Here is a 57109-nt window from a genome sequence, read left to right on the forward strand (position 1 = left end):
TCTTCCGCAGGTAAACTCTGGGGATCTCATTTCTATCAAGATCCGAACTTAGAACTGTCCCGTGTTGCTTCTGAATTAGTTTTTTCAGCTTTTCAGGATGATCCACGATTATCACCTCTTTTACAAACGTACTTATATTATATATTATTTAAGTATACTTGTAAATTAATGTATCGAGGCATCACACAGCTATCAAGGATAATCTGCAGCAATGATCTCGGCCCTACACAATTCACAAATACTGAATTCCCGGTATCTTTTCAATATTTTTGCCGGTTAAACTTTTGCTTCCATATCCGCGTCGAATCTTATGTCTGCATGACTAAATCGCCGATCCTGCAAAACAGAAAGTACAGTCTCTCTTGTATCTTTCGTTTTTTTCCATCAGTTGCGATCATTTCTACTGAGGTACAAATTGTACCCAAGTTGACAATTAACTTTGACTGGTATCTTTTATTATTGAAAAGTAAAAGTATAAAGATTGCTGTTTTTACTGCGCTGTGAGTGATATTGATGTGAATAGTCTGAAGTTCGTGTGGTTGTTTCCATTTTGGAAATGACCACTTTTTTGTGTTTGGAATTTAGAGATATTGGTGGAAAAAGTTTAAATACTGCATTTCCAAGTGTAGCAAAAAGTTGTAAAAATCCAAAACCGTCCGGTTTAACCGGTACCGCCCTACAACAGGGCATCCGGTGCTCCGAGCAGCCTCACTGTAAAAGAAGATTACTTTTGAATAATGGGTGATGTCAAGAATGATCGAGGTGCCAGTCAATTTATCATGCCATGAAAATTAAGTCATAGAGCAGGCTCAGAACCAATGGTTCCCGGCTCAACTGCATACCGGGATGACGGGAGGGGCAAAGGCAGGCAGAGACTAAATTCTTTGGGAGTCGCTGGGTTGGGACAAAAAACAAAGAAACTCAAGGGGGCAGACCTACATAATTTACAGTAGGGGCAGGTGTATGGGGCCAGGCAAGCGATGTTTACAATTGTGGAGCTGCGACAAACATGTCGCGTGAAGCTGTGGTGAAGCAATAGTGAAGCGATCGTAAATGCTGGCGGAGGGTGCATCCGCCTAGGAATTCAGTCTTCAAGACTTATTGGTCAATTCTCCGGTAAATATTATTTTCGATTTTAGCTTTATCCGGTAATAAATATTACCGGTTGGGCCACTGGGTGTCGTAGATATTGATAGACAACAAAGGCGGGCAAGAAGAATCTCCGCCTGCCTTTGTCTTCGCTCTGTCGTTTAAATCTGCTTTATCTGTCCTGTATGCCCAGCGAAGCTTTGATGCCTGCCTGAAGGATCTGTGAGAAATTCAGTTTTTGTTTTTCTGCGAGTGAGTTCAGCCATACCGGTATTGTTACATTTTTCTTAACACTGCCCGACCGCTTTTCTTCCCTGTAAATGGGAAGCCAAACGTCTACCATAAAAACTGCATGACCGGGCTCCGTTTTGATATCTGATCCTTTTGATGGAGCAGGAATTGTGTCTCCGAGAGATTCGCACGCGGCGATGAAAACCCCAAGAACGTCTTTCGCCATATAAAGAGCTTCTTCCTGAGATTCTGCGCATGAGATACATCCCGGAAGGTCCGGAAAAGTGATCGTTATACCGTCTTCCGCATATTCAAAAATTGCCGGGTAAATAGCAAAGTCTTTTTTATTCATGTAAAAACACTCCTTTCTTAGCGGATTTCGTCTATTCCGGTCTGGCGTCTTATTGCCGCCAATGTTCCTTTAGGAATGTCTTTGCCTTTGTTGCTGGGGACTACCGTTCTTCCTTTAGTTACAGGATGGATAAAAACCATGTGGCTTCCGTTCCCCAGATCAGTTTCTATCCAACCGGCCTTCTTTAATATTTTGACGATTTCCTTTTTATTAATAATGTGCCCCTCCGCTCTGTCGGGATAAGTATATTTTACACTCCTTCCAGGGACATGTCAAACATAAATAATGAGTACGTATAAAAAATACAACTCAGAAATGACGAGCGGTCGTAATGCGGGCGAAGACTGCATACGCCGGGGAATTTACGAGGAATACGCTCGTGGTGAATTCGCGACCTGAGGACCCGGTCGCTGGAGAATTTGCTCGCTTCGCATCGCGGAGAATTGCCTGACTTAGTCAGGCGGGAACTGATTTTTAAAGATTTATGAGCCAATTCACCGCCGGATGGGTCTTCCGGCAAATTCACCGCAGCGCGAGCATCGCAATGCGTTGCAAATTCACCGCGGCATGAACAAAGCCGCAAATTCTCCATCCACGCCTCTGGCGAATTCTCCGCAGCGTTTCTCAGCTACAAATTCTCCGCGACTGACTATATGTACAAAAGTGCTATGGTTATGTCTCAAATGTAGCACAAAAATTCAAATTTATAAAAAGAGGGTGTTAACATGCCTGAGTCAACAATGCTCCGTTATAGGATCGATGAGGATCTAAAAGAAGAAGCTGAAGCGGTATTCAAAAGCATGGGGCTAAGCCCGCAGTCGGCGATCAAGCTTTTTTACAGGCAGACTGTGATCAGGAAGAAGCTTCCGTTCCAGCCGGTCGCTGAGGATCCCTTTTACAGTGAAGAGAACCAGAGGGTTCTGCTCGAATCTGTTAAGCAGCTGATAGAAGGAAAAGGCACGCCCCATGAGCTTATAGAGGCGTGATAAGGACAAGATATGGTCTTGATAGTCACTAATTAACGCAGCCGCCCTTAATGTGGCGGCTCTGTTGTAAGCGTTCGGCGGATAAAGTCAGGCAAATTCTACGGTAATAAATATTTGACGGTTTCGTTGATTACAACAATAATTGCACTATCTGATATATATTCGGGCAACTGAACTCTGATCGGAGGTTTGATGTCATGTCACAACATTATGTTTACAGCTTCTATGCGGAACTCAGGGATCACAAGCCAAAGATTTGGCGGCGCTTTGAGATCAACGGTGAAAAGACAATGGCAGAACTTGGATACGCCATCATGTTGATGTTTGAAATGCAGGCAAGCCACTTATTCTGCTTCAGAGAAAATTCAAAAGAAAACTTCCTCACTTATCTCAGGGCGGTTTACCCTGATGAAGAAAAATTCAACTCATTTGTTGAAAAGATCCAGATCGATGAAATGGAAGAATTTGTTAAAAACATCCGTTACGAACTGCCGAACGAAAACATGTTTGTTTCGGATGATGAACGCTTGTTTGAGGCCAATAAGGTAAAGCTGAGTAATGTGACAGATCGTCCGGGATGGAAAGCCATGTTTGAATATGACTATGGTGACGGCTGGGAAATAGACCTGACCCTTGAAAAATGCGAAAAACAGGAGGTATCTCTGGCACTTTTACCCCGCGTACTTGAGGGTGAAGGCTTTGGCATTATTGAGGATGTAGGCGGAGTCGGAGGACTTGAAAATCTTGCGAAGGTCCTCAAAAAGGGTAAGGGCGAAGAGTACGAGGAATTCTGCGAGTGGCTCGACTCTGACAGTCTTGACCTGGAGGCATTCGATATCGAAGACATGAATTTCCGCCTGAAAAAACTCATCCGAGTTTACAGGGAATCTTATGAATACCATTACGAACCCACCCAAAAATCGCTTAGTCTCCTTTTAAGAGAGTACAAGGGCAAAGGATCAAGGGGATATTGATCGAGGATAACGGCAGGCCGGGAGGGTCATCCGGCCTGGCAAGCGATAGGCAAGCATTGGCAAGCGGTCGGTCTCAGGACATGGCTAAACAATAGCGATAGCTAAGCAGTTGCTGAGCACTCGCTAAGCGATCGTAGGACCCAAGGTCAGGATCGGGGAATTTACGAGGAATACGCTCGTGGTAAATTTGCAACGCTTTGCGATGCTCGCGTTGCGGAGAATTAGCCCGTAAGTCTTTAGGAATTAGTTCCCGCCTGACTAAGTCAGGCAATTCACCGCGATGCGAAACGAGCAAATTCTCCAGCGACCGGGTCTTCAGGTCGCGAATTCTCCGCAGCGTTTCTCAGCTGCAAATTCACTGCGGTTTGAAAAACCGCGGCTATTTCGGGGTTTTCTTCTTATAGAGGTAAAGAAACAAGGCTGTGAACGAGAGGAGCATCAAGCCGGTCATGTAGGGTGCGGGCATTTGAACTGAGACCTGTCCCCTTGCCTTGAAGCTGAAAGGTGTTTTGCCGGGGGTGCCTATGCTCAGGCTTTTTGTGCTTTTCATTACATTCCCTCCTAAAAAGTCCGTCCGTGCGGATAAGTGGCCCGGTGCTCTGTTCGTCTATTATATACTTTTCTTTTCCCGGGTGGGCCGGTAGGGTGCGGGCGGAGAGTGCATCTGTCGGGCGATCGGCAAGCAGTTGTCAGAACCAGAGACCCAAGCCTTTTATCGTCTTCCCGGTATGCCTCTGAGCCGGGATCTATTGTTTTTTTTGTCCAACGCCTTTGACTTCGTTCGTTATGGAGACATTCAGAGAAAAAAGAGAGAAAATTAAAACTAAAACCTGGATCCCGGCTCAAAGGCATACCGGGACGACGGGGATTTTAGGTTATTTTTAGATCCTACAACATCTTCCCGCCGGCTGTGCCGGCTTTTCTCGGCGATAAAATCGCCACTTCCCGCGTCGAGCATCGAGACGCACTTCCCCGTCTTACCCCATTGATTTCCAATAGATTCGCGATCGACTCCCGGGCGGGCACGTCCTTGTCCGCCCAAGCCTTACCCTGCTGTATAATGTAAGGCATGAGAGGTGTATGCCAATGAATCTTAAGGATATTTCGGCCCGGAATTTTAGCGACATTGAAAAGAAGATCTTTTTTCTTGCATGGCTCAATGAGCAGATAAAGGTGACGAAAAGTGTTGTCTTTCCGATCCTTGTCGGAGGGAGCGCGGTCCAGCTGTATACGGGAGGCAATTATGCCTCTGTGGATATGGACATTGTCCTTGATGACATTTCAACAGTCATTGGCATACTGGAAGCAAATGGTTTCTCAAAGATAGGGAAACAGTACTACTCAAAAGAATATGACCTTCTTGTGGAATTCGTCAGCGGGCCTGCCCCCGGCAAGATCAACAGGCTTAAATACGGCGAACAGTTTGTCCTCGTTACGTCTCTCGAAGAGATAATCATTGACAGGCTGAATGCCGCAAAATGGTGGAATGTTCCAAAGGATCTTGAATGGGTCCGGGTAATGATCTCAAGCAACAATATAATAAAGCTTGATATGGAATATCTCCGAAAAAGAGCTGCCGAGGAAGATATCGAAGATTTCCTCGAAAAGGCTTTTGAGTTGAGGTAGAATTATGGATAAAGACCTGATCAATGAGATAGATTTCAATGATATAAAACTTTCTTCGGAAGACAAGATAAAGCTTCCCGGGCGCCGGGTGCTTTCAAGCAGGCCTTGGAGCGAAGAGCAGCTGCATGTGTTTATCGAACGGCAGAAACACGTGCCTGAGATCCTTGCCAAAATGGGTATAGAAATTGTCGATTCGGTCTCCTATGAGCAGCTAAAGCAAGAATGGACCCGGGGAGATTTAAGTTCCCTGTTTCCGGAGAAGGATCGCGGCGTCTGAAGCCGCGGGGAATTTGCCGGAAGACCCATCCGGCGGTGAATTGAGACTTTAAATAAGAATTTAAAACCACCGTCTTCCCCGAATGCCTCAATCGGGGATCCAGCGGTTTGGGTTTTAGGGTCCTTAAGTCCTGTGATAGAGTTAATTCAGAGACACTGGCCCCCCGATTGGAGCACTCGAGGGAGACGATAAAAAAACGGAAAGACGATGTTTTTGAACCTCCGCGGCCTTTGGCCGCAATTCTCCGCGATGCAAAGCAAGCAAATTCCCAGCAGCGTTTCTCAGCTGCAAATTCACCGGCGGATGTAATCCCTATCAGCCTTTACGACTGCTTGCCTATCGCCTATCGCCGCCGGGCGGGCACGCCCCTGCCCGCCCTATCCCCTCTTCGCGAGGATAGCCTCCGCCTCTTCCAGGCCCTTGAAGCCTCTCAGCCTCAGGCCGTATTCAACTACTGTTTCGGGGTAGCTTCTGCCTTCTTTTTTAAAGGTGTCAAGATTCACCTCAAAGAGTTCGAGGGTCTTTTGCGAGTAGGTCCAGAGCTCGCCCAGTTCGTAGGTCTCTATTGAGGTCCACCCGGCGGCGGATTCTTCGGATGTCTTTAGAGGACGGCCGCGGCCGGATACTCTTGGATATTTCGCGCGGAAGGTCTCGTTCTGCGGGATCAGCCGGTCGACTATCCGGCGGACAGCATCTTTTTTCTCCTGTGAGACGGGCGGAAGACGGCGGGCTGTCTCACGGTTGCCTTCCGGATCACTGATGCACATCATGTAGCCGTATTTCTCGGTGAGGGGGTTGCGCCCCTCTTCCCCGGCCCGGACGAGGTCTGCCTTCCAGCTTTCAAGGAGCGGCTCGGGCCATGCCATGTACTGGCTGCGGCGCATTTTGCTGAAGGTCTCCCAATTGTCCTGGCAGGAAGCGCGTCCGCCTTCGTTTTCGACCTTGTCGAAGAATTCCCATTCCATCCGTATGATGCTCTCGATGATGTTTTCCATTCTTATCCCACCGATACTCCGAGTTTTTTGAGATAGTCGCTCCCTATCCGCTTCATTATCTCTTCTGCCTGTGGCACAAGGAAGGATTCACTGATGGAGGAGAGACCGTCATCCCGAAGGGTAACTCTGATGCGGCCGCAGATCGATTCAATGATCTCCTGCCGGTCAGCCTCAGAAGACGAATAGAGGAGGTCGAGCTCCCGAACGGCCTCCACAAGGCGAGGCAGGGCACGAGCGCTTCTGAAGGCCCATTTGTAGTAGGGAATGTAGCGTTTGTTTAGGAGATGTATTGCAGAAAGGGCGGCGCGGACGAATTCATCAAGCGCCAGCATGGCGGCAGGGCCGTCATCGCGCTTGATGATCCTTCCGTAGTTGTACTGCCCGGCCTGCCCCATGACGAATACTCGCGCGGCAAGCTTTTTTAAGAGCACGTCCTTTGGGTAACATGGAAGAAGACCTTTGCGGATCCTTGTGAATTCTCCAAGGTCGTCGTAAAAAACTTCCCCGCTTGTGACTGCGGCAAGGAAGTGCTCCGGTATGCGGAACCATGAAACGTCGTTTGGCGGGACATCAGGGCATCCGGTGAACTGTGCATAGAAACGGCTTATTTGGATCACTCCGATGCGGGGCGAACCCTGTGGCGTTGTATTGCGGGAAAAACCCATGAATTCATTTGGAAGGGAGTCGTAGAGCTTCTGCAGTTCCGGCCCAAACGCTGAGAAGTCCTCGTCCGTAAGCCAGAGGCAGCAGCCCGGGCCGAAGTCGTGATCCCGCGAGATCTCATCATCGTAGCCGAGGCAGTCGGATCCCTGCCCCGCAAGCCCGGCGGCCACACGGCAGGACCGTTCGCCGAACCGCTCCGCTATCGCCGGAGCGGCGCACTCTCTGTAAAATTTTCGGCTGAGTTCAAGCCCCTGCAAGGCACTACCTCCGCTCAAGCGCGATGTCGGCAAGGTGCTGCCAGCGTTCTGCCTCTTCCCCGTTCCCTGCAGCTTCGAGGGCCTTAGCGCAGTTCCTGCAGGCGCGGGCGTAGTATGGGTTTTGTCCGAATCGTTTTTCGATGTTTTCAGCAGCTCTTCTGTAATATCCCGCTGCCTCGGCATAATTGCCGAGCATGTACTCAAGCTGCCCCCGCGTAGCAAGCATGCTGTCCGCATGAGGGTCTCCTGGAAGCGAAGCAAAGAGCTCCTCTGACTTTTTGAGATTCTCCCCTGCTTCTTCCAAATTTTTCTGGGCCATCAGGCATATCGCGAGGTTGGCATGACAGGTGGCGGTCTCGGACTCCACTTTTTTCATATTCTCAAGCAGTGCAAGCGACTTTGTAAAATATTCACCCGCCGTCTTCACGTCGTTTACGCGCAGCAGGGACTGGGCCATGTTGTTGTATAACCCGGCATACCGGTAGTCGTCCTCGGGGAGCTGCCAGTCGTATATCTTCTCCACCCGGTCATAAAGCTCGAGTGCCTCTTTAGCCTCTCCGAAGGCGGTCTTGGCTGTGGCATAGTTGAGAAGCGTGGTAGCGTGCCCGATGCTTCCCTCCATTTTACAGGTAGCGATGAGGGCGAGCGCCGCCTCTGCGGCCGCATAGCTCTTTTCCTTCTCTCCGGCAACTCGCCAGAAGCCCTCGAGTTCGTTGAATATGGTTATGGCGGAGGTGCTGTAACCCTCTTCACCGCACTGGGCCGCCTTCTTTTCAAGGTATCCGGCGGCAGCCCGCAGCTCTCCCTTTGCGATCATTTCATCGTATTTCAGAAGTATTTTCTCAATGTCCATTTGTCCCATCCCTTTCATGCGGATGTCAGGCTCTTTGAAATCTGCCGACCATACGTTATATCGAAATATAGGGTTGTATTCGTGATTATAACATTGGGGGCGGAGAACAGGTCAGACGGCAAGCAGTTGGCAAGCAATGGGCAGTTGATTTCAGGACATGGCTAAGCAATCGTATATACAGTCAAACGATCGTCAAACGTTGTCAAACAGTAGTCAAACTATCGTAAGAGCGAAGAAACCAGGTCCTAATAATCGCTTGTGTTGCGGTGAATTGGCCCTTAAGTCTTTAGGAATCAGTTCCCGCCTGACTAAGTCAGGCAATTCTCCGCGATGCGAAGCGAGCAAATTCTCCAGCGAACATGATTCTTAGTTCGCGAATTCTCCGCGGCTTCTGGAGCCGCAAATTCCCCGACGGCTCGTTTCCGCGGCCCTTCCTTATGTTAAAATGAACAAAACATTGCAGCCTGAAAGGATGGCCTTCTGAATGGACCTTGATTTTACTGCCGTGACGCAGTTCTTTGGGAAACTAACTCTCTCTACGCTCCTGCCCGCCCTTATATACCTTATCGGCGGACTGATAATATCGAAGCTTATCCTCTCGTTCCTCGATAGGGCACTGAACCGGTCCAACGTCGATGTGACCCTGAAAAGCTTCTTCCATACTGCGGTAAGGCTGGTGCTGCATTTCATCATCTTCATGGTGGTGGCCGGTGCGCTCGGGATCCAGGTCACATCACTTGTGGCAATACTGAGCGTTGCTGGACTTGCAATTTCGCTGTCGATACAGAACCTGCTCTCGAATGTCCTTTCGGGGCTGATGCTGCTTTCGATAAAGCCCTTCAAGGTAGGCGATTACGTTGAAGTCGGAGGCACAGGCGGAACTGTAAAAGAGATAGGCTTCGTACACACAAAAATGCTGACCATTGAAAACATAATGATTTATATCCCGAACAGTGACGTTTCAAGCAGCAAGATCACCAACTACAGCACTGAAGACAAGCGCAGGTTCAACCTTAAGATCAACGTCTCATACGAATGCCCGCCGGAAAAGGTGCGAAAGGTCCTGCTGGACTATATATCTGCCCATCCGCAGGTCGACAGGGATCCCGCTCCTTTTGTCGCCGTGAGCGACTACAAGGAGAGCTCCATCGAATACGTTGTGAGGGCCTGGGCGGACAACAGCATATTCTGGGACGTCTACTGGGACCTTTTCAACGGACTGGATGATCTGTTCAGGAAGAACGGCATAGCTTTTACATATCCCAATCTCAACGTCCACGTCAAACAGTGATCCCTCAGATGGAAAAAGGCCGCCTTCGAAGGGCGGCCTTTTTTATGTCTCTTTGCTGTTGAAACAGTTCAGTCTGAGAGCGAAGGGGCCTCCATTTCCGCCCCGGGGGCTCCTTCTGTCTCCGTCGTCTCCGTAGCCGGTGATGTTTCGGGTGCAGGAGCCGGAGCCTGGACCATGGTCCCGGGCAGGGGAAGATATACATCCTGTGCTTTTTCCGCAACTGCCGGGATCGATATCATCAAAGAGGAGGTCTTTCCGAAGTTGAAGACTCTTTCCTCAGTTTTGATGACCCTGTCCGCAACTTTATCAACTATCTCCACTTTTATCGTATGCCTGGGACCGGTGACCTTGACCAGGGTCCTCTCTTTGGCATTGAGTACCGTCGGTTTCGACGCATCGCCGTTGATGGTTATCCTGACAAGCTCCGCGGCCTCATAAGTTTGTCCGCCGATCTCGGCCGTTTTGTTGTCGAGAAGGATCTCGTGCTGCTTTCCGTAATAATAGAGGAGGAAACATAAAACGACGAGCAGGGCCAAAAGGACAAGCCTTATCACCAGTCTCTTCTTATTGACGGATCCGTTGTTCATGGCCTACTCCTCCCCCCGCAGGCTCCTGCGGGCCTCCGCTTTTGCCCTCATCCTTCTCCATGCGTGGAGGACGAGCGCAAGCGCGATTATCCCGTAGGAAACGAATACCCTGAAGTACTCGCCAAGCTGGGCCTGTCCGATGAGCTCCTTGCCCGCCATCGGAGATACTACGAACATGAGGTGGAAGAGGATGACCCCGACAAAGACGTTCGTGATCGTGGCCCTGCTGACCGAGGCTCCGCCGATGAGGATGGCGGCGATGGCGAACATGCCTGCCTGCTCGTGGCTGTTGTATGTGTTCATGGTGCCGATGTTCTGAAGGAATATTATCTGTCCGTAGCAGGCAAGGATCGTCGAGATGAGTATCGCGATTATCCTCGTCCTTTCGACGGGTATGCCCGCCTCCTCGGCGACCTTCATGTCCTGTCCGAGCGCCCTCATGTCCTGTCCGATCTTCGTCTTCCTGAACCAGACTATGAAGAGGCAGAACATACCTATGAAAATGAACGTCGCAAGCGGTATGTCGATGCCGGAGATCCTGAAGGGGATCAGGTTGTCAAGTACGTGCCTGACCCCGGTAAGGTTAATGGCGTTCCTGATGCCGTACCCCCTCGAAAGGACAAGCTGCGGGTTGGTTATCGGGATGACCCTGCCCATCGTATAGAGGACTATCAGCTGGTAGACTCCGTTGACGAAGAATCCCAGGATGTACGATGTGACCATCTCCCTGCCCTTGGCCTTGTTGAGCACGGCTCCGCATATGTACCCGAGGACGACCGCTATCGGGGTCCCGATCAGTGCTGCGAGTGCCATCCCGTAGACGCCGGTCACTGCCCAGTCCGTCACGAATATCAGGCCGATCTGCCCGGCCATGGCGCCGAGCACCATTCCGAAGTTCAGCCCCATTCCCGCCAGTATAGGTATAAGGAGGGAGAGGACGAGGAAGGAGTTCCTTGCAAGCCTTGTCAGCATCTCCTGTATCAGGTAGCTCGCCGAGAAGCCGGAGATGGGTATCGCTATCACTGAGAGCCCGATGAAGATTATGGGGACGGCGTTGTTGGCAAGTATATTTTTGAGGCTCATCGAGCCTTTGTTTTTGTCCGCCATTATCTCTTCACCATCACTTTCCTGGTGAGGGCGTACAGGATCATTCCGTTGCTGACTATGATCCTTATGACCTCAGACATGTCTGTCTGCATGACGCTGTTGATCACCGAGGGCGTCATCGTGAGTATACCCTGGAAGAGGAACGTACCGACGAGGACGTTCATCATCGAGGCCTTGTTGACCGAAGCTCCGCCGAGGAGTATCGCGGCGACCGCCGGGAAGGCCATGTAGAATGGGCCCATATAGAGCTGGACGAAACCGAAGCTCTGCTCGTATACGAGTATCCCTATGGCGCCCAGTGCTGTTGAGAGGATCACCGAGATCGTGCGCATTTTGTCTACGTCGATCCCGGATGCCCTTGCAAATTCAGGGTTGGAGCCAACTGCCGTTATGGCAGTGCCTGTTTTTGTCCGGAAGAATCCCCAGACCAGGAAGACCATAAACCCGAAGAAGAGGTACATCCCTATCGGGACGTAGAAGAACTGTCCTATCTGTATGTGGAGATGCTTGCTGAGCGCATTGAGCCAGAAGCCCTCGACGCTTATCGTGGTCCTGAGCCCGGAGCCTCCGTAGCCCCATATCATCGTCGGGCTGGTGTAAGGAAGGAGGAGCCACGCCATGCACATGAGAGCAACGGATGAGAAACCAACGTAGGTGGCTATCATCATCTCGTCTCCCTTGACCCTGTTCAGCAGCTGTCCGTACATCCAGCCGAAAACCACAGCAAGCGGGACCGCTATCACCATCGCGATGAGGAAGCCAATGCTTCCCTTAACGCCTATCTGGATGGAGGTCACGGCTCCTAGAAGTCCCGCGATTATCCCGAGCGGAAGTCCGAAGTTGAGTCCGCATCCCGACTGGACCATCGGGACCATCGCAAGGACTAGCACCCCGTTCATCCCGACCCGCACCAGGGTGTCGGAGAGCGATGCGTCCAGGCGGACCCCCACGAAGGGAGCCGCTATGAAGAGCGAGAGCAGGAAGAGCCCTATTATTATCCTGGGCCATCCCGCGTTTTCAATGAACAACTGCAGTTTTTCTTTCATGATCAGCACCTGCCGTTCCCTGCGGAGACAGGTTCGATGAGCCCTTCCCCGACGTGTCCGAGCATAAGGAGCCCAAACTCTTCTGCCGGAGAATTTGCCGGCAGTATGCCCGAGACCCTTCCCTCGTTGATGATCGCTATCCTGTCGCATGTACACCTGAGTTCTTCGAGTTCCGAAGAAGTCATTATTATTGTCGTCCCTGTTTCTTCGTTGACTCTCCTAAGCGTGTCAAGAACGAGTTTTTTAGCTCCGACATCTATTCCGCGCGTAGGTTCCGAGACAAAGAGTATCTCAGGCGCAACTGCGAAGGCCTTTGCAAGACATACCTTCTGCTGGTTTCCTCCGGAGAGTTCGACCGCCCTCTGTTTAGGTCCCGTGCAACGGATCTCCAGCGCCTTAATGAAATCTTCCGTGCATTTTGTAACTGCCTTGTCATCGCGCCACTTGACCAGCCCGCCGAGGAGTTTTGTGATGAACTTCTCCTGGACCTGCATCGCCGTGAAGGTAATGTTCCAGTCTATGCCCTCCTCAAGGAGCAGCCCCACTCCCCTCCGGTCCTCGGATACGAAAGCCATTCCCTCGTTGAGGGAGGCGCTGGGATCGTTGAGCTTTATCTCCTTGTCCCTTACAAAGACCTTGCCTCCGGAAATATAGAGGCCCATTATCCCGTTTGAAATGCCAACCTTGCCCTGGCCTGCAAGTCCTCCGAGGCCGAATATCTCGCCCCGGCGGACTTCTATGGAAACATCTCTCACTGTCTCACCGGGCATGTCCACCCATAGGTGCTCTGTTCTGAGGATGACATCTCCGCACTTTCTCTCTTTTTCTTCGTCTGCACATGGTTCACCTGAAATCTGTCTGCCGACCATCCAGCTCGCGATCTGCCTTACACTCGTCTCCTCCGTCTTGGCCTCCTGGATGACTCTTCCGTCCCTCAGAACGACAAGCTTGTCGCATAGGTCGATGATCTCCTGGAGCCTGTGGGAGATGAATATTATGGAAATGCCCTGGGCAGCAAGCTTCTTTAGGGCATCTATCAGCACCGTAGCCTCCGATTCGGCAAGGACTGCCGTCGGCTCGTCGAGGACGAGGAGCCTTGTCTTCTGCCTGTCTATCTCCCGCGCTATCTCTGTGAACTGTTTGTGTCCGACGGGCATTTCGCTGATGAGGGTGTCGTGGGCAAGTGCCACTCCGAGGGTATCTATGGCCCTTTCAGCCCTTTTCTGCATGTCCTGCCTGTCAAGTGTCTTGAACCTGTCTCCGAAGACCTCCACAAGCGGGTTGTATTTCATTGATTCCCTGTTAAGGAGGATGTTCTCTGTAGCAGTGAATCCCGGTATAAGTGAAAATTCCTGGTGGACCATCCCTATCCCCGCTTCAAGCGCGTCAAAGGGGTCCCTGAACGATTTCTCTTCCCCGTCGATCAATATCTTCCCTTCGTATCCGCCGGTCTCCTGGATCACCGACATGCCGAAGAGGATGTTCATCAGGGTCGATTTGCCTGCTCCGTTTTCACCGACCAGGCCCATTATTTCTCCCGGCATCAGTGAAAAACTGACATCTGAGAGGACTCTGTTTCCGAAGAATTCTTTGCCGATGTTCTCCATCTTCAGGAGTGGTACTCCTTCGGGCATCCGCTTCACCTCATTTTCTTAACACTAAATAAACATTTGCTTCTATATATAACAGAAAAGCCTTTTTCTAACAACATTATCCAAGAGTGCATCTCTGATATGGGACAGAAAAGAGTACTCAGGTCATTATAGTACTTACAGGTCACAAATATAAACTTATACGGGATATTGGTTACTTGAATTGTACGCCTAACCGGCAGCGACCGTCAATTTTTATACTATGTGTGGAATATAAACATGTAAGGTAGTATCATAATAAAGGGTCTAAGCTGCAGATCCCGCCGGATCAACCACTTTTTTGAAGAAATCGGAGCGGATCATAATGAGGGACAAAACGATTTTAGGATTCATCGGGACCGGGGTAATGGGATCGAGCATGGCGGGCCACCTGCTTGCGGCCGGCAACGAGGTCCATGTCTACAACAGGACGAAGACCAAGTCCGATAAACTTGTCGAAGCGGGAGCAGTCTGGGAGGACTCCCCCGCAGCAGTGGCAGCGAAATGCAATGTCATTTTCACGATAGTCGGATATCCGAAGGACGTCGAGGAAATATACCTCGGCAAAAAGGGGCTGATCGAGTCCGCTGCGGAAGGTTCGCTTTTGGTGGACATGACGACCTCCAGCCCGAAACTGGCGGCCGGGATATGGGAAGCCGGCAGGAAGAGGGGCATATCCGTACTGGACGCCCCCGTAACGGGAGGCGACAGGGGGGCAAGAGAGGCAAAGCTCACCATCCTTGCAGGCGGAGAAAAGGAAGACTTCGAACGCGCCCTCCCCTACTTCAGACTGATGGGGACAAACATAAAACACATGGGTAAGGCCGGGTGCGGACAGTACACTAAGCTGGTGAACCAGATCACCCTTGCGGGAACTATGACGGGAATGTGCGAAGGGCTGGCCTTCGCAAAGGGCTGCGGCCTGGACCGGAGAGAGGTCCTTGAAGCGATATCAGGAGGGGCCGCGGGCAGCTGGAGCCTCACGAACTACGGCCCCAGGATACTGGACTGCGACTTTGACCCTGGATTTTTCGTAAAACATTACATAAAGGACATGAAACTTGCCGAGGAGGCAGCCGATGAAATAGGACTGGACCTGCCCGCCCTCACCCTGACAAGGGAACTGTACGAGGAGATTTCGGAAGGGGGGCTTGGAGAAGCGGGTACCCAGTCATTATACTGCCTCTATGATCCGGAGGAAGAATGACAGTGTAAAGCTGTGATCAATTGACATCACAGTGAACTGATTATAGAATTCAGTTTATAGAATTCAGCGGGTCCTGCTGCGGCAGGACAAAACGGTTTCCATAGGGCGGCAAAAGTACTTTGTTCAATCATTTCAAGGAGGATGAGTTCATGTCAAAGAAAACTTTGATGATCATCGGTGTAGTTGTTGTGCTCGCGCTGGGCTTCTTCATGATCCAGTCGGCGCAGAAACCTGCAGAGCAGGCACAGGAACCGGCAAAGCAGGAAGCGGCAAAGGCAGCGTTCCACATTGGCATAGTCACAGGTACGGTCTCCCAGAGCGAAGATGACCTTCGCGGAGCTGAGCTCGCCATCCAGAAGTACGGCGATGTATCCACCGGCGGAATGATCAAGCATCTTACCTATCCCGACAACTTCATGTCAGAGATGGAGACGACGATCGCCCAGATCGCGGGACTTGCAGACGACCCCGATATGAAGGTCGTGGTAGTCAACCAGGCGATTCCCGGAACTGCTGAAGGTTTCCGCCGCATCAAGGAAAAACGCCCTGACATACTCTGCTTCGCGGGCGAAGCCCACGAAGACCCGAACGTTATCTCATCTGTCGCAGACCTTACGATCAACGCAGATTTCGTCTCCCGCGGCTATCTGATCATCCACACAGCCAAGGAACTCGGATGCGACACATTCGTCCACATATCCTTCCCCCGTCACATGAGCTACGAAACACTCGGAAGGCGCCGCCTCATCATGGAGCAGGCCTGCAAAGACCTCGGCATGAAGTTTGTATTTGAGACAGCTCCCGACCCGACCAGCGATGTAGGCGTGGCGGGCGCGCAGCAGTTCATCCTTGAAAAGACACCGGCATGGGTAAGCAAGTACGGAAAGAACACCGCGTTTTTCTGCACGAACGACGCCCACACAGAACCGCTTCTCAAGCAGCTTGCCGCAAACGGCGGATTCTTCATCGAAGCCGACCTTCCCTCACCCCTTATGGGTTATCCGGGAGCATTCGGCATCGACCTTGCAGCTGAAGCAGGAAACTGGCCGGTCATCCTTGAAAAGGTCGAAAAGGCAGTTTCTGATGCAGGCGCGGCGGGCCGCATGGGGACATGGGCCTTCTCGTACGGCTACACCAACAGCGTTGCACTTGCAGAGTTCGGCAAGAGGATAGTTGAAGGAACAGCGAAGCTTGACAGCAAGGACGACCTGATGGCCTGCTACGGCGAGTACACGCCGGGAGCCAAGTGGAACGGGAACTACTATACAGACCTCGGTACGGGCGTGACAAGCAAAAACCATCTGCTTGTCTATCAGGATACCTACATCTTCGGCAAGGGATTCATGAACGCCGCATCTGTCGAGGTCCCTGAGAAATACGGACAGATAAAGATGACGAAGTAATTTAGCCGCAATACGGAAGGAGCCCTTCGGGGCTCCTTTTTTTATTCGCAGAGAGAACCTCATGCCTGTCAAGTAATTTTACTTGACAGGCATGAGGCTGCTGAGTATAATTCTCTGGTTCAAGGAAGCAGGAGGGATATTTTGCAGGATACGGATCCGCTTTTTCAGCGCATAAGGGACGGACATCTGCTTGATCTCTACGGATCTCTGATAACAGAGAAACAGAGGCTCGCCTGCGAAATGGTCCTTCTCGGGGACCTCTCGCTGGCTGAGGCGGCCGAATCGCTGAAAGTCTCCAGACAGGGAGTCCACGATCTCATAACAAGGGCAAGAGAGCACATGGAAAACGCGGAAAATGCTCTCGGCCTGCTTGATAAAGAGAGCAAACTCGAAGAGGTCCGGCGTATGCTTGATGAAGCCAGGGACCGGCTGCCGGAAGACTTCTACAGGAATATGAAAAAATTGCTGGAAGCGTAAGGGGAAAATAATGTTTGATTCATTAAAGGAACGGTTTGAAAACATCTTCGCCGGGCTGAGAGGGAAAGGCAAGCTCACTCCGGAAGACATAAACGAGGCTCTGAGAGAGGTCCGACGGGCACTGCTCGAAGCGGACGTAAACTACAAGGTCGTAAAGGACGTTGTCGAAGCCATAAAGGTCAGGGCGACTGGAAGGACGGTGTTGGATTCCGTTACCCCGGCGCAGCTGATATTCACGATAGTATACGAGGAACTGGTCAGGATAATGGGCGAAGCTCCGGTCCCGCTCGCAATATCGCCCAAGCCCCCGACGATCTACATGATGGTCGGTCTTCAGGGATCCGGAAAGACGACGACAGCGGTAAAGATCGCCAAGAGGATGGCGAAGAGCCATAAGCCTCTCGTAGTTGCGTGCGACCTCCGTCGACCGGCGGCCGTGGACCAGCTGAGAGTGCTCGCCGAAAAATCAAATATCCACTTTTGGGGACCTGAGCCCGGAGAGACAGATCCAGTAAGGGTTGCGTCCAGATCCCGCAAATACGCGGAGGACCATCTCTGCGACATGATCATCCTGGACACCGCAGGACGCCTCCAGATGGACGACGAGCTGATGACCGAGCTCGAAACGATGAAAGCTGCGGTGCCCCCCACCGAGATACTGCTCGTGGTCGATTCCATGACAGGCCAGGAGGCCGTAAACGTAGCTGAGACATTCCACAGGCGCCTCGGCCTGACCGGTGTCGTACTTACCAAGCTTGACGGCGACGCAAGGGGAGGTCCTGCTCTGGCAGTCCGTGCCAGCACCGGCGTACCGATAAAACTCGCGGGCTGCGGCGAGAAGACCGAGGACCTGGAGGTCTTCGACGCCAAACGCATTGCACAGCGCATCATTGGGATGGGCGACATCGAGGGACTCCTTGAAAAGGTACAGTCCGCGACCTCAGAGGCTGACATAAACAGGATGACGGAGAGCCTGAAAAAAAACAGGTTCACCATGGAGGACATGCTTCTCCAGCTTCAGCAGATACAGAAGATGGGACCACTCGAAAAGGTGCTGGAAATGCTCCCGATCCCGGGAGGAAGCAAGGCTCTCAAGGATGCGAACATAGACCCGAAAAGGATGAAGCAGACTGAGGCGATCATCCTCTCGATGACGATCAGGGAGCGACGGAACCCGGAGATCATAAAGGGAAGCCGCCGCAGAAGGATAGCCGAGGGTTCAGGCACTACAGTCCAGATGGTCAACCAGGTCCTGGCGCAGTTCGAACAGATGAAGAGCATGATGAAGGGCATAGGCAAGATGGCCGCCGGCGGCAAAGGCTTTAAGATGCCCCCCGGCATGGGCGGAATGGGCGGCTTCGGCAGAGGCCGGAGGGGATTTTTTAAGTAAGAGCCGCCTGTAAGGGCGGGCAAGCAGTAGTTTTTAGGACATGGCTAAGCAATAGCTCAGCCGTCTTTGCACAATCTACAAACGAGCTTTTTATCGGGTTTCCGATTTCAAAAAGATAACTTTGGGTTTCTCAGTCATTTGATTTTCACCCATATAACGTACAGGAAGTGAAAATCAAATCACCGAGGAACCCTACAAACAGGAGGTGTTTGCGCAAATGGCAGTTCGTATCCGTCTTTCCCGTCACGGGAAAAAGAAGGCTCCTTTCTATCGCCTGGTGGTAGCCGATTCTCATTCTCCAAGAGACGGCCGCTTCATAGAGATACTCGGGACCTACAATCCTCTGACAGATCCTGCAGAGGTAAAAGTGGACGTAGAGCGTGCGGCTTTTTGGCTGAAGAACGGGGCTTCCCCTTCCGACACAGCCAAGATACTGCTCAAAAAGGCCGGGGTCTTTGATGCTCCGGCAGCAGAATAGGGCGGTCGATAGTTATGCCTGATTACATTGAACTGGTAGACCTGATAGTTCGCAGGCTTGTAACAAAACCTGACGAGGTCAAGATCAGAGAAGATCGGAGCGACTCCGGAGCCATCCTGCTGACCATACGGGTGGCCGAGGACGACATAGGCAGGGTAATTGGCAAGAAGGGATCCACCATCAACGCCATCCGCCACGTAGCCAAGGCCGCGTCGGTCAAATCCGGTGAAAAGGTCGATGTAGATGTCGAAGAAGAGTGAGGCACGGCCGGAAGAAAGGGTGGCCATCGGCAAGATAGTCGGGGTACACGGAGTCGGCGGAACTATGCTGATACTCCCCCTGACCGATCATCCCGAACGTTTTTTCAAAATGAAAAAACTCACCCTGGAAAAACCGGGCGTACCGAACCGGACTGTCAGTGTCAAAAAAATAGTTCCATATGAGGGCAAGGATACTTTATTCCTTCAGATCTCAGATGTCACTGACAGGACCGCGGCTGAAGCTTTCAAGGGAAGCGTCATTACGGTATCGAAAGATGAACGCACAGAGCTTTCCGAAGATGAATACTGGATCGACGATATCATAGGCATCAGGGTGCTTGACACCGCCTCAGAAAAGGAACTCGGGATCCTTGAAGAAGTGATCCGGACCGGAAGCAACGATGTCTATCTTGTAAGGACGGCGGAGGGACAGCTGAAACCCATCCCCGCTCTTGCAGAAGCAATAAGAAGTGTGGACACCGAAGCGGGCATAATGCTGGTGACCGTACCGGAGGGCCTCTGGGACTGAGATGAGAATAACCATAATAACGGCATTCCCTGACCTTATACGCGCCTATCTCGGCGCGAGCGTCCTCGGACGCGGGATAGCAAAGGGAAAGCTTGAAGTCGAAGTCCTGGACATCAGGGATTTCGCAGAGGGCTCCTACAGGCAGATCGACGATTACTCGTACGGAAGCGGCGGTATGGTCCTGATGGCCGAGCCGCTCCAAAAGGCCCTGAAAAGCCTTAAGGGAGAGGGAGCGCCCTTCGTGGTGTATCCATCCCCCCAGGGAACCAGGCTCCATCAGGAGCTTGTCGAAGACCTGTCGAGAAAAGAGCACATTGTGATATTCTGCGGTCATTATGAAGGCGTTGACGAAAGATTCGTAGAAAAGAACGTGGACCTTGAAATATCAATAGGTGATTTTGTGCTCACCGGCGGAGAGATGCCCGCAATGGCGATAGTGGATGCCGTTTCGAGGCTGATCCCCGGAGTGGTCGGCAAGTCGGAAGCTGTCAGGGAGGATTCCTTCTTCGGCGGCATGCTTGACACGCCCCACTACACCAGGCCTTCCGAGTGGGAAGGGCAAAAGGTGCCGGAGATACTGCTCAGCGGAGACGAAAAGGCCATAAAGAAGTGGCGCAGAAGGCAGGCAGTGGAGAGGACCCTCAGAAGAAGGCCCGACATAGTCGGGCGCGCAGGGATAATACCCTGGATGTCAAGAGGGGCTTATGTGATGGAAGTCCACTACCCTGTCCTCGACAAAAGAGGAGACAGATCTTCTACTGCCATTACCGGAATGGATCTGCACGACATCGCGAGGGCGTGCCGCACCTACGGCATAAAGAAGTACCTTCTGGTCACCCCGCTTGCACAGCAGAGGGATATGGCCAAGAAGATCGCGGCCCACTGGACTGAAGGATGGGGCTCGACCTACAACCCTGACAGGAGCGAGGCTTTCTCCACGCTTAAGATCTTCGCCTCCGTGAACAGAGCGCTCAAGTTGGTAAGTGAAAGGGAAAAGGCAAAACCCTTCACGATCGCGACCACCGCAAAACCGGCCGAGGGAGCCGTACACTGGCTCTCGCTGAAGCGCAGGATACTGGAGGAGGATCTCCCGCCGGTTTTCATATTCGGAACGGGATGGGGACTTCACGAGGATGTCCTTAAAGAGGCAGACTCGGTGATGACACCCATCGCGGGAGGAACGGACAGCTGGAACCACCTATCGGTACGAAGTGCGGTAAGCATAACGCTTGACAGATTTTTTGGCTGGAGATGAAGCAGGATCATTCTCCGCAGAGAGGCCGGAAGGCCCTGAAATTATTAAAACGACAAAATCCAAAACATGACAGGGAGGGAAAAACCTCATGATCGATCCAAGAATAGCACTCATTGAGAAGAAATTCTCAAAGGCGGACGAGAGCCTTTCAGAGTTCCGCCCCGGCGACACGGTAAAAGTCCACGTCAAAGTCAAGGAAGGCAACCGTGAACGTATACAGATCTTCGAAGGCGTAGTGATAGGACGCCAACACGGCGGACTTCGCGAGAACTTCATCGTAAGGAAGATGTCCGGCGGGATAGGAGTCGAAAGAATATTCCCCGTACACTGCCCCAGCGTTGATAAGGTAGAGATCGTACGCAAGGGTAAGGTCCGCAGGGCAAAGCTTTACTATCTGCGCAAACTCAGCGGAAAAGCAGCCCGTATCAAGGAACGCCGGGAATACGGCAATTAAGCCCCTTAAAACATGTCGGAGACGCCTCAGGGTGCCTCCGATCTTTTTTTATCGGCAGAGACCGAAATTTTCATGAACAGCAGGCCTTTCTTTTTTCAAATAGAGACTTGACGAAAGAGGAGATGCTACGTATAATTTCTAAGTCCCGAGTGCCGGGGTGGTGGAAATGGTAGACACGCACGTTTGAGGGGCGTGTGGGGAAACCCGTACGAGTTCAATTCTCGTCTCCGGCACCATCGATAGCATAAGCGTCCCAGGATTTTCCGGGACGCTTTTTTCTTTACCCTGCCTCTGATCTGTCGGCCTGATACAAATATCCTTTTCTGCATATCCCCATATTTCTTTTTTTAAAATACAATATAGAAGGCAGGGGGCCTTTGGCGCCCTGAAGCAGCATAATAGGAGGTCGTATTAAATGTACAGAAGATCCTTTATCATATGCCTCATATTTCTGATGGCCCTGGCATCCTCCTTAACAACGGCCTCGGAGGGAGCACAGAGGGCCGCCCCTTTTCGGATAGCCTCGGGAGACGGAAGCGCGCTGACCCTTGAAGATATCTCCGGTAAGATCGTGCTCTGCTTTTACGAGACCCGCGAGACAAAGGACAGGAACAGGGCTCTTAAGGATGAGCTGGAAAAATTCAGAAATCAGCTGCCCGATAACGAGAAGGCACTGCTCTTCGTCCTCCCCGTCGTGGACTGTTCAGGCGCATCACGACTCTTTCTGGGAAAGTGGAAGGACTCGCTTGTCATGGAATCGGAAAAGGCCGGCCATACAGTCTACGGTGACTGGGACGGCAAAATGCGCAACGACTTTTCTTTTGTGAGGAGCGATGCTAATTTCGCCCTGATCGACGCAGACAGTTCAGTAGTATACCAGGTCCACGGCACCATAGAAGAGAAGGAGAGGACTCTGATACTAAGAAAGGTAAAGTTGCTTATGGGAAAAGAGACCCTTTTCTGACCTTAAGTCAGCGCAACGATCCGGGAGAAAGAGTGTATAATATTGCGCAACTGATTGCAGAGAACACAGGGCATCTTTTATCCTTGTTTACCTGATTTTTCACGGACAGCTTTTTTCATTTTTCCTCCTTATTGTTTATAATGGTATGGTCAATTTGTGACAAAAATGATTTAATATCAGGCCGCCTCTTTTAACATCGGAATGTATGTTTTATACTTTCAACAGTTACAGACAAAGCAGAAAAGGAAGGAGAGGTAAACATGGCATCAGGATCAAACAGTCTCTGGAAAGCCTACCGGTTCCCTATCATACTTCTCACAGCGATCGTCATAGGCTGTATTGTCGGAGCGGTGATGGGGAAAGACGCGCTGGTATTCAAGCCTCTTGGAGATGTCTTTATCAATGCAATGTTCATGGTAGTAGTACCGCTGGTCTTCTCAACGATCTGCAGCGCCGTCGCCAACATGTCCTCAATGGAAAGACTCGGCAAAGTCATGAAATCTCTGGTTATCGTCTTCCTCGTTACAGGAGCCATAGCTGCGCTCCTCATGCTTGTTACAGTCACATTCTTCCCTCCTGCTGCAGGAACGAACATCCAGCTCCAGGCACCGGAAGACTTCCAGGCTCTCAGGACGGCAGACCAGATAGTGAAGGCCTTTACCGTGGAAGACTTCTCGCTGCTTCTGTCAAGGCGCGCCATGCTTCCGCTGATCCTCTTCACGATCTTCTTCGGCTTCTGCCTGCAGACGCTTGGTGAGAGAGGCAGGGCCGTGGGACGCGGGATAGCGGTATTTGCCGATGCGATGCTGCAGATGGTCAAATATCTCATGTACTATGCACCGATCGGACTCGGCGCCTACTTTGCAACGCTGGTTGGAGACTACGGCCCCAACCTGCTGGGCGCCTACCTGCGCTCAATGATAATTTACCACATTGCCACCTTCGGATATTTCTTTGTGGCATTCACGGTCTATTCCTGGCTCGCAACAGAGGGCAAGGGAGTGGCCACCTTCTGGAAGCACATCATAACTCCCTCCATAACTGCCCTTGGTACCCAGAGCAGCAACGCCACGCTGCCGGTCAACCTCGTAGCGGCGCATAATATCGGCATTCCCAAGGACATAGCGGAGATCGTGCTTCCCATCGGAGCCACTGCCCACATGGAAGGTTCCTGCCTCAGCGGTATCCTCAAGATAGCGTTCCTCTTCGGCATCTTCAACATTCCGTTCACCGGAGTGGGAACGATGACAACCGCAGTCGCGGTGGCAGTGCTTTCCGGAGTCGTTCTCTCGGGCATCCCCGGAGGCGGACTGGTGGGAGAAATGCTGATCGTGAGCCTGTACGGATTCCCGCCCGAAGCATTCCCGATAATCGCAACGATAGGCTTCCTGGTAGACCCTGCTGCCACGATGGTCAACGCGACCGGCGACACATGCTCAGCGATGCTGGTCACCAGAATGGTGGAGGGCAGAGACTGGTTTGACAAGGCAGTGACGGCCAAAGAAATATTCTAATAAGGATCCCGCCGTTAATTTAAGAAATGCCGGTGCCTTTTTCGGGTGCCGGCATTTCTTATTCAAAAAAGAAGAAAAATAGTATACAATAGCTTCTCATACTATGGTGCGGCACAAAAAATTATGAAAACGGAGATTTCTTTTATGAAAAAAATCGAAACGGTATCGCTGATAGGACTTGGCGCGATCGGGAGTGCAAACCTCGCGAAGATCTCTGAAACTGTCCCCATGGAAAACATAAGAGTGATAGCTTCGGGGGAGAGGGAGCAAAGATACAGGGAGCATGGAGTATGCGTAAATGGAAAGACCTACATGTTCCCGGTCTTCGGGCCGGCAAAAAAGACCGCTCCCGCCGATCTTCTCATATTTGCAGTAAAGAACCACCACCTTTCCAAAGCGATAGAAGAGGCCCGCGGCCATGTCGGCAAGGATACGACAGTCCTTTCATTCCTTAACGGAATAACCAGCGAAGATGAGATCGGCAAGGCTTACGGAGCTGAAAAGGTCCTCTATTCCTATGTTATGAGGACCGACGCTACAAGGACCGGTGATTCCACAGACTACGTCAACCTAGGATTCGTTCCTTTCGGCGAAGCAAAAAACACTCCGGGGAGCTACTCGGACAAGGTTCTCGCGGTAGAGGAATTCTTCGGCAGGACGGGGATCAGGTACAGCATTCCTGAAGATATGATAAGGGACCTGTGGCTGAAGTTCATGCTCAATGTGGGCGCCAATCAGGTCACGGCGCTTCTGAGGTGCGGCTACGGAGCCATAAAGGATTCACCTGCGGTAAGGAGCCTCGCGGCATCGGCAATGCGGGAGGCAGTAGCAGTAGCGGCCGCCGAGAATGTGTTCCTTGACGAAAGTGACATCAGGCACTGCATCGACACGCTGAGTTCGCTTACTCCCACAGGCAGGACATCGATGCTTCAGGATGTCCTTGCCCGCAGGAAGACAGAGGTGGAGGCATTCGGAGGGACAGTCTGCAAACTTGCGAAGAAACACGATATCGATGTGCCCGTAAACGAAGCCCTCGTGAAATTCATCACGGCAATGGAAGAGACCTTCGGCATCTGCTGCTGAAAAACGCCCTAATCGAAGGCCGCCCCCAGTGAGGGAGCGGCCTGTATCATTTGATCCGGTTTGAAGAGCTTAAGCTTAGAGGAAGAAACCCTTCAGCTTGAGTCCGTCCGCAACGCGTTTGATGGCGACGAGGAACGCCGCGCGGCGCATCTTTACGTTATGCTCCTGTGAATAATCCCAGACCCTCTTGAAGTTGTCCTTCATGATCGGGACGAGACGGTTATTGTACTCTTCCTCGGTCCAGAAGAATCCGGCCAGGTCCTGTACCCATTCAAAGTATGAACCGATGACTCCGCCGCTGTTGGCAAGGAAGTCAGGTACAACGATGATGCCGCGCTTGTCCAGGATGACATCTCCGTCGGGTCTTGTGGGTCCGTTCGCGCCTTCGACGATATATTTGCACTTGAGTTTGTCAGCGTTCTTCTCGCTGATAACGCCTTCGAGTGCGCAGGGTGAAAGGACAAGGCATTCCTGCTCAAGGATCTCTTCGCCGCTCATCCTGACGAGTCCGGGCTGAGTGTAGCCGTCGAGGATACGCTTCGGGTGTGCTTCTACGAATGCCTTCGCTGCCTTGATGTCGATCCCGTCTTTGCAGTAGTATCCGCCGGTGATGTCGCTGATGCCGACTACTTTTGCCCCTGCTTCCTGGAGGAAGAGCGCGTTGTAAGTTCCGACGTTGCCGAAGCCCTGTACTATCACTGTCGCTGTTTTGGGATCTACCTTCTGTGTTTTGAGGAGTTCGAGCACGCATGTTGCGACGCCGAGTCCCGTCGCTGCGGTGCGGCCCTTCGATCCCCAGTAGGCGATGGGCTTTCCTGTGACCACGCCGGGCTCGAGTTTGCCGCGAAGCTTTGAAATGGTGTCCATGATCCAGACCATTTCGGGACCGCCGGTGTTGACGTCGGGAGCGGGAACGTCTGTCCAGTCGCCGATGAAGGGCGCAACACGGGCTGCGAATGTACGGGTCATCATCTCGCGCTCACGGGGTGAAAGTTCGAAAGGATCTACTGCGATCCCGCCCTTGCCTCCGCCGTAAGGAATGCCGGCGAGCGAACACTTCCAGGTCATAAGGCTTGCGAGGGCTTCGCATTCTTCGAGGTTGACGTCGGGGTGGAAACGGAGACCACCTTTTGCCGGTCCGCAGACCGTTGAATGCTGTACGCGGAAACCATCAAATACTCTTACTGAACCGTCGTCCATTACTACAGGGACGGAGACGCATACAGCTCTTTCAGAACGGCTGAGGACTTCAACAAGACCCTCGTCAAGGTTCATCTCTTCTGCTGCTGCGTAGAAGTTCTTCAGTGCTGTGTCGAGAAGAACATTCTTGGAAGTACGTTTCTGTACGGCCATACAAAAAACCTCCTTGGATTTTTCGCCCAAACGGGCATTTACTTTAAGATATCTGTCCCTGTAATGGGACAATTCTTACACACACTGTTAATTGTATTCCTCTTCCTTATTTGAGTAAAGAGGGTAAAAGCCTAGCCTCTCCTAAATTGAAAGAATAAAACGCCAAAACAAAACAATTTATGATTCTAACTTAGAGAAAAAAGGCGCAATGTCCTTTTATGCGGAAAACTTGCGTGAAAATAAACTATGCTTCCGGATTCTTTCATTTGAGCATGGCCACCGGAATTCTATCCGCCTGCTATTTGCCCAGCGAATAGAGGAGGTTCGCCTCTGCAATAAGGATATCATATAGCGCATCAACTTCCTCAGTCCTGCTTTTTGTCAGGGCAAGCCTTGCATCCAGCATCTCGAGATTAGTCCCCACCTGTTCCTCATACCTTCGGACAGCGATCCTGTAATCCTCCTCTGACTCCGACACCTGTCTGCGGGCGACCTCCCGTCTGCTGAGCGATGATCTGAGATCAAGCTCGGCGGCCGTTACCTCCATCCGTATCCTGTTCTTCATGTCATCCATAAGATGGAGAAACTCCCTTCCCTGTGCCTTCGCCTGCTTCGTCTTTGCAGATGCCTCTCCGCTGTCAAACATTGTCCACCTGACCATAAGCGAGAAGACCATCTCTTCGTTTCCGCTTGGGAAGAATTCGTCTCCGGAGTTTATTACTCCGCCTGCCGCAATTATCTGCGGAAGCAGCAGCCCTTCTGCAGCCCTGGCTACCTTGGCTGCCCTGCGGCTCATCAGGTCGTACATCCTGACCTCCATCCTGTTCTCATAAGCTGCTTTTAAATTGGACTCCCTCTCTGCCAGAGCCTCTTTTGACGGGACATATTCGGGATGTGCGGCACCTGCTTCTGAGACCTCCGGCGGTGCCCCGACAGCGTTTTCAAGAGCTGCCGCGGAAATGCTGACGGCATTTTCCGCCCTGATCAGTGCAAGCTCCGCATCGGCGACCGCGACCTTGCTCCTTAGTACATCTCCTCTTGCAACAAGCCCTGACCTGAAAAGCCTCTCGGCCCTTTCAAGATGGTCTCCGGCAAGCTTCAGCGCCTCTGCTGCGACCATCTTTTTGGCAGAAGCTCTCTTCCAGTTGTAATATGCTGTCCTGACAGAATTTGCAACTGTCTGGCTAATTCTCTCCTTTTCGGCCACAGCCGCATCCCTCGCAAGTTTTGCAGCCTCCTTTGAGGCAGAAAGCGATCCTCCTGCATATATGGTCTGCACAAAACCTGCAGCGGCTATATAAACATTAACGAAATCAACGGGGATACCTTCAATGGGCATTAATCTGTCCTTCGGCCATATGGCAGCGATCCCGGCACCAAACTTCGGTCCCATCTTTGCACCGGCTTCCTGAAGTGCTCCCTCCGCACGGATCACCCTCTCCTCTGCGGCGGATACCAGCGGATTGCTCTCCCTTGCCTTCAGGACCAGCCTCTCAAGCTCCTGAGGTTCGGCAGAAAAGGCAACAGCCGCACCGGAGAGTATGGCAATAAGAATGAGAACTATTCCAACGGGGATAATTTTTTTCATTTTATATTCCTCCTGCGGATCATGGAACAAAACGCTTTTTGAACATTACGATGCTTGACGAAAACATCACCGCAATGTATACGCAGAGTGCGAGTGTGTCTTTCCAGACAAATTCGAACCCTCCGCCCTTCAGTATTATCTGCCTTGACAGCCTTATGTAATATGTAATGGGGATACACTCTCCGAGGTAGCGGAATCCGCTCGGCATGGCCTCCGTGGGAAAGACAAACCCTGAGAGCAGGACACTGGGGAGAATAAGGAAGATCGAAAGCTGGAGGGCCTGCATCTGATTCTGGGAAAAGGTCGATATCATTATCCCGAGAGAGAGGTTGGCAACCACATAAAAAAACGTCAGGACAAAGAAGAGTATCTTGCTCCCCAGAAAGGGCATTTTAAATACTGCCATGCCTACGATTATAGATACGATCACCTGTATATATCCTACTATTATGTATGGGAGTATCTTGCTCAGAAGCAGTTCCCAGGTACGCATCGGAGTCACGAGCAGCTGTTCCAGGGTTCCCTGCTCGCTCTCCCTGACTATAGCCATCGCCATCATCGCGATAAGTGTTATGGTAAGGAGCAGCCCCATTATTCCGGGGACAAGATACCATGAGGTGATAAAATCGGGATTGTACCATGGGCGGATCCTGATATCCACGGCCTGGGCGGGTATTTCAAAGCCCATACGCCTGAATTTGTCTCCCAGGATCTCCTGTGATTTCAGCATGCCAATGGTCTGAGCGGCAGCCATTGCCGATGATGCGGACATATTGTCGGTGGCATCGATAATGACCTGTATTGCGGCTTCTCTGCCGCTTTTGATCTTCTGCGCATAATCGGGAGGTATTATCAGTCCGACCTTGGCTGCCCCCGATTCGACGGCCCTGTTGACCTCTTTGATGTTGCCCGCATAGAGCTTGATGTCAAAGTAGTTGCTGGCCGTAAAACTCTCTATCATCTCACGGCTCTCCTGAGTCCTCGACTGGTCGAATATCGCGGTCTGAAGGTGCTTGACGTCCGTGTTTATCGCAAAGCCGAATATCAGGAGCTGGGCAACGGGCATGAATATGAGCATGGCAAGGGTGAGCTTGTCTCTCATGACCTGTATGAACTCTTTGACTATAAGGGCACGAAGCCTGCCAAAATGCACAGCTGTCACTCCTTCGTTGCCTCAGCGGAGGCTTTAAGACTCATCTCGCCTGTACCTGACAGCCTTCCGTCACCAAGATCCATTACTGATCCCTTCTTCACCAGGTAGGTAAATACGTCTTCCATGGACGGTATGATCTCCTTTACCGAAGCTCCCCTAAAGAGTTCATCGTCATCAATCCGCCGCTCTTTGCCTACCAGGAGATGCAGCTTCTCCCCAAAAAAGTAGGAGTCGATCACAGGTCCCGCTTCACCTCGCTCGATCTTTGCAAGAAGATCGAAGGAGTGGTCCGATCCAATTTCATAGAGCCTGCCTGGGATGAGCTTTTTCAGGTTCGCAGGCGTGTCATCGGCTATGAGTCCGCCGAAGTAGATAAATGCGACCCTGTCGCAGTGCTCCGCCTCATCCATAAAGTGTGTGGTAACCATTACTGTCGTGCCATCCGCCGCAAGATCGTATATTATGTCCCAGAAGAGCCTCCTGGCCTTAGGGTCAACGCCGCTCGTAGGCTCGTCAAGAAAGAGGATCTTCGGCTTGTGGAGAATGGCGCAGCCAAGTGCTAGCCTCTGTCTCCAGCCTCCCGAAAGCAGTCTCGTATACTCGTCTTCGCGTCCGTTCAGTCCTGCCAGGCTGAGCATATCCTCAATACGCTTCTCCTTCTCCGCACCCCGGAGTCCGTATAGGCCGGAGTAGAGCTCGAGATTTTCGATCACCGTCATTTCAGGATAGAGGCTGAACTTTTGTGACATATATCCTACCCGGTCCTTGATCTTCCTTCCCTCTCCCGCGAGATCCATGCCAAGGACAAGTCCCGCTCCGGATGTGGGTGCAAGAAGACCGCAGAGCATCCTGATGGTCGTAGATTTTCCTGATCCGTTAGGTCCAAGGAATCCGTATACCGAACCCTCTTCTATGGACATAGTTATGCGGTCAACGGCAGTGAAGCTGCCGAATTTCTTTGTCAGTTCCCTTGTCTCTACTGCGGGACGCGGCAAGGCAGCGCACCTCCGGAGAAGGCAACGAAGAGGTCCTCAAGGCTGGGTGTAGCTTCGAAGAGGTCAGGGAGCTGGCTGTACCTTTGATCAAGCTCTTTTCTTATTTCGCAGGCCGCGGCATCGGCATCGTCCACAACTATATGGTAGTTAGTGCCGAAGAGGTTTGCATCGCATACATGTCCGCACTTCATCAGCCAATCCTTTGCCCTTCTTTCATCCAGCTCAAGCCTGAGGATCTTTTTGTCGTAACGGCTCAGAAGTTCCTCTGAGGTCCCCACGTCCAGTATCCTTCCGTTGTTGATGAACATTTTTCGTGTGCAGAGTTCGGCCTCGTCCATGTAGGGAGTGGAGACTATTATAGTCAGGCCCTGTCTGTTAAGTTCATAGAGCATGGCCCAGAATTCCCTCCTAGCCACAGGATCGACCCCGGTAGTCGGCTCATCAAGAAAGAGGATCTCCGGGGTATGCATAAGTCCTGATGCAAGGGCAAGCTTCTGCTTCATCCCTCCGGAAAGTTTTCCGACCAGCCTCTCCCTGAAAGGCCACAGGCCTGTCCGTTTAAGGATCTCCTCTGCTCTTTTAAGCACCGTTTCCCTCTCTGTACCATAGAGGGAACCAAAGAGGGCAATATTCTCATTCACAGTCATATCAGTATATAAGCTGAAAAGCTGTGGTACATATCCGGCGTTTACCCTCGCCCTCCGCCTGTTTTTCATACCCAAAAGGGTGCACTCTCCGGTATCCGGATTTGTGATGCCCATGGCCATCCTTATCAAAGTGGTTTTGCCGGCTCCGTCAGGTCCTATGAATCCGAATATCTCGCCTCTGCGGACTTCAAGATCTATGCCCTCAAGCGCGGCCACCCCATTGAACTTTTTGCCTGCCCCTTTATAAGAGAGAGAGATTTCGCTCCCGTCAGGTATCATAGTATCACGGCATCAGCAGGCATACCCGGCTTCAGGATGCCTTCAGGATCATTGACCCTGAGCTTGATCCAAAAGACCATATTTGAACGTTCGCTCTGGGTGAGAGAAAGTCTGGGGTTGTACTCCGCCTGCTGATTGATCTCACTTACCACAGCTTTGAATTTTTTATCGGGATAGGCATCGACACTCACCTCTGCCTCTCCTCCAAGTTTGACCAGCCCCAGCTGCGTCGAGGGGATATAAAGCTTGATCCAGCAGTCTGTCATTATTCCAAGGGTCGCGATCGGTGCTCCGGGATTTATAACATCGCCGGCTTCATAATTTTTGGTGAGGATGACGCCTTCGGCAGGAGAATAAAATTCCTTGTAGCCGACAATTGTCTCTGCTTTGAGAAGTGCGGCCTCAGCTCTCTTCACATTTGCCTTGGCTGCCTCTATCTGCTCCGTTCTTATTCCCCTTTTAAGCATCAGAAGGGTCTCTGAAGCCATTTCCATAGCATTCATCTTGATTTTTACGTTCTCCTCGTAGAGCTCTGCTTCCCTTACCGATACGACTCCTTCCGCCGCAAGCTCCCGGAAGCGCTTTTCATCTCTCACGGCCTGTTCATGCTGAGCCTTTCTAAGGGCATATTCGGCTTCGGCCCTCGAAATGTCCTCTTTTCTGAATCCGTTCTGAAGCTCAAGCAGCTGTTCTTTTGCGGCCGCAAGGGAGGCTTCGGCGATAGCGGCATCATGATCTGCTCCGTCGAGGGACATCCTCGCTATCAGCTGGCCTTTGGTGATGTGGTCCGATTCGCTGATGTTCAGCTCAAGTATCCTTCCCCCTGCCTGGGGAGAGAGGTTGAGCTCAGTGACTTCGACTGTTCCTGAAGCTCTTACCCTCTCATCTTTTGTCCTTGCCTCGAACATAAGAAAGTATGCAGAGAGTGCTGCAGCAGCCACGAGCACCGCGATGATCACATTCCTCTTTTTTTTGCCTTCGGGTATATTCAATCCTGAGTCTCCCCCTTCAAGGAAACTTGCTCTTCCTTATTGCGACATTATATACATAATCGGAAGAATAGGTTATCCGGCAGCACTATATTTATCAGAAAAACCTCTTTTTCCACAGTATCACTGTTGCAGCCACAGTGAGCATTATCGAGACAAGGCCAACAATGTAGAAACCAAGCGGGTGCGAGGTCCAGGGAACGGGCACGTTCATTCCGAAGAAGCTGGCTATCATCGTGGGTATTGCCATCACGATAGTGACAGAGGCAAGGAATTTCATGACCATGTTCAGATTGTTCGAAATAACTGAGGCAAAAGCATCCATCATTCCGGCAAGCACATCCGTCTGAATCTGTGCCATTTCTATCGCCTGATCATATTCGACCCTGACGTCATCGAGAAGCTCCTCGTCTTCCTCCCTGATTTTTATCAGGTGATTGACCTGAGTATTCGAGCATAGCCGCAGGAGACGCTCAACGACGACCCTGTTCGAGCGCAGCGACATGGAGTAGTATGTAAGCCCCTTCTGAAGGTCCAGGAGCTGAAAAAGTTCCTCGTTCTTCATAGAGAGCCTGAGGTCCTGTTCTATTTTGTCAGATTTCCTCGCCATCTGACGCAGATCCTTAAGGAAGAGCAGCGCTGAGTGATAGAGAAGCTGGAAGAGGAACCTGGTCCTTTTGAATGTGCTGAAGTACCTGTACCTCGTCTCTTTGAAGCTGTGAAGGACTTCGTTGTACTCCTGGCAGATCGTGACAAAAAAATCCGGGGTGACGACCATTCCAAGGGGTATGGTGTCGTACTCGCCGGGCCTGTCTTCGTGATTGACCGGGACGTTTATAAGTACAAGGATGTGATTGTCTTCTATCTCTATGCGGGAGGATTCTTCAGGGTCAAGCGCGGATCTTATGAAGTCCTGGGGGGCTCCGGTTATCCTTTCAGTGACCAGCAGTTCCTCTGCTGTAGGTTTTACCAGGCTTATCCAGGCGCCCGATTCAATGTTGTCCGGATCGATATCGTGGAGCCTGTCTTCAAAAGTTTTGGTTATTTTAAGCATTGGCGTCTCCTCCCCGCTCTTTTTTGAATTTCTGCGCGTTCCGGGCTGTGCAGTAATGCACATGCCGGGTCGTGTCATCAAAAAGATGCCGTCGTGTTGTGTTCGTCAGTTAAAAATTTTAAAGTTCAACGGGAGTGAAGGGATGAAACGAAGGAAAATCTGCAGAAACTCCACACCCGGCAGCGCCGGGTGCTTGTAAAAAAGCGCAGCCCGGGCTAGAAAATATTCACTAAGCGTCCTTGAGGTTCAGGACTGGGACTGGAACTATCCATGGACTGCTCCTTCCTTCGGGTATTTCCCGACATATTGCTTTCTCGCATAAAGTTTAGTGCTTGGCCTCCCTTAGGTCAAGCTGAAATTTATCATTATCCCTTATGACAGAATAATAAAAAAGACAAAACAGGGTTTTTGCCTTGAGATCATATTCCGGAGGGCTCGGCTCCGTCTGCACCAGGATCGGGCTGCCTTACCGGGGAAAAGAGCAAAAAAACATCCCGGGCCGCAAGCAGCGCCCGGGATATCGGGAAGACTGAGCAGATCGTAAAAACTAACGCTTTGAGAACTGCTTGTTTGCCCTTGCGCCCTTGAGTCCGACCTTCTTGCGCTCGACCATGCGTGAGTCGCGGGTAAGAAGTCCTGCCTTCTTGAGGGAGGGACGCGCTGCAGGGTACATCTTGAGGATCGCCCTTGCCACGCCGAGGCGCACCGCGCCGGCCTGGCCGGTGAGTCCGCCGCCGTGGGCGTTGACGAATACGTCGATCTTGCCCTCAACTCCGGCGACCTTGATAGGCTGGAGAGCGAGAGTGGCCCAATAGTATCTGGGAAGGTAATCCTTTACCTCCCTGTTGTTGATGAGAAATTTACCGTCACCTTCGCAGATACGTACGCGGGCGATAGCGTTCTTTCTTCTGCCTGTACCCCAAATGAAGGATACAGGGGCTGCTGTCTCTGTCTTTTTAACTGCCATAGTTTACACCCCTATCTCCTAGTCTATCTGCTCGGGCTTCTGAGCCTGATGGGGATGGCTCGGACCGGCATATACTTTAAGTTTGCGGTACATATCGCGTCCTAGTTTGGTCTTGGGAAGCATGCCCCATACGACCCTTTCGATCAGACGCTCCGGACGGCGCTCAAGGACCTCCTGGTAAGTGAGAGTCTTCAGTCCGCCGGGGTAAAGACTGTGTGTAGTGATCGTGGACTGCAGGAGTTTCTTGCCTGTAAGTCCGACCTTCTCAGCATTGACCACTACAACGAAATCGCCGGTGTCAACGTGAGGCGTGTACGTCGGCTTGTGTTTTCCCGAAAGGATACGGGCTACCTGAACTGCCAGACGGCCAAGGTGTTTGTCTGTCGCGTCGATGACGTACCATTTGCGCTCGACTTCCGCACCCTTAGCCATGAAAGAACGTGTGCCTATCATGGATCTTCCTCCTCAAAAAAGTGGAACACTAATTTTTATTTTTTATATTTCTCAAAGCTACCCTTCCGGCTCCCTGAAGCCGTGGCATTCGTGCCTTGCGGCACCGGGCTTCGGAGACACTGTCCGTTAACGTGGGGGAAAACAGACCGTGGGGCTAGAGTACGCGTTCAAGCCTCTGATTTTCAATTATTCCGGGAAGACGTCCGCGCTTCGCGATCGGCCTTCCGTCGACCATTTTAAGGTCCATGGTCATATCCCTCTGGGTACCGTGTGTAATGTAGCTCCCTACTCCGTAAACAGAAGCGCCTGCATCGTTCATCAGTCTGATGCGGTCAGGGGTCAGCCCCCCCGTCGCTATGACCTGGACTTTGCTGTATCCTGCCTTGTCAAGACGCCATCTGATCTCGCGGACCAAGTCCGGCGTGACGCCGCCGCGCTCTCCGGGTGTATCGAGCCTTATGCCTGAAAGTTTGTCGCCCAGGCATTCCGCGACCCGGATAGTCTCTTCCGCTTCATCCTTGAAGGTATCCACAAGCACTATGCGCGGTTCCTCTGCAGGTATCTGGCTGTCGTAAAGCTTTGCGAGCCTGACTGTGTCACCTACTATCAAAATGGCCGCATGGGGGATGGTCCCCTTCGGCTCTTCACCGCACAGCTTCGCCGCAAGTATGCAGCTCATCGCGCTGCAGCCGGCAATTTTCGCGGCCCTCTCCATTACGGGGGCTACTGCAGGGTGCACATGCCTCGCGCCGAAACAGAGAACATTGCGACCTTCAGCCGCATCCACACACTCTCTTGCCGCAGTGGCCCAGCCTGTAGAAGAGGCGAGCATCCCAAGCAGCACTGTTTCATAAAGCCCAAAAGACTCATAGGTGCCTGTGATCCGCATCAGCACCTCTTTTGCTTCGAAAGCGGAACCCTCTGGGACAGCCTCGACAACAGGCGGTTCAGGGAATGTCCTGAAAAGCCGGAGGACTTCTTCGATCCCGGCAAAGATGCCGCTCTTTCTTGTGAAAACCTCTGCTGTCACGGGCGTTTCAAGGAGTCCTGCCGAGCGCAGGACGTCTCTTGTCTTCAAAAAATAGATGTCTGTTGTCCAGCCTGTAAGCAGCTCTTCGTGCGTTGCCGAAAAAAGACGGCCTTCCGTCTCATGGAAGGAGACGATGTCCTTTTGGCTGTCAAGCCTTTTGAGCGGCATGGCGACGGCCTATCTTACGACGACCTGCAGGATCGAAAGCACCATAAAGGCAAGCATCAGTCCCGCAGTTATCTTGGTCAGGGATGACATGCGCTGCCATGTTCCTCCCGTATCTGCCTGAGTGCCGCCTCCGCCGAAGGCTCCGGTGAATCCGCCGCTTTTCCTGTGCTGCATCATTATAACTCCGATCAGAGCTACACAAACAAGGATGTGAAGTATTCCAAGAAGGATTTTCACAAACCACACCTCCAGGGGTTTTCTCTATTCCGGCGGCCGGATCACTGTCCCTGCACAGACCGGGATTTTTCCATAGTACGTACAGCATAGTATTTTAACACAGGTATGAGCATTTCTGCTATACCTTTTATTGCCATAGCCCTATGGGAAATTTTTGTCTTTATCTGATCTCCAAGTTCGGAAAATGTGGCATCATATCCGTCAGGTATGAATATGGGATCATAACCGAAACCGCCGCTGCCGCAAGGCTTTGATGATATTGTACCGCTGCAGATGCCCTTGTATACGAGCGGGTCCTCCCTGTCGGGGAATACGACCGCTATGCAGGAGACAAAGCGGGCTCTCCTGTCCTCTACGCTCTCCATTTTGGAAAGAAGCCATATTGTCCTGTCAGCGTCGCTGCCCGGGACCGCGCGGGCTGAATGCACCCCGGGGGATCCTCCGAGGGCAAAGACTTCCAGGCCGCTGTCATCGGCGAGCGCAGCCATACCAAGCGCTTCAGACCAGGCCCTTGCTTTGAGCAGCGCATTTTCTTCGTAACTTTCGCCTGTCTCATCTACCTCTATCGGAGCATCAGAATCTCCGCCGTAAATGAGCTCTACTCCTATCGGTCTGAAGGCCTCTTTCATTTCACGGTACTTGTTCCTGTTGCTGCTTGCCAGAACTATCTTCATCTCAGAAGAACCGCTTTTTCCTCTTCGGTCAGTTCAAGCGCTTCCGCCTGGATCCGGTGTATCTCACAGATGCCCCTCCATCCCAGAGAGAGGATCTCGTCCAGTTCTGCGCCGGAGAATACACCTCCCTCGCCTGTGCCCTGGAGTTCCACGAATTCTCTCTTTGACGTCATCACTATATTTGCATCGACTTCCGCGGCAGAATCCTCTTCATAGCAGAGGTCAAGCATCGGCACTCCGTTTACCTTGCCTGCGCTGACAGCACCTATTTGAGTCTTCAGAGGGATCTCATTGATCATTGAGTTGGCGGCCATCCATCTCAGAGCGTCAAAAAGAGCGACAAAGCCGGCGGATATCGAGGCTGTCCTCGTTCCGCCGTCTGCCTGAAGGACATCACAGTCTATCCAGATCGTCCTCTCGCCAAGCTTCGACATGTCCACCGCGGCCCTGAGTGATCTGCCGATCAGCCGCTGGATCTCTGTTCCCCTTCCGTTGGGTTTGCCTTTGCTGATGTCCCTCTGCGTCCTCTGGTGCGTGGATCTCGGGAGCATGGAGTACTCTGCGCTGATCCACCCGCTGCCGGTGCCTCTCATGAAGGGAGGCACCTTGTCCTCCACAGAGGCAGTGCACAGCACTTTTGTATTGCCCCATTCGACCAGCGCCGACCCTTCGGCGTACCTGCTGAAATTCCTCTGGAACATTATCGGTCTCAGTTCAAATGGTTCTCTTCCGTCTATCCTCATCGTCCGATGCTCCGTTAACTGATCTCCCATGGTTTTGTGAGATCCACGGGAGCCTTTTCACCCGACTCTTTGCCGTCGATATAGAATTTTACTTTTTTGATCGGCGGGAAGTTATCTCTCATAGTACGGACAAGTCCGGTGATCACCATTGACGCCTTGTCTTTGCCCAGTGTCTTCAGCGAGGTGCCGAACGCTCCCGTCATGTCAAGGTAGAGCCAGTCCCCGCTCCGGAAAACGTTGAGCACCCGCGAGCTGTTGTCCAGCATCTGAGTCTCTTTAAGCCCGTCTATGTAGACAGAGACCACCTTTTCGATATCCTCCTCGACCATTCCCTTTTTGATCTCTATCTCCCTTTCGGTGAATGTCTTGCCCTCCGGTATGAAGAGGTCATATTTGACATTTCCAGATCCGTTGGAAACATTGGCGCCGGAAACCACTCTTGATGCCTCCGTTCCGCTCCCTACAACATTTCCCACTCTTGGACCGCCTTTTTTATCCGCCCAGTTGAAAAAATAGTTGGCTCCGAGGTATCCGCAGACGAAAAAGATCGCAAGAAGGGCGACCCAGGCGAAGATCCTGACCAGCAGGGGGGCTTTTTTGCTCTCGTCCTCCTCTTCCTCCTCGAACTCGTCGTCATTGAAGCTTTCTTCAAATCTTGCGCGTGATCTCTCTGCCTGTACGTCATCATCGCCGCGGCCCTTTCCGGTGTATCTTGCGAAAAATCCCGCTTTGAGGTTCTCGTTATCTTCCTCCCCGGCCCTCTTTCTCTCCGGAGAGACCCTTTCCTTCTGTTGCGCAGAGACGCGCTTTTCCGAGGGTTCGTCGAATATTTCTTCTTCTTTTTTCTTTCTGACTATAAAATGGCGGGTTCTTTCCTCAGGATCCCTCATTCTTTATTCCTCCCGTATACGATCACTGCACTGTCACCGGATGTTCGTTGATGTAGGTCGCGATACCCTTTGCAAAGCTTCTGCAGAGAGCTTCCCTGTAGCTCGCCGTATTCAGCTTCGCCGCCTCCGCCCTGTCCGTAAGGTAGCCCATTTCGATCAGGACGGAAGGCATGCCCGCGCCTCTCAGTACATAGAAAGGCGCCTGTCTGACCTTCCGCATCGGGAGTCCCGATGACTGTGCCGAACTGTGCAGGACTTCAGTCAGGGTAGTGCTTTCGTTTATCTTGTCGTTCTGCTGCATGTCCCCAAGTATTTTGAGGAGCAGCCTTGTCTTCTGGTCAGCCCGCTGTACGTCCTGCGCGGTTTCCGCTCCCCCGCTTATTTCCTTGTTTTCGTATATGGCCAGCTGCATTGCGTCTTTGTCCGACGGGGGGGCCATAATATAAAACTCAAGCCCGGCGGCGTATTTGCCTTTGGGCATCGCGTTGCAGTGTATGCTTACGAATACGTTCGCTTTGCTGTCGTTGGCAAAGGCTGTCCGCTCTCCCAGCTTTAGATAGACGTCGGTCTTTCTGGTGTATCGCACATCTATGCCATATTCCTCAAGTATCTTTCCGAGTTCAAGGGCAGCCTTCAGGTTTATGTCCTTCTCCCTTATGCCGTTGGCCATGGCACCGGGGTCGTGTCCTCCGTGCCCCGCATCGAGCACCACCACAGGCCTTTTGCTTCCGGGAGCGATCTTTACGGGAGTCAGCACAGCCGCAGGTTTTTTCTCTTCTCCGGCAGCTTTTTCAGGTTCTGTCATTTCAGGCTTTGCAGGTTTTTCGAGCTCGGCCGGTGCCTCCTTCAGAGGTTCCTCTTTGGCCGGTTCCTTCTTTGCCTCCTCTGCCTGAGGAGGTGTCACATCAGGCTCGGACCATCTCATCCCGGGTTTTCTGCCAATATTTGAGTAAAACTGATCCAGGACTGTCACCATGGTTTTCGAGTCGGCCCACCAGTGTCCGTCTTTGACCTCTATCGGATAAGGCAGGCTGATTATCGAACCGTTTACCCTCACTACGCTGGAATTGTTCCAGAACTCCATCTTCTTGCCGTCTATCACCACTACTATGCCCTGAAGATTGCCAGACCTTGCAAGTCCGAGTGCAGAAATGACCTCTTCTATGGCTACGTCCTTCCCCTTCAGTGCGTTTGTCCTCGCGGATATGTCCCCCTTCTTAATGTCGCCGTACCAGAGGGAAAGGTTTTCCGCACAGGCTGCTCCGGCAGCCATTGCTGCAATGAAGAGAGCTATGGCCAGCATCGTTGATATTTTCTTATTCACCCGCAACAACAATATTTTCCACCACCAATGTCGGAGCCGCTGTGGATCCGAAGAATTCAAGGTCGGAGCCGACAGCGGCTATATTATTCAGAAGGCTTTTCAGGTTTGACGCGATAGTTATCCCGCTGACAGGCCTTGTTATCTTCCCCTTTTCGATCAGATGTCCCTTTGCCCCGACCGAGAAGTCTCCGCTGATGGGATCTATCGTATGGAGCCCCATCATATCTGTTAAGAAAAGTCCTGACCCTACGCCGGATATGAGTTTTTCGGGGCCTTCGCTTCCTGCTTCCAACAGAACATTGGTATTTCCCACCTCAGGCAGAGAGGACATTCCCCTGCATGCATTGCCTGTTGAGGCAACTCCGTCTTTCCATGCATACTGAAGATTATACAGGTAGGACCGGGCGATACCGCCTTCGATCAGGACAGTCCTGCCTGTGGGCACCCCCTCTGAATCCCACGAACCCGTTCCGGCTTTCCATGGTATCCTTCCGTCATCTATAAGGGTAACACAGGAGGACGCAATTTTCTCCCCCAAACAGCCCTTCATCATTGACCTTCCCTTGTGTATCTCAGGCGCGCAGAAGAGGTCCCCGATGACCTCCACAAGTGATGACGCGGTTTCCGGGTCGATGACGATAGTATAAGGGCCCGTCCTTATCGGCTTTCCGCCAAGCGCCGAGACCGTCTTCTCAACTGCCCTGAGCGCGGTCTGTTTTATGTCCAGCTCATCCAGCCGCCTTGATTCGAGACCGTAACCTCCTATCTCAGTGTTGGTGCCGTCATCGGCTATGACTGTTACGACGCAGCTCGCGCTGCTTCCGCGCTCCCAGCCGGCAAGTCCGGTACTGGTGCAGTAGAAGGACGACCCCCATCCGTCATTCCAGGATGCGCTCCTTACCGAGATAACTTTTTTATCAGCTGATCTCGCATATCCCGTCATTTCACGGCAGTATTCCATTCGTTTCTGAGGAGTAACGGCAACTATCTGAGGATCTTCAAGGTCAAGCGCGGGGTCTGAGACCATTTCCCCATCGTAAAGCATTATGCCTTCCTCCGGTTCGGAATTCCTGCAGTTGACAAGGCTCCATTCCGCCAACTCCTTAAGCGAGAGCCTGTCCAGCCTGTTTCCGTAGGATATCCCCTGCCTGCCGTCTGACATGATAGTCCTTACTCCAATGCCCGCAGTAAAGCCGGTCACGCACTCTTCGATCTCCCCGTCCTTGAGGGAAAGTCCCGAACCGGCGCCTTCGGAATAAAGTACGTCAGCCGCCGATGCCCCTCCGCGCAGAGCCTCATCCAGTATCCATCCTGACATGGATTCGACTTCTTCACGGGAAAGGAATTCGGTCACTGAGAGATCACCTCAAGTATTATCGACGCGGCCCTTTCGACATCTTCCCTGTCTACGTCGAGATGGGTAACAAGACGTACCCTTCTGGGCGACAGTGCGTTGAGAAGCAGTCCGCGTTCCCTGCAGGCACTGACAAAACGCTCGTCCGAAGGGTAGCCGTCAAGCATCGGAAAGAATATCATGTTCGTCATATTAGGAACTTCTTCTACATGGACCCCTCCCTTTATCAGGAGTTCAGACAGAAGTTTTGCATTGTCATGGTCTTCGGAAAGCCTCGGTATGTTGTTTTTAAGCGCGTACAGCCCAGCAGCCGCGGCTATCCCTACCTGACGCTGGGCTCCGCCGATGCGCTTCCTGGCCTTTTTAGCCCTTTCAATGAATTCGTGAGATCCGCAGAGCATCGACCCCATAGGCGCCCCGAGACCCTTGGAGAGGCAGAACTGGACAGAATCGATCTCATCGGTAAATGCCTTCACATCCACTCCGTGGAAAACGGATGCGTTGAATATCCTCGCTCCGTCGAGGTGCACATGAAAACCCAGCTTGTGTCCCTCTCCCGCAACTTCGGCAAAGCGTTCCGGCGATACCGCTATCCCCCCCGTGTAGTTGTGGGTATTTTCGAGACAGAGTATAGTCGTGTCAGGGTGGTGGATGTTGTTGTCAGCCCTGTTTGCGGGGGCCAGGTCAGCTGCTGCGGGAATTCCCTCGTCGTCATTGAGAGGGTAGGGGCATAGTCCCGCGATCGCGGAAAAGCCTCCGACTTCGGCATTCCATACATGGGACCGCTTCCCTGCAAGGAGGCTCTCCCCGTGGCGCCCCGCCGAGAGAAAGGCAAGCAGATTGCCCATTGTGCCTGAACATGTATATATGGCCGCCTCTTTGCCCGTAAGTTCGGCTGCATATTCTGACAGTGCGTTTGAAGAAGGATCGTCGCCGTATATGTCGTCTCCCACTTCAGCGCAAGCCATTATCCTGCGCATCTCTTCGGAAGGCTTGGTAACCGTGTCGCTGCGGAAATCCATTATTTTCATGATCTTGATACCCCCATAGGTCAATTATTTTTTATTATGAAGCATGCCTTGCTGCAGTATTCTATATGCAGGGATCATTATACGCTGTTTTTATATTTTAACTCCCAACCTTGCCCATGGGAGAAAATCCTCGCTCACTGCGATCCCAAGCTCTACGCCGTGGCTGTTTGAGCCGTGGAAATCCGACCCTGCGGTCGGGTAAAGGTCAAACATATCGGCCATTTTAAGGTAATTGTAGATCTGTTCGGGGCTGTGACCCGAATAGAGCGCCTCGATGCCCCAAAGCCCGTGATCCTTCAGTGTCCCGAGAAGGCTGTGCATCTCCTCATCTCTGAGATATGCCTGTGCGGGATGAGCAAGTACCGCGACTCCTCCGGCCTCCGTGATCAGCGAAATGCACTCTTCGGCAGAAAGCCTTGCCCTTGACACATGAGCCTTTCCTCCATATCCGATGTACTTGGTGAAAGCTTCCCCTATGCTCGATACATACCCCTTCTGCATCATGAGCCTGGCAATATGCGGTCTGGCCACGACCTCTCCCTTGGAGAGAAGGGCAACATCTTCGATCTGTATGTCAAAGCCGAGTTCCTGCAATTTTCTGCATATACTGTGATTTCTGTCGTCCCTGTTGTTCCTTATATCACGAAGCCTCTTCTGAAGCGCTTCGTTTGTCCTGTCTATGCGGAAGCCAAGTATGTGCAGGGTAAAATCGGAGTCAGCAGAAAGCTCTATCCCCGAAAGCCCCTCCAAACCATTTTCCCTGCATGCAGCCATGAAAGGGGCAAGACCCTCGGTCGTATCGTGGTCTGTAAGGCTTACAAAGGCGAGATGCCTTTTCTTAGCGGCTTTTGCGATAGATTCCACGCTCAGAGTCCCGTCCGAATAGTTGCTGTGGACATGCATATCGATCAGTATCATCTATTTGCTGCGGGCCTCCTCTTTGTCCGTTGTTTCCGCGGATAATTTTACATACAAAGGGTGCGAAAGCACAAAGGCCATAAGTTCAAGTTTTTGCAGGTCTTCTTCAGAAAAAGCGTCCGGAGCCGCAGATTCTATCTGGAGGACACCGATCTTTTCACCTTCTGCACAAAGGGGGACGGACATAAGGGACCTTGCGTCCCTGTAGAAGGGAAGGTCCTTCCCGCTTTCCACCCTGGGCGTAAAATAAGACCTCCCTGATGCGAAGACTTTCCATGCGGCGCCTCCGTTTCTCGGGACGGTATTGCCTTGCCTTCCGGTCCTGCCCGGCATATACATCCCGCCGGCCTTGTCTGCTACCGTAATGAAGACTTCATCTCCCGGTGTCATTTCCCTTATCTTTTCCGCAGCGGAAGACACTAAGCCATCGAGCCCCTTTTCCCGGGAGATCTCCGATGAGAACCTGTCAGCGGCACCGATGATTTTTTTGCCGCTGTCACGATAGTAGAGCATGAAGCCTCCCACAGCAACGAGAAGGAAAAATATTGAAGCAGTCTCGAACCAGGAAAAGACTCCGCATACAGATCCTATGACAGCTGCTGAGGCACATATCAGAAGGTTGGTCTTATGGGACCATCTTCCGCTTTCCGTCAGTCCCAGAAAGGCCGAAAGCATGGATGCCATAAAGAGCGGGGTCGAGTCGAAGACGCAGCTGAGTGCGCACCCGGCAGAGAGAAGCAATACCCAGAATATCTGGGGCCAGAACTTCCGTCTTCTGAAGACCCTGCCGAAATTGGGATCACCACTTTTCACTGTGCAGGATCTCCCCTTCCAGAGTCAATATCCTTATCTCCTCTTCATCCACGATCGCCGCTCCCGCGGGATCTTTGCCCTTTGGAATCGTTGTGGATCCGGGATTCATAAAAATAGTGCCCCTCTCCCTTACAACGGAAGCTACATGTGTATGTCCCGATATGGCCAGGTGTACGGCCGAATCGAGGGCCATCTGCCTGAAGAGGGGGAAGTTGTCGCCGTGCATCATAAGTATTTTCTTTCCGTTCCACCAAATTGAGACGTAGGGGGCGAGCAGCGGCGCAAGCACCATCTGGTCAACGTCTGCGTCACAGTTGCCCCTTGCTATGAATATAGTTCCGTTGTATCTGTTTATGGCGTCCGCGAGATCCGCAGGAGTATAGCCTCCCGGTATGGGATTTCTCGGGCCGTGGTAAAGCACATCCCCTGCGTGCAGTACCGCGTCGGCATTTTTAAACAGAGAGACGGCAGATACCCACGCGGGGTAGCTTCCGTGAGTGTCAGACAGAACACCCAGCACTTTACTGTCTATCCTTCGGGCAGACATGTCAACACATCCTTTGTGCGGGAAAATCCCGGTTGATATTATTCCAAGCTATTATATAATCAGTAGGCTCGGAAAAACACAGAAACAGGAGTGGTTTTTATGAATATAGATTCCAAAACACTGGAACAGCAGGACATGAAGATGCTGGTACATTCGCTTGAGCTCGTTTCAGCCCGGATATTCGAATCAGTAATAACACTTAATCAGCTCGCATCTTCGAATACTCCCGAGATGAACACCCTTTTTGAACAGTGGGTCTCATGCCTCGGGGAAGAGGTCGCCGCCGCTGCGGAAGAAAAGGGGAAACTCGATCCCGAAAAAATCTCAAAGCGCATTGGGGTAAGCGCTTCCACGATCATCTCCCTGGCCCTGGCCCTCCACAGACAGGGAAAGCTTAAGATCAGGTCACTGGAAGTGGAGCCGGGGGACAACGTTAACACCGAGATCTGCGGCTGCCTTAAATAGAAAAGGCCGCAATTTCCTCAGCCCAGGGACTGCTAGCCCTTAACTGACTTGGCGACTGAATTTGCTCTGACTTTTCCCATGCTGGCTTTTGTCTGCCTTCTTGTAGGGCTGGCCGGCTTTGTCGACGCATCTGCGGGTGGCGGGGGGATCATAGCTCTCCCTGCCTACGTCTTCACCGGGATGCCCGCTCACTTCGCGTTCGGCTGCAATAAATTCTCAAGCGCCTGCGGGACGACCCTCTCAGTATTCAAATTCTGGAAAGCGGGAGCAGTGAACATAAGATCCTCGCTGCTCGCAGCGTTCAGCTCCTTTATCGGCTCGGGCATAGCAGCATCGATAGTGCTGAAAATACCCGACAATGTCCTCAAGACGATGCTCCTTCTGATCCTTCCCGTTGCGGCAGTCGTCATCTTCCTCAAAAAAGACATGGGGGAGGACGACCTTTCCCACTCCTTGTCCCGAAGGGCGACTCTCTTATTATCGCTGCTGATCGGATTCCTGGTAGGCGGGTATGACGGGATGTTCGGGCCTGGAGCCGGCACATTTGCCATTTTTGCCTTTTCGTCGATAATGAAGTATGACCTTAAGACCGCTTCAGGCAATGCGAAGATCGTCAACCTTGCCTCAAACTATGCGTCCCTGCTGACGTTCGCTCTGGCCGGTACTCTCTATTACCAGATCGCAATACCTGCCGGGATATGCAATATCATTGGCAATTACATAGGCTCGGCTTACGCATTAAGAGAGGGCGGAAAGTTCATCCGCCCCATGATGATAGTCGTTCTGATCTTCCTGCTTGCCAAGATAACCTTCGACCTTTTCAGTATCTGATATCAGAATTTACTCTTTTTTGTGACCCACCACGGGGCCATTGAAGTATCCCTGTGTCCGCTTGCCGTCAGTTCCCATACCGTCGCGACGAGGCTGTTCATTCTTGCCGCAAATGCGAATAACGGCATCAAAGGCAGGAAGCATAACCTCGACAGGTCCTCTTTTGGCCTTTCGGAGAGGCATGCAACGAAGATTAGGTACATTACAAGAAGCAGCAGCAGGTAGAAGAGGTAAACGAACAGCAGCAGTCCCGCCGAATACTCGATTGGGTAAACGATGAAGAGCCAGACTGTGTACGCGAATATCACAAATGGCATGACTATCTGTGAAAAGAGCCCGGTGAATATTATCATCAGGAAATTGGGCCAGCCAAGAAGTTTTGGTTTGAATGACAACCTGTGCTTTCTGAAATATAGGTAGGAGAGATCTCCGTCCCACCTTATCCTTTGTTTGAGAAAACCCTTGAAGGTGGAGGGCGCGTCCGTGTGTCCTATGGCTTCGGGATCAAACACTATACGAAACTTCTTTTTGTACCTTCCGAAATAATTCTTGATCCTGAGCGTTATATCCAGATCTTCCGCAGTTCCGGCGTCCCATCCCTCCACAAGGTCCAGGACGTTTTTCCTGAAGACTCCGAATGCCCCGGATATGTTGTTTACCATATTGAATGCGCTCAACCCGGTCTTGGATGCCTGGATCGAGACAAAATATTCTATAGCCTGAAGAGATGCTGTCAGCGATTCATCGGCATTCCTTACTCTTAGGCAGCCTGAGACAGCGCTTATGGCCGGATCTTCAAAATGCCTGGTGACCCTCTCGACCATGTTGTTGTCGAAAGAGGTGTCGCCGTCAAGTGCCATCACGATCTCCCCGCTCGCGAAATTCAGCCCGGTGTTAAGGCTGGAGACACGGCCTCCTCTCTGCCATTTCGGTACCACGACAAGCTTCCTGTTCCGGAAGCCTGATACATATTCAGACATCTCCATCGCTGAATCGTAGGTAAGCTTATTTTTTGAAGCGCCGTCGATCATTGCAAGCATCTCGATCTTGCCGGGATATATCTGTTCGGTTAGGGACATTATCGTTTTCTGCACATCCCGCCCTTCGCTGTAACATGTGATTATGCAGGAGACCGGAGGAAAGAAAGGATCCCGCTCGCCCTCATATCTTCTTTCGAGGGTGTATTTTATGACTCCGACCACTACAAGGAGCGACAGCGGGAGCTCGAAGAAGAGGACAAATGGCATGAACTTGAGCAGCAGACTGCCTGCACCTTCTGCAAAGAGGAGCGGCAGGTATTCCGCAGTCACCAGTCCACCGAACGCGTCCATGCCCGTCTTCTCTTTATGGGTTACAGCTCTTCGGCAAACATGGCAAGATATTTTTCTGCTGCGGCCTGATCGTCCTCAGCCGGTATCTGGAAAGATCTTGCCCGTATCTCTATCTTTTTTTCAGCCTTTATCTCAAGCATGTCATTGAGCTGCTCTATGCGTTCGGCCAGTATCCTCGAATTGTCAAAGATGGTCCTTGGCAGCAGGATCCAGAAGGTATCGGGAGCCGAGGATGTCGTTATATCCGTGTTCCTTACCATGGACCTTATCCTGAAAATGAGCTCGTCCATGATCTTCTTGTAAAGGTCCTCACCCAATGAGGTCTCGACCTCATAGAGGTTGGAGAACTTCAGGCCGATAATGGTAAATACCTCGTCAGAGTAGCGCTTTCTGTACTCCCTCATCCATTCGAGGATATTGCAGAAATATCCGAATTTCAGGTTATTTTGGCCGTCAAAGAGCTGGACCTCCATCTGCATGTTCCCTGTCCGGACAGCGGCTGATCCCTTTCCCGACAGTTTATAGCTGTAGACATTTACGGCCGTCAGATCGGATGGATCTGTCCTGGCCCTGCAAAAAAGACAGTCTGCCTTGACATCGGGGGCGATGAATTTTGCTCCGCAGTTATTGCACTCGTGGGACTCAAGCGGGTGGTCATAGTCGCTTCCAAGATGCCTCAGGACAGTGTTGCATTTGGGGCATACGAAAGACATGTTTTTTCTGAAGTCGCTGTCAGGTGCGACATGCCCGCAGGTGAAGCAGTGCATCATCAGCTTTTTCTCAAAATCTATGCTGCCGCAGTTTGGGCATATGTCAACGTAGTTGAGATGCCCCGTCTTGCATTTCGGACACTTCCTAACCCTGTCGACCAAAGCATACCGTTCGATGTACCCATTGTCCTCAAGGAATGCAACGGCCCTCAGTGCCATTATCATCTCGGTATCGAACCTGAAGGATCTCAGCCTCTCCAGGCCGCTCAGGTCCTCGGGCCTGAGTATCTTAGCCCCCTTCGATGAACTGTCGAGAAGCAGCGCCATCTGGGGATATGAATATATCCACTGCGAGAAGGGCGCACATACGGGCAGGAGCAAATGATCCTCACCCCTTACATACATGTAAGTGAGCATTCTCAGGTTATGGTTGTCCTGGAGTGCATCCGGGCTTACCCTGGCACCCCTTTCAAGGATGGAGAGCGCTTCGGGCAGCCTCTCCTCTATGTTGGCCGTGATCCCGTCGACCATTATGTCGAGCTGTTTCATCGTCCTTGAGATGTAGATGGGCGCGAAGCAGAACTCTGCGGATTCCCTCAGTTCCACCAACTCCCAGAATACTTTCAGCATATCGGAGGTCTTATTGCCTTTGAGTCCGTCGATCAGTACTATTCCGGGTTTGGGGCTCTTTTCGAGCAGTTCCCCGGCTGATGGGAAGTCGGTGATTTTTTCATCGGAAGAGTGCGCAGGTTCCTGGCCTAGAAGGATCCGGTATATTTTATATTCTGTCATTGCTCCACCCTCCTAAAAAAAGGACCTCAGTCCCCACTCAACTTTTACGGGAAGTCCGTCAACGATGCGGTCCTCCGGAAGGGGGTCCTTCAGCCTCAGATATACTGTTACACTTTTTGAGGAAAGTATCATCCTGCTGCCAAGGCCGCCCGGCGTACTCTGTGAAAGGGTCGGCATCTCCTGTAAGGTTGCCCTTATCTTTTTTGACCTTCCGGGGAGTACTACATTTGCCTCCGTATCAAGCTTGATCTTTGCAAAATTTTCAGGTGCCACATATGCTGTTACCTTTGCCGTCGCCGGGTCAGCTATCCACATAAGTTCCTGCCCCGCCCTGACCGATTGGCCTGAAACGACCTCTACCGACTGCACCCTGCCGGCATTTTTGAGGGTAACGGCATAGGATGACCCGTTAAGTCCTTCAAGATAGCTTATGCTTCTTTCCAGATAATCTATCCTTGACCTTATATCATTGGCAGCCGAAGGTTCTGCTCTTGCCGACAGCAGTGATCCACGCTGGGCGACCGCTGACCTGAGGTTTTGTTCCGCAAGGTTAACCTCGGCTCTTGTAGCTGCTCCCTGATCCATAAGCCGCTTCATCGTCTCCAGTTCCTTTTTAAAAAATACGACATTTTGGTCCGCTGCTTTTGTAGAAATGGCCGGCAGTGGTTTTGCCTGTTTCAGTGATATTTCCAGCGCATCCCTTTCTGCTTTCATAAGTGCGATCTGATTCAGAAGCTCAGGGGCAGGTTCCCTTTGCAGCCTCATCGCAACGGATCCTGCCTGTACATCCGACCTTTTTTTAACACCGATCTCAGTGATCACTCCGTTTTCTGCAGCAGTAATGGGATAGGTGTCCAGTGAGATGACCCCCGGGGACGAGATGAAGAACCATCCAAAGATCAAATTCCACAAAAGGATAAGGAGCGGTGTAAATACAAGTGCGAGTATCGACCACCAGAGCAGTTTCGACACGCTCCTTTTGCCGGGAGAATATGGTATCCTTACGCCGGCCCTGACTTCCGGGTCATTTTTCTGACTCTGTGAAAAAGATACCCTCATTTAAGCATCCCTCCGAAATCTTCCCATGACTGTATGATGACGCCCTTATAATTATTATTATTGGATAGTTTCCTGCATATTCTGTCCATATTTTGCCCGAAATTTTCTATCCCTGATAAAAAGTAGCTCTCTTCTTTAGGAAGGACTCTTTCTACGCTCTGGGCAAGAAAAAATTTCAGCCCGGGATGGCTGAGCATTATGTTTTTCATGCGGTCCGCAGCTGCATCAGGATTTGTCGTATATATCATCACAGACATATACTCCAGCCCCAAATCATTGAAGCCCCGTGATCCTGCTCCTTTATTCCCTTCAAGGTAGCGGGGGTGGATCGAAAGTGACAGAGGTTTGCCGGAAACCCTCATTGCTTCGCTGACCGTATCTATCAGTTGCTCCAGAAGTACCCCTCTTTTTTCTTCTGCCCCCGGAAGCGAATCCGGCTCAATATCAAGGTGGACACCTTTAAAATTATAATTTTTCATTTTCAGGAGTATTTCGAGAAGATCTTTCCTGTTGTCGGGATAAAGCCATTCCGGATCTCCAAGAAGCAGATCCGTTCTTATCCCCATCCTCTCTGCCGCCGAGAGGAGATCTTCAAGCTCCATCCTGTGATAGTAGATGTCCATTTTTTTCAGCTGCTCTGGCGTGAATGATATCAATAAATGACCAAAGCCCGTGCTCTTAAGTCTTTTAAGGGAAGACATCCTGGTCTCGGGAGAGAGAAATGGAGACGCGTCCCAAACGTAGACACTAAGGGGCCCACAGCTGCCCGACACTGAAGGTGCCCCCTCCGGCGCTTCAGTGCGGCTTGTCAAAACATCTGGAGCTGCAGACGGAACAGATGCTGCCCTTCCGCCGGATCCCTCTTTGCTGTTTTTTCCCATATGGTCTGCAGGTGTTTCGATGCGTGAAGGTCCTCCCGGAACATTCTTTTTTGATAAAAGCCAGTCCGGATCCAGCAGTCTGCTCCTCACAGGGCTGTCAGAAATTGGCCTGATACGCGGGGAAATTCCCGGAGGCTCCCCTCCCGGATAAGCATATCCGAGGAGATCTGCCCCGGCCTGCATGAAGATCATCTCCGAATCAAGCAGATCCATCACTCCGCGGTAGTACTGATATCTGCTTTTTTGCAGCTGTTCAAAGGTGTCGCCTGATATTGAGGCATGTCTGAGTATCCGCTCCCTGACGGCTTCGGCAAGTGCTGCAAGCCTTGACCCCTGTGCCTTGATGTTTGCATCGGTATAGGCGGCCAGGGATGCAGACTCTTCAGCCTCTCCCTGCATTTTTATCCTTGTAAAAAGTTCATCGCGCCTTGCCCTCTCCAGCTCTTTTGCCGCCGCCATGTTTGCCTTGTCCTCTTTGGAAAAGGCTGTCCCCAACGGTTCGCTTATGGCAATGGAGGCATATGCTCCGCTTCCGATCTCCCCGGGAAAGTCTTTGGCCGCTGTTGCTCCTATCGTTAAAGAACCCTCTCTGTCAATGGCCCTTTTTTCGGACAAAAGGGCTTCATATTTTTTAAGCGCCTCTTTTCTCCACACTATCTCAGGATGATTTTCAATATCAGCCTTAAGGCTGTCAAAAGGGGGCAGGGTGGGGATCTCCATTTTTTCCGGCATCTCCCATATCTGTCCTGTTGCAAGCCTTATTATCTGGAGCGCCTGGGTCTTCCTGAGCACCGAGGCTGCGACATCCCTGCGTGCAATGTCATAGGCAGTCATAAACTCGAGTCTGTCAGCAGGAAGCAGAAGCCCTGTTTTTTCCCTTTTGGACAGTATTTTGTATGTTTCCTCTTCTGTGGAAAGGAATCTATTGGCCATTGCGATCTTTTCACACTCAGACCATAGGGTGACGTATGCCTTTCTGAGAGCTGTCAGGTTGTACATCCGCAGTAGAAGTGGCCTGAAATTTGATTCTATCGATTTTATCTCTGATTCAAGTGCGCTGATCTTCTGTCTGTTCCATGTCCCGAACAGAGGGAACACTAGACCGGCACCAACTCCAAGCTTGCTGTAAGAGGCCGATTCCTCACTTGTCTCAAAGAGGGGCTCGTCGCTGTACCCGAAAGTAGTGCTGACAAAATATTTTGCGCCCATACGCTGGCGCTCAAGCTCCTTGAGCTGAGAATCACGCTCCATGGCAGATATTGCCGCAAGGACCTCCGGCCCGTTGCCTGCCATAGATTCAGCTTCATGGAGCGAAGGAAGCGCTGCTGCCAATGCACAGCCGCCGCCCGCAAACATGATCAGGTGCAAGGAGAGGCCAATGATAAAAAGAAATATTAAATAATAATGTGAGAGCTTAGAGATCACATGTTGTCCCGGCATAGACACACTCCTCTCAGTGCAGAAAACTAAAATTGCAGTCTGTTGTGTATATAACAGGCCGCAAAACTAAAACTTTAATATGCTGCTTATTATAATTCATCATCGCTACTGCATATACATCTCTGAGAACGAATTTGATCTTCATACAGACGGGGGTAATTCTTTAAGACAATGATACTTCATCTGCCAAAGTTCTGAGTATTTATATTCAGACAAAAAGCCGGGCCCCTTGATACAGGGCCCGGCTTTTTGATCATTTAAGCAGAAAAATGTTATTTTTTCTTCAGAAACTGTTTTCTGACACCCTGCCATAAGGAAAGAAGGGTCAGTGCAATTATTACAAGGGAGAGCGGACTTCTGGCCATGCTCTTCAGAAGCATCGGCACGCTTCCGTGCACCAGTGAAAACGCCCTTGCAAGCTCGCCCTCCGCCATGCTGCCCAAAACCAAACCCAATACTAACGGCTCCCTTGGAACATCGAATTCTTTCATGAGAAATCCGATAAGTCCTATCCCGAGCATGAGCATGATCTCTACCACAGACATGTTGATGGCGTAAGAGCCCATCACAGCAAGCCCGATCACAAGAGGACCAAGGATCGAAGCCGGGGTCTCTATTAATTTGATTCCGTAACGAGCAATAAAGAGTCCCACCGGTATGAAAGCCAGATTGGAAACGAAGAGACTCATTATGAAACTATATACTATCCCAGAGTTCTCTATAAAAAGAGTGGGGCCCGGCTTCAGTCCATGTATCATAAGACCGCCGATCAGAACTGCAGATACCGCGTTGCCGGGGACACCCAAAGTTAAAGCCGGAATGAGAGATCCGCCGACCACAGCGTTGTTCGACGTTTCGGAGGCTATTACCCCTTCCGGACTTCCGGTACCGAATAGTTCAGGGGTTTTTGAGCTTCTTTTCGCGTCGTCATAAGCCACAAAACTGGCTATACTGCTGCCGGCACCGGGCACTATCCCTACGATTATGCCGATCACAGTAGCCCTAAAAATAAGCATTTTGTATTTAAAAAGCTCCATCATCTGTGAAATTACTCCGCTTCCCACAGCATTGACCTGTTTTTCAGAATTATCGGACCCACTTAATGAAGAGATCACTTCCGGTATTGAGTAAAGACCGATCAGAGCGATCACAATGGGAAGTCCGCTGTAAAGCTCAGCTATCCCTGCTGTAAACCTTACATCACCGGTAAGCGGGTGCATTCCGATGATACTTAAGAATAGTCCAAGCGCTCCGGCCCATAGTCCCTTCAGCATATTTCTGTCCGACAAAGAAGCAATAACGCTTACACCAAAAAGGGCAAGGAGAAAGTATTCCTGCGCTCCGAATTTCAATGCAAATTCTGCCAGAGGAGGCGCCATGAAGAGGAGTGCAAAGATGCTGATAAAACCTCCAAATGCGGATGCGGAAGTTGCCAGTGCTATTGCTCTTCCCGATTCGCCCTTTTGAGTCATTGGGTAACCATCAAGAAGAGTGCAGCAGTTGGCCGGAGTCCCCGGAATGTTGATCAGTATTGCGCTGATAGCACCTGAGTAGGTCGAAGAGCAGTAGATCGCTCCCAGCAGTGCAAGGCCCATCTCCGGGCTCATTCCAAAGGTAACGGGAACAAGCAGTGCGACACCCATGGTGCTTGTAAGGCCCGGAAGTGCTCCGATAACGACACCGAAGACTGTACCGGCAAAGATCATGAGCAATATCATTGGATCAGCTAATGAAAAAATTCCCTGTGCTATGCCTGACATTAAATTCTCCATTTTTCAGTACCTCCGGAGTTAGAACAATAGTCCCTGGGGAAGCCTAATTCCCAGGAAACTCACAAATAATGCATATACCACGATCAAAAATCCGGCTGTTGCTATCGCTTTCGGCAGAAGTTTTTCTCTGCCAAAGACAGACATGGATCCGATAAAGAATATAACGCTGCTCACAAAATATCCGATATACATTATTCCGACTACGTACGCGATCGTCACAGAAAAAACGATCGCCGGGATCTTAAGTCTGCCCCAAATATTGCCTGTATAGGTTTCCTTCGTTCCGACCGGCAAACGCAATGTCTTTATAAGTATCAATAATGAAAACACGACCATAAGACCGCACAAAAATCTTGGAAAATCTGAAGATTCACGCGGGTAGGTAAAGCTGGTCATAAGGAGAAGCAACGAGATAATCGATATCGATACCGCAAAAAACAACTCTTTTGTTTTACTTTTCATTTATATTTTGGCCCCCTGAACCTAGATCCTCCGCTTTAAAAAGCGGAGGATCACAGAATTTGTGAAGAGCAGTTATTCTAAAATAGGGATTTATACTCTTCAACTACTTTTGCAGATTCTTCAACCAGCTTGTTTGATTCCTTGTTGCCCATGAATTCGATCGTCAGCCCGAGAGCTTTTGCCTGTGCCAGGAACTCAGGATTTTTCGCGACTTTTTCAAAAGCCTTCTCAAGCGTCGCAACATCCTTTGGGTTCATCTTTTTGGGGGCGGCAACACCGCGAAGAGCAGTGCCGGCTGAGGGGATGTTCATGCCAAAGACTTCCTTGGAAGTCTTGATACTGAGTCCGGGGAGCTTTTTGTCATAGAAGACAACAAGAGGTACCAACCTTCCGCCCTCAATGTGCGGGATCGCTGAGCTTAATGTCGTCACGGCAAGGTCGACCTGTTTCCCCAGAAGGGCTGTGAGTGCAGGACCTGATCCGCTATAGGAAACAAAGTTCGTCTCCATCTTGAGAAGCTTGGATGCGATCAGATGCTGGAGTTGAATATTGCTCTGCGGACCGTCTCCTGCAACATTGAGCTTCTTGGGGTTCTTGCGGGCATATTCCATTACATCCCTGGCTGTTTTGAGTTCGCTGTCCTTGTTGACCACCCAGATTATAGGGTCGATCTGGAAATTACATATATACTGAAAATCATCCAGTTCAAAAGGAACATTTTTACGAAGGCTCTTTACCAGTATCATTGAGGGAAGGCTGGTCGCCCCGATCGTGTACCCGTCAGGCCTTGCCTTCGCAAGTGCTGTCCAGCCTATCTGCCCGCCGGCTCCGGGCTTGTTTTCGACTACCAGTGCCTGTTTGTTAAGCTCGGGTGATATGTATTTTGCAACGAGACGGATAAGGATATCATTGCCGCCCCCCGGTCCGAAAGGAACTATTGCAACAACGGCTTTTGAAGGATATGGTGCGGCCATGGCAGGAAGGGTCATTCCAAAAAGTGTAAATACGACCAATACGGCAAAAATCATTTTAAAGCTCTTTTTCATCTTAACTTCCTCCTTAAATTTATTGTTGCAGATCATTTCTGAATTGATTTATTCGACAGCCTCTGCCTATGCTTAGACGAGGACTTTATCACCATCGATGATCACTTGTCCGTCGACCTCTATCCTGGGATTCCACATCAAAAGGTCATAATGGGTCGGAGCCTTTACAGTCCCGCCTAGTGTGATGCTTGTTCCGATACCGATGTGGGCTGTGCCTATGACTCCTTCGTCCTCAAGCATTATCCCGCACATTCTGCATTTGGGGTTCAGCCCCACGCCCAGTTCCGCAATGTTGTAGCAGTTGTGGTCGTTGTGGCTTGCGAGATCCTTCTTCAGCACTTCAGCCTGTTTGCCTCCTGTAATGCTTGTGATGAAACCGTCCCTGACATCTACTATGACGGGTTCATCAAGAACACCTATGCCAAGATAGGGAATACTGGCGTCCGCGACTATCCTGCCGTTTGCCGATCCCTCTATCGGTGATGAATTGGCCTCTACGGTGGGTATCGTTGAGAATTCGCCGGGTTCGACCACACAGTAGAGGGCATTGCCGCGCCTGCCTGTGATGTCGATCCAGAGGTCAGTTCCGCCTGGAGATGTCACATGGACTTTGTTTCCCTTCGCAAATGCGTCAGCGACAGCTTTGCATACGGGCTTGATCGACTGGAAGTCTGCCTCGATGCCTCCGTGGATAAGCATGTCCTCAGTAAAATCCGTAAGGACCAGGATACGTGCCCCATTTGCCGCTGCGGCCTTGACTGCATAAGTGTGTGTTACAGAATAACTTACGGGGATAAGTATCACATCTGCATGCAGCATGCTCTCTGCGATCATCTTGGGAGGTTCCTGCCCGGCCTTTTTGCGCGGCTTCATTACGCTCACTACAACTTCAGCCCCGCGCTCCACGGCTGCAGCCGCGAGTACTTTAGCAATATTCTCCTGCACCATATCCGTAATTATCAGGATATTTTCTCCTGCCCTGAGGGAGACGCAGTTATCCATGATGGTCCTTGCTCCCTGCATCATGAGGGCCTCTTTCATCTTCAAAGCACAACACTCCTTAATCATCTTTGATAAGTGGATATATTCTTTTGATCGATTTATATTATAATACTACAATCATACAAATTTTTGTCAAGACTGAATTTTCCTGATGTATTTTCCTGACCGGGCTTTTCAGCTGTAATTTAGGTACTGGAATAATTCATTGACTGCCTGTATATTTTCAATGTACAACGGCAATGGATGGCGATAATTTGTTTTTCTGTGAAAGAGGGATGTATGTTAATGGAGAAAAACTCAAATATTAATCAACGGTCGGGGACGATGCCATCCGAACTTAAGACGGAGAGGCTTTCCTCGCAGATATCTAAAATGATCCTGTCTGAGATCCAGTCAGGCCAGCTGCTTCCGGGAGACCGCCTCCCTGCTGAAACTGTATTGGCCCAGAAATACGGGGTCAGCAGAACTATACTCAGAGAAGCGATCGCAAGCCTGAAAAACGACGACATACTTGAATCAAAGCAGGGCAGGGGAATAATTGTTAAAAACCCCAGCCAGAGACAAGCTTTTCGTTTTTCAGACGTTTTTGAGACCATCTCAGTTGATGAGATAAACTATTTTTACGAGATGCGCGCCCTCCTGGAATCAGAAGCCGCGGGCCTTGCTGCCGTGAGGCATACAAAAGAAGACATGGCTTCCATCAAAGGTTCTCTTTTGGAAATGGAGGAGGCTGTAAGGACTTCATCCTCAGGAGAGGATGCTCACTTTAAATACAATGAGGCGATCGCGAAAGCAAGCCACAACCCAGTATTGATAGAATTCCTGGCGTTTTTGCAGAACAAGCTCCATTCACTGGCCGCTGAGCTGAGGATAAAGACCATGATGTCCCCTGAGAGAGCTGAAATTGTCCTCTCGGAACACAGAAATGTTGTTGAGAGTATTTTTTCGGGTGATCCTCAAAAGGCAAAACAGGCTGTCATCACCCACCTGAAAAATGCTGCTCAAAGGGCCGGCATGGATATTTACATGCCATAAGGGTTTTGATAATGGCCCGGCTTACTATTTCCCAGCGGAGGAATATAGATTGAGAATAATAGTTGATGCGGATGCATGTCCAAAGTCGGTCCTGCAG

At 51.2% G+C, this 57109-nt stretch carries 58 protein-coding genes and 1 tRNA gene (1 of these 59 cut by a window edge); 22 read left to right on the top strand and 37 right to left on the bottom strand.

What is annotated here, in order from left to right:
- Window positions 1-1261: 1261 nt before the first annotated feature.
- The gene (locus tag OLM33_08050) at window positions 1262-1672 is read right to left on the bottom strand and encodes a type II toxin-antitoxin system HicB family antitoxin (protein ID MCW1713609.1); all 411 of its coding nucleotides are present in this window, start codon (window positions 1670-1672) and stop codon (window positions 1262-1264) included.
- A 725-nt stretch (window positions 1673-2397) separates the two neighbouring features.
- Here OLM33_08050 and OLM33_08055 point away from each other — a divergent pair.
- Both OLM33_08055 and OLM33_08060 read left to right on the top strand, forming a co-directional pair.
- Window positions 2398-2658 (top strand): type II toxin-antitoxin system RelB/DinJ family antitoxin, encoded by a 261-nt coding sequence (locus tag OLM33_08055; protein MCW1713610.1) that lies wholly within the window; start codon window positions 2398-2400, stop codon window positions 2656-2658.
- Window positions 2659-2855: 197 nt separating this feature from the next.
- Entirely contained in the window at window positions 2856-3632 is a 777-nt protein-coding gene (locus tag OLM33_08060; protein ID MCW1713611.1) for a plasmid pRiA4b ORF-3 family protein, read from the top strand.
- A 379-nt stretch (window positions 3633-4011) separates the two neighbouring features.
- Here OLM33_08060 and OLM33_08065 read toward each other — a convergent pair whose 3' ends face one another.
- Window positions 4012-4182: a hypothetical protein gene (locus OLM33_08065; protein ID MCW1713612.1), complete on the bottom strand. Its 171-nt coding sequence runs from the start codon at window positions 4180-4182 to the stop codon at window positions 4012-4014.
- Between the two features lie 536 nt (window positions 4183-4718).
- Between OLM33_08065 and OLM33_08070 the strand changes: the two genes are divergently transcribed.
- Complete coding sequence (locus OLM33_08070) at window positions 4719-5258, top strand: hypothetical protein (GenBank protein MCW1713613.1); 540 nt, start codon at window positions 4719-4721, stop codon at window positions 5256-5258.
- Between the two features lie 4 nt (window positions 5259-5262).
- Window positions 5263-5535, top strand: a complete 273-nt coding sequence (locus OLM33_08075) for a hypothetical protein (GenBank protein ID MCW1713614.1) — start codon at window positions 5263-5265, stop codon at window positions 5533-5535.
- A 377-nt stretch (window positions 5536-5912) separates the two neighbouring features.
- Here OLM33_08075 and OLM33_08080 read toward each other — a convergent pair whose 3' ends face one another.
- Genes OLM33_08080 through OLM33_08090 form a run of 3 tightly spaced genes read right to left on the bottom strand, consistent with a single transcriptional unit; the run spans window position 5913 to window position 8303 of the window.
- Window positions 5913-6530: a DUF4125 family protein gene (locus OLM33_08080; GenBank protein MCW1713615.1), complete on the bottom strand. Its 618-nt coding sequence runs from the start codon at window positions 6528-6530 to the stop codon at window positions 5913-5915.
- Between the two features lie 2 nt (window positions 6531-6532).
- The gene (locus tag OLM33_08085; protein MCW1713616.1) at window positions 6533-7450 is read right to left on the bottom strand and encodes a DUF4037 domain-containing protein; all 918 of its coding nucleotides are present in this window, start codon (window positions 7448-7450) and stop codon (window positions 6533-6535) included.
- 4 nt (window positions 7451-7454) lie between these two features.
- A complete protein-coding gene (locus OLM33_08090) occupies window positions 7455-8303 on the bottom strand; it encodes a tetratricopeptide repeat protein (protein ID MCW1713617.1) in 849 nt (282 codons plus the stop codon).
- Between the two features lie 484 nt (window positions 8304-8787).
- Here OLM33_08090 and OLM33_08095 point away from each other — a divergent pair, with 484 nt between their 5' ends.
- The gene (locus tag OLM33_08095) at window positions 8788-9594 is read left to right on the top strand and encodes a mechanosensitive ion channel (GenBank protein ID MCW1713618.1); all 807 of its coding nucleotides are present in this window, start codon (window positions 8788-8790) and stop codon (window positions 9592-9594) included.
- A 68-nt stretch (window positions 9595-9662) separates the two neighbouring features.
- Here OLM33_08095 and OLM33_08100 read toward each other — a convergent pair whose 3' ends face one another.
- Genes OLM33_08100 through OLM33_08115 form a run of 4 tightly spaced genes read right to left on the bottom strand, consistent with a single transcriptional unit; the run spans window position 9663 to window position 13968 of the window.
- Complete coding sequence (locus OLM33_08100) at window positions 9663-10181, bottom strand: hypothetical protein (protein ID MCW1713619.1); 519 nt, start codon at window positions 10179-10181, stop codon at window positions 9663-9665.
- 3 nt (window positions 10182-10184) lie between these two features.
- Window positions 10185-11288, bottom strand: coding sequence for an ABC transporter permease (locus OLM33_08105; GenBank protein MCW1713620.1), 1104 nt, complete (start codon window positions 11286-11288; stop codon window positions 10185-10187).
- The gene (locus tag OLM33_08110) at window positions 11288-12334 is read right to left on the bottom strand and encodes an ABC transporter permease (GenBank protein MCW1713621.1); all 1047 of its coding nucleotides are present in this window, start codon (window positions 12332-12334) and stop codon (window positions 11288-11290) included. The genes OLM33_08105 and OLM33_08110 overlap by 1 nt, the downstream gene beginning before the upstream one ends.
- 2 nt (window positions 12335-12336) lie before the next feature.
- Window positions 12337-13968 carry a sugar ABC transporter ATP-binding protein gene (locus OLM33_08115; protein ID MCW1713622.1) on the bottom strand — a complete coding sequence of 544 codons (1632 nt, stop codon included), beginning with the start codon at window positions 13966-13968 and terminating at the stop codon, window positions 12337-12339.
- Between the two features lie 322 nt (window positions 13969-14290).
- Here OLM33_08115 and OLM33_08120 point away from each other — a divergent pair, with 322 nt between their 5' ends.
- The 13 genes from OLM33_08120 to OLM33_08180 all read left to right on the top strand — a co-directional run bounded on the left by OLM33_08120 (window position 14291) and on the right by OLM33_08180 (window position 24979).
- Window positions 14291-15172 carry an NAD(P)-dependent oxidoreductase gene (locus OLM33_08120; protein MCW1713623.1) on the top strand — a complete coding sequence of 294 codons (882 nt, stop codon included), beginning with the start codon at window positions 14291-14293 and terminating at the stop codon, window positions 15170-15172.
- A 149-nt stretch (window positions 15173-15321) separates the two neighbouring features.
- Window positions 15322-16575, top strand: a complete 1254-nt coding sequence (locus OLM33_08125; protein MCW1713624.1) for a DUF3798 domain-containing protein — start codon at window positions 15322-15324, stop codon at window positions 16573-16575.
- A gap of 141 nt (window positions 16576-16716) precedes the next feature.
- Window positions 16717-17052 carry a DNA-binding protein gene (locus OLM33_08130; protein MCW1713625.1) on the top strand — a complete coding sequence of 112 codons (336 nt, stop codon included), beginning with the start codon at window positions 16717-16719 and terminating at the stop codon, window positions 17050-17052.
- A gap of 10 nt (window positions 17053-17062) precedes the next feature.
- On the top strand, window positions 17063-18442 hold the full coding sequence (gene ffh, locus OLM33_08135) for a signal recognition particle protein (GenBank protein ID MCW1713626.1): 1380 nt from the start codon (window positions 17063-17065) through the stop codon (window positions 18440-18442).
- 217 nt (window positions 18443-18659) lie between these two features.
- Window positions 18660-18920, top strand: coding sequence for a 30S ribosomal protein S16 (rpsP, locus tag OLM33_08140; GenBank protein ID MCW1713627.1), 261 nt, complete (start codon window positions 18660-18662; stop codon window positions 18918-18920).
- 14 nt (window positions 18921-18934) lie between these two features.
- Window positions 18935-19180 (top strand): KH domain-containing protein, encoded by a 246-nt coding sequence (locus OLM33_08145; protein MCW1713628.1) that lies wholly within the window; start codon window positions 18935-18937, stop codon window positions 19178-19180.
- Window positions 19164-19709, top strand: a complete 546-nt coding sequence (gene rimM, locus OLM33_08150) for a ribosome maturation factor RimM (GenBank protein ID MCW1713629.1) — start codon at window positions 19164-19166, stop codon at window positions 19707-19709. The genes OLM33_08145 and rimM overlap by 17 nt, the downstream gene beginning before the upstream one ends.
- A 1-nt stretch (window position 19710) precedes the next feature.
- Complete coding sequence (gene trmD, locus OLM33_08155; GenBank protein MCW1713630.1) at window positions 19711-20964, top strand: tRNA (guanosine(37)-N1)-methyltransferase TrmD; 1254 nt, start codon at window positions 19711-19713, stop codon at window positions 20962-20964.
- Between the two features lie 88 nt (window positions 20965-21052).
- Window positions 21053-21418: a 50S ribosomal protein L19 gene (rplS, locus tag OLM33_08160; protein MCW1713631.1), complete on the top strand. Its 366-nt coding sequence runs from the start codon at window positions 21053-21055 to the stop codon at window positions 21416-21418.
- 151 nt (window positions 21419-21569) lie between these two features.
- Window positions 21570-21654 (top strand) — tRNA-Leu (locus OLM33_08165).
- A gap of 179 nt (window positions 21655-21833) precedes the next feature.
- Window positions 21834-22382, top strand: a complete 549-nt coding sequence (locus tag OLM33_08170) for a hypothetical protein (GenBank protein MCW1713632.1) — start codon at window positions 21834-21836, stop codon at window positions 22380-22382.
- Window positions 22383-22642: 260 nt separating this feature from the next.
- The gene (locus OLM33_08175) at window positions 22643-23896 is read left to right on the top strand and encodes a dicarboxylate/amino acid:cation symporter (protein ID MCW1713633.1); all 1254 of its coding nucleotides are present in this window, start codon (window positions 22643-22645) and stop codon (window positions 23894-23896) included.
- A gap of 144 nt (window positions 23897-24040) precedes the next feature.
- Window positions 24041-24979 carry a ketopantoate reductase family protein gene (locus tag OLM33_08180; protein ID MCW1713634.1) on the top strand — a complete coding sequence of 313 codons (939 nt, stop codon included), beginning with the start codon at window positions 24041-24043 and terminating at the stop codon, window positions 24977-24979.
- Window positions 24980-25054: 75 nt separating this feature from the next.
- Here OLM33_08180 and OLM33_08185 read toward each other — a convergent pair whose 3' ends face one another.
- The 20 genes from OLM33_08185 to yfcE form a co-directional block, all read right to left on the bottom strand.
- Window positions 25055-26332, bottom strand: coding sequence for a Glu/Leu/Phe/Val dehydrogenase (locus OLM33_08185; GenBank protein ID MCW1713635.1), 1278 nt, complete (start codon window positions 26330-26332; stop codon window positions 25055-25057).
- Window positions 26333-26630: 298 nt separating this feature from the next.
- A complete protein-coding gene (locus OLM33_08190; GenBank protein MCW1713636.1) occupies window positions 26631-27920 on the bottom strand; it encodes a TolC family protein in 1290 nt (429 codons plus the stop codon).
- 19 nt (window positions 27921-27939) lie between these two features.
- Entirely contained in the window at window positions 27940-29082 is a 1143-nt protein-coding gene (locus tag OLM33_08195; GenBank protein ID MCW1713637.1) for an ABC transporter permease, read from the bottom strand.
- Window positions 29079-30068 carry an ABC transporter ATP-binding protein gene (locus OLM33_08200; protein MCW1713638.1) on the bottom strand — a complete coding sequence of 330 codons (990 nt, stop codon included), beginning with the start codon at window positions 30066-30068 and terminating at the stop codon, window positions 29079-29081. The genes OLM33_08195 and OLM33_08200 overlap by 4 nt, the downstream gene beginning before the upstream one ends.
- Window positions 30050-30994 carry an ABC transporter ATP-binding protein gene (locus OLM33_08205; protein ID MCW1713639.1) on the bottom strand — a complete coding sequence of 315 codons (945 nt, stop codon included), beginning with the start codon at window positions 30992-30994 and terminating at the stop codon, window positions 30050-30052. Before OLM33_08205 ends, OLM33_08200 begins: the two co-directional genes overlap by 19 nt.
- Window positions 30991-31986 (bottom strand): efflux RND transporter periplasmic adaptor subunit, encoded by a 996-nt coding sequence (locus tag OLM33_08210; protein ID MCW1713640.1) that lies wholly within the window; start codon window positions 31984-31986, stop codon window positions 30991-30993. Before OLM33_08210 ends, OLM33_08205 begins: the two co-directional genes overlap by 4 nt.
- Before the next feature lie 94 nt (window positions 31987-32080).
- The gene (locus OLM33_08215) at window positions 32081-33037 is read right to left on the bottom strand and encodes a magnesium transporter CorA family protein (protein ID MCW1713641.1); all 957 of its coding nucleotides are present in this window, start codon (window positions 33035-33037) and stop codon (window positions 32081-32083) included.
- Between the two features lie 547 nt (window positions 33038-33584).
- Complete coding sequence (gene rpsI, locus OLM33_08220; protein ID MCW1713642.1) at window positions 33585-34004, bottom strand: 30S ribosomal protein S9; 420 nt, start codon at window positions 34002-34004, stop codon at window positions 33585-33587.
- A gap of 18 nt (window positions 34005-34022) precedes the next feature.
- A complete protein-coding gene (gene rplM, locus OLM33_08225) occupies window positions 34023-34457 on the bottom strand; it encodes a 50S ribosomal protein L13 (GenBank protein MCW1713643.1) in 435 nt (144 codons plus the stop codon).
- A 154-nt stretch (window positions 34458-34611) separates the two neighbouring features.
- The gene (locus OLM33_08230) at window positions 34612-35655 is read right to left on the bottom strand and encodes a nicotinate phosphoribosyltransferase (protein MCW1713644.1); all 1044 of its coding nucleotides are present in this window, start codon (window positions 35653-35655) and stop codon (window positions 34612-34614) included.
- A gap of 9 nt (window positions 35656-35664) precedes the next feature.
- Window positions 35665-35892: a preprotein translocase subunit SecG gene (gene secG / locus OLM33_08235; protein ID MCW1713645.1), complete on the bottom strand. Its 228-nt coding sequence runs from the start codon at window positions 35890-35892 to the stop codon at window positions 35665-35667.
- A gap of 41 nt (window positions 35893-35933) precedes the next feature.
- Window positions 35934-36566: an RdgB/HAM1 family non-canonical purine NTP pyrophosphatase gene (gene rdgB, locus OLM33_08240; GenBank protein MCW1713646.1), complete on the bottom strand. Its 633-nt coding sequence runs from the start codon at window positions 36564-36566 to the stop codon at window positions 35934-35936.
- Window positions 36563-37309 carry a ribonuclease PH gene (gene rph / locus OLM33_08245; protein MCW1713647.1) on the bottom strand — a complete coding sequence of 249 codons (747 nt, stop codon included), beginning with the start codon at window positions 37307-37309 and terminating at the stop codon, window positions 36563-36565. Before rph ends, rdgB begins: the two co-directional genes overlap by 4 nt.
- A 14-nt stretch (window positions 37310-37323) precedes the next feature.
- Window positions 37324-38199, bottom strand: coding sequence for a GerMN domain-containing protein (locus OLM33_08250; protein MCW1713648.1), 876 nt, complete (start codon window positions 38197-38199; stop codon window positions 37324-37326).
- 22 nt (window positions 38200-38221) lie between these two features.
- On the bottom strand, window positions 38222-39523 hold the full coding sequence (locus OLM33_08255) for an N-acetylmuramoyl-L-alanine amidase (GenBank protein ID MCW1713649.1): 1302 nt from the start codon (window positions 39521-39523) through the stop codon (window positions 38222-38224).
- Entirely contained in the window at window positions 39516-40877 is a 1362-nt protein-coding gene (locus OLM33_08260; GenBank protein MCW1713650.1) for a TldD/PmbA family protein, read from the bottom strand. The genes OLM33_08255 and OLM33_08260 overlap by 8 nt, the downstream gene beginning before the upstream one ends.
- Window positions 40874-41908 (bottom strand): beta-eliminating lyase-related protein, encoded by a 1035-nt coding sequence (locus OLM33_08265; GenBank protein MCW1713651.1) that lies wholly within the window; start codon window positions 41906-41908, stop codon window positions 40874-40876. The genes OLM33_08260 and OLM33_08265 overlap by 4 nt, the downstream gene beginning before the upstream one ends.
- A 90-nt stretch (window positions 41909-41998) precedes the next feature.
- A complete protein-coding gene (locus OLM33_08270; GenBank protein ID MCW1713652.1) occupies window positions 41999-42826 on the bottom strand; it encodes a PHP domain-containing protein in 828 nt (275 codons plus the stop codon).
- Window positions 42827-43639 carry a GAF domain-containing protein gene (locus OLM33_08275; protein ID MCW1713653.1) on the bottom strand — a complete coding sequence of 271 codons (813 nt, stop codon included), beginning with the start codon at window positions 43637-43639 and terminating at the stop codon, window positions 42827-42829.
- Window positions 43626-44186, bottom strand: coding sequence for a phosphodiesterase (gene yfcE, locus OLM33_08280; protein MCW1713654.1), 561 nt, complete (start codon window positions 44184-44186; stop codon window positions 43626-43628). Before yfcE ends, OLM33_08275 begins: the two co-directional genes overlap by 14 nt.
- 99 nt (window positions 44187-44285) lie before the next feature.
- Here yfcE and OLM33_08285 point away from each other — a divergent pair, with 99 nt between their 5' ends.
- Both OLM33_08285 and OLM33_08290 read left to right on the top strand, forming a co-directional pair.
- Complete coding sequence (locus OLM33_08285) at window positions 44286-44651, top strand: hypothetical protein (protein MCW1713655.1); 366 nt, start codon at window positions 44286-44288, stop codon at window positions 44649-44651.
- A 78-nt stretch (window positions 44652-44729) separates the two neighbouring features.
- Window positions 44730-45482: a TSUP family transporter gene (locus OLM33_08290; GenBank protein ID MCW1713656.1), complete on the top strand. Its 753-nt coding sequence runs from the start codon at window positions 44730-44732 to the stop codon at window positions 45480-45482.
- 2 nt (window positions 45483-45484) lie between these two features.
- Here OLM33_08290 and OLM33_08295 read toward each other — a convergent pair whose 3' ends face one another.
- From OLM33_08295 to OLM33_08330, 8 genes are all read right to left on the bottom strand, one after another.
- Entirely contained in the window at window positions 45485-46813 is a 1329-nt protein-coding gene (locus tag OLM33_08295) for a glycosyltransferase family 2 protein (GenBank protein MCW1713657.1), read from the bottom strand.
- 20 nt (window positions 46814-46833) lie between these two features.
- Window positions 46834-48315, bottom strand: a complete 1482-nt coding sequence (locus OLM33_08300) for a hypothetical protein (GenBank protein ID MCW1713658.1) — start codon at window positions 48313-48315, stop codon at window positions 46834-46836.
- 12 nt (window positions 48316-48327) lie between these two features.
- The gene (locus OLM33_08305) at window positions 48328-49374 is read right to left on the bottom strand and encodes an HlyD family secretion protein (protein ID MCW1713659.1); all 1047 of its coding nucleotides are present in this window, start codon (window positions 49372-49374) and stop codon (window positions 48328-48330) included.
- Window positions 49371-51587: a hypothetical protein gene (locus OLM33_08310; protein MCW1713660.1), complete on the bottom strand. Its 2217-nt coding sequence runs from the start codon at window positions 51585-51587 to the stop codon at window positions 49371-49373. Before OLM33_08310 ends, OLM33_08305 begins: the two co-directional genes overlap by 4 nt.
- A 380-nt stretch (window positions 51588-51967) precedes the next feature.
- Window positions 51968-53467: a tripartite tricarboxylate transporter permease gene (locus OLM33_08315; protein ID MCW1713661.1), complete on the bottom strand. Its 1500-nt coding sequence runs from the start codon at window positions 53465-53467 to the stop codon at window positions 51968-51970.
- A gap of 18 nt (window positions 53468-53485) precedes the next feature.
- Window positions 53486-53929, bottom strand: a complete 444-nt coding sequence (locus tag OLM33_08320) for a tripartite tricarboxylate transporter TctB family protein (GenBank protein ID MCW1713662.1) — start codon at window positions 53927-53929, stop codon at window positions 53486-53488.
- A gap of 77 nt (window positions 53930-54006) precedes the next feature.
- Window positions 54007-54975: a tripartite tricarboxylate transporter substrate binding protein gene (locus OLM33_08325; GenBank protein ID MCW1713663.1), complete on the bottom strand. Its 969-nt coding sequence runs from the start codon at window positions 54973-54975 to the stop codon at window positions 54007-54009.
- A gap of 72 nt (window positions 54976-55047) precedes the next feature.
- Window positions 55048-56016 (bottom strand): aminopeptidase, encoded by a 969-nt coding sequence (locus OLM33_08330; protein MCW1713664.1) that lies wholly within the window; start codon window positions 56014-56016, stop codon window positions 55048-55050.
- A 246-nt stretch (window positions 56017-56262) separates the two neighbouring features.
- Between OLM33_08330 and OLM33_08335 the strand changes: the two genes are divergently transcribed.
- Together OLM33_08335 and OLM33_08340 are read left to right on the top strand one after the other, a co-directional pair.
- The gene (locus OLM33_08335) at window positions 56263-57012 is read left to right on the top strand and encodes a FadR family transcriptional regulator (protein ID MCW1713665.1); all 750 of its coding nucleotides are present in this window, start codon (window positions 56263-56265) and stop codon (window positions 57010-57012) included.
- A gap of 49 nt (window positions 57013-57061) precedes the next feature.
- Window positions 57062-57109 carry the beginning of a DUF188 domain-containing protein gene (locus OLM33_08340; GenBank protein MCW1713666.1) on the top strand. 405 nt of this gene lie beyond the right edge of the window, so 48 of the gene's 453 nt are visible here — the first part of the coding sequence; its start codon is at window positions 57062-57064; the stop codon falls past the right edge of the window.

The sequence above is a fragment of the Synergistaceae bacterium DZ-S4 genome (assembly GCA_025943965.1).
GTDB lineage: Bacteria > Synergistota > Synergistia > Synergistales > Synergistaceae > Caenicola > Caenicola nitritireducens.

What these genes read in the sequence shown, in the direction of transcription:
- OLM33_08050 (MCW1713609.1), bottom strand. Translation starts at nt 1,672, where the DNA reads ATGAATAAAAAAGACTTTGCTATTTACCCGGCAATTTTTGAATATGCG.
- OLM33_08295 (MCW1713657.1), bottom strand. Translation starts at nt 46,813, where the DNA reads ATGGACGCGTTCGGTGGACTGGTGACTGCGGAATACCTGCCGCTCCTC.
- OLM33_08215 (MCW1713641.1), bottom strand. Translation starts at nt 33,037, where the DNA reads ATGCTTAAAATAACCAAAACTTTTGAAGACAGGCTCCACGATATCGAT.
- rplS (MCW1713631.1), top strand. Translation starts at nt 21,053, where the DNA reads ATGATCGATCCAAGAATAGCACTCATTGAGAAGAAATTCTCAAAGGCG.
- OLM33_08185 (MCW1713635.1), bottom strand. Translation starts at nt 26,332, where the DNA reads ATGGCCGTACAGAAACGTACTTCCAAGAATGTTCTTCTCGACACAGCA.
- OLM33_08065 (MCW1713612.1), bottom strand. Translation starts at nt 4,182, where the DNA reads ATGAAAAGCACAAAAAGCCTGAGCATAGGCACCCCCGGCAAAACACCT.
- OLM33_08105 (MCW1713620.1), bottom strand. Translation starts at nt 11,288, where the DNA reads ATGGCGGACAAAAACAAAGGCTCGATGAGCCTCAAAAATATACTTGCC.
- OLM33_08075 (MCW1713614.1), top strand. Translation starts at nt 5,263, where the DNA reads ATGGATAAAGACCTGATCAATGAGATAGATTTCAATGATATAAAACTT.
- OLM33_08325 (MCW1713663.1), bottom strand. Translation starts at nt 54,975, where the DNA reads ATGAAAAAGAGCTTTAAAATGATTTTTGCCGTATTGGTCGTATTTACA.
- OLM33_08320 (MCW1713662.1), bottom strand. Translation starts at nt 53,929, where the DNA reads ATGAAAAGTAAAACAAAAGAGTTGTTTTTTGCGGTATCGATATCGATT.
- rph (MCW1713647.1), bottom strand. Translation starts at nt 37,309, where the DNA reads ATGAGGATAGACGGAAGAGAACCATTTGAACTGAGACCGATAATGTTC.
- rpsP (MCW1713627.1), top strand. Translation starts at nt 18,660, where the DNA reads ATGGCAGTTCGTATCCGTCTTTCCCGTCACGGGAAAAAGAAGGCTCCT.
- OLM33_08335 (MCW1713665.1), top strand. Translation starts at nt 56,263, where the DNA reads ATGGAGAAAAACTCAAATATTAATCAACGGTCGGGGACGATGCCATCC.
- OLM33_08175 (MCW1713633.1), top strand. Translation starts at nt 22,643, where the DNA reads ATGGCATCAGGATCAAACAGTCTCTGGAAAGCCTACCGGTTCCCTATC.
- OLM33_08070 (MCW1713613.1), top strand. Translation starts at nt 4,719, where the DNA reads ATGAATCTTAAGGATATTTCGGCCCGGAATTTTAGCGACATTGAAAAG.
- OLM33_08055 (MCW1713610.1), top strand. Translation starts at nt 2,398, where the DNA reads ATGCCTGAGTCAACAATGCTCCGTTATAGGATCGATGAGGATCTAAAA.
- rpsI (MCW1713642.1), bottom strand. Translation starts at nt 34,004, where the DNA reads ATGGCAGTTAAAAAGACAGAGACAGCAGCCCCTGTATCCTTCATTTGG.
- ffh (MCW1713626.1), top strand. Translation starts at nt 17,063, where the DNA reads ATGTTTGATTCATTAAAGGAACGGTTTGAAAACATCTTCGCCGGGCTG.
- OLM33_08080 (MCW1713615.1), bottom strand. Translation starts at nt 6,530, where the DNA reads ATGGAAAACATCATCGAGAGCATCATACGGATGGAATGGGAATTCTTC.
- rimM (MCW1713629.1), top strand. Translation starts at nt 19,164, where the DNA reads ATGTCGAAGAAGAGTGAGGCACGGCCGGAAGAAAGGGTGGCCATCGGC.
- OLM33_08285 (MCW1713655.1), top strand. Translation starts at nt 44,286, where the DNA reads ATGAATATAGATTCCAAAACACTGGAACAGCAGGACATGAAGATGCTG.
- trmD (MCW1713630.1), top strand. Translation starts at nt 19,711, where the DNA reads ATGAGAATAACCATAATAACGGCATTCCCTGACCTTATACGCGCCTAT.
- OLM33_08265 (MCW1713651.1), bottom strand. Translation starts at nt 41,908, where the DNA reads ATGAAAATAATGGATTTCCGCAGCGACACGGTTACCAAGCCTTCCGAA.
- OLM33_08060 (MCW1713611.1), top strand. Translation starts at nt 2,856, where the DNA reads ATGTCACAACATTATGTTTACAGCTTCTATGCGGAACTCAGGGATCAC.
- OLM33_08120 (MCW1713623.1), top strand. Translation starts at nt 14,291, where the DNA reads ATGAGGGACAAAACGATTTTAGGATTCATCGGGACCGGGGTAATGGGA.
- OLM33_08305 (MCW1713659.1), bottom strand. Translation starts at nt 49,374, where the DNA reads ATGAGGGTATCTTTTTCACAGAGTCAGAAAAATGACCCGGAAGTCAGG.
- OLM33_08270 (MCW1713652.1), bottom strand. Translation starts at nt 42,826, where the DNA reads ATGATACTGATCGATATGCATGTCCACAGCAACTATTCGGACGGGACT.
- OLM33_08330 (MCW1713664.1), bottom strand. Translation starts at nt 56,016, where the DNA reads ATGAAAGAGGCCCTCATGATGCAGGGAGCAAGGACCATCATGGATAAC.
- OLM33_08315 (MCW1713661.1), bottom strand. Translation starts at nt 53,467, where the DNA reads ATGGAGAATTTAATGTCAGGCATAGCACAGGGAATTTTTTCATTAGCT.
- OLM33_08190 (MCW1713636.1), bottom strand. Translation starts at nt 27,920, where the DNA reads ATGAAAAAAATTATCCCCGTTGGAATAGTTCTCATTCTTATTGCCATA.
- yfcE (MCW1713654.1), bottom strand. Translation starts at nt 44,186, where the DNA reads ATGTCTGCCCGAAGGATAGACAGTAAAGTGCTGGGTGTTCTGTCTGAC.
- OLM33_08170 (MCW1713632.1), top strand. Translation starts at nt 21,834, where the DNA reads ATGTACAGAAGATCCTTTATCATATGCCTCATATTTCTGATGGCCCTG.
- OLM33_08110 (MCW1713621.1), bottom strand. Translation starts at nt 12,334, where the DNA reads ATGAAAGAAAAACTGCAGTTGTTCATTGAAAACGCGGGATGGCCCAGG.
- OLM33_08100 (MCW1713619.1), bottom strand. Translation starts at nt 10,181, where the DNA reads ATGAACAACGGATCCGTCAATAAGAAGAGACTGGTGATAAGGCTTGTC.
- OLM33_08145 (MCW1713628.1), top strand. Translation starts at nt 18,935, where the DNA reads ATGCCTGATTACATTGAACTGGTAGACCTGATAGTTCGCAGGCTTGTA.
- OLM33_08090 (MCW1713617.1), bottom strand. Translation starts at nt 8,303, where the DNA reads ATGGACATTGAGAAAATACTTCTGAAATACGATGAAATGATCGCAAAG.
- rplM (MCW1713643.1), bottom strand. Translation starts at nt 34,457, where the DNA reads ATGATAGGCACACGTTCTTTCATGGCTAAGGGTGCGGAAGTCGAGCGC.
- OLM33_08125 (MCW1713624.1), top strand. Translation starts at nt 15,322, where the DNA reads ATGTCAAAGAAAACTTTGATGATCATCGGTGTAGTTGTTGTGCTCGCG.
- OLM33_08205 (MCW1713639.1), bottom strand. Translation starts at nt 30,994, where the DNA reads ATGATACCTGACGGGAGCGAAATCTCTCTCTCTTATAAAGGGGCAGGC.
- OLM33_08180 (MCW1713634.1), top strand. Translation starts at nt 24,041, where the DNA reads ATGAAAAAAATCGAAACGGTATCGCTGATAGGACTTGGCGCGATCGGG.
- OLM33_08300 (MCW1713658.1), bottom strand. Translation starts at nt 48,315, where the DNA reads ATGACAGAATATAAAATATACCGGATCCTTCTAGGCCAGGAACCTGCG.
- rdgB (MCW1713646.1), bottom strand. Translation starts at nt 36,566, where the DNA reads ATGAAGATAGTTCTGGCAAGCAGCAACAGGAACAAGTACCGTGAAATG.
- OLM33_08250 (MCW1713648.1), bottom strand. Translation starts at nt 38,199, where the DNA reads ATGAGGGATCCTGAGGAAAGAACCCGCCATTTTATAGTCAGAAAGAAA.
- OLM33_08095 (MCW1713618.1), top strand. Translation starts at nt 8,788, where the DNA reads ATGGACCTTGATTTTACTGCCGTGACGCAGTTCTTTGGGAAACTAACT.
- OLM33_08290 (MCW1713656.1), top strand. Translation starts at nt 44,730, where the DNA reads ATGCTGGCTTTTGTCTGCCTTCTTGTAGGGCTGGCCGGCTTTGTCGAC.
- OLM33_08115 (MCW1713622.1), bottom strand. Translation starts at nt 13,968, where the DNA reads ATGCCCGAAGGAGTACCACTCCTGAAGATGGAGAACATCGGCAAAGAA.
- OLM33_08230 (MCW1713644.1), bottom strand. Translation starts at nt 35,655, where the DNA reads ATGCCGCTCAAAAGGCTTGACAGCCAAAAGGACATCGTCTCCTTCCAT.